Origin of the sequence: Marinobacter sp. ES-1 (genome assembly GCF_000475255.1) — a bacterium.
Taxonomy (GTDB): domain Bacteria; phylum Pseudomonadota; class Gammaproteobacteria; order Pseudomonadales; family Oleiphilaceae; genus Marinobacter; species Marinobacter vinifirmus.
The window spans coordinates 230,070-287,245 of the sequence record NZ_AXBV01000032.1; the positions used below are offsets into that span (position 1 = coordinate 230,070).

Annotated in this window: 52 protein-coding genes (2 of these 52 cut by a window edge); 26 read left to right on the forward strand and 26 right to left on the reverse strand. The window is 60.9% G+C overall.

Features of this window, described 5'->3' with window-relative positions:
- From Q668_RS04820 to panP, 3 genes are all read left to right on the forward strand, one after another.
- Positions 1–617: the 3' end of an isovaleryl-CoA dehydrogenase gene (locus Q668_RS04820; RefSeq protein ID WP_022988478.1), read on the forward strand. It extends 1,075 nt beyond the left edge of the window; only the last 617 of its 1,692 coding nucleotides appear in the window; its start codon lies beyond the left edge, outside the window; the stop codon is at positions 615–617.
- A gap of 210 nt (positions 618–827) precedes the next feature.
- Complete coding sequence (locus tag Q668_RS04825) at positions 828–1,175, forward strand: DUF503 domain-containing protein (protein WP_022988479.1); 348 nt, start codon at positions 828–830, stop codon at positions 1,173–1,175.
- 182 nt (positions 1,176–1,357) lie between these two features.
- Positions 1,358–3,052: a pyridoxal-dependent aspartate 1-decarboxylase PanP gene (gene panP / locus Q668_RS04830; RefSeq protein WP_036219155.1), complete on the forward strand. Its 1,695-nt coding sequence runs from the start codon at positions 1,358–1,360 to the stop codon at positions 3,050–3,052.
- 192 nt (positions 3,053–3,244) lie between these two features.
- Here the strand turns inward: panP and Q668_RS04835 are convergent, their stop codons facing one another.
- Positions 3,245–3,511, reverse strand: coding sequence for a hypothetical protein (locus Q668_RS04835; RefSeq protein WP_036219157.1), 267 nt, complete (start codon positions 3,509–3,511; stop codon positions 3,245–3,247).
- A 102-nt stretch (positions 3,512–3,613) separates the two neighbouring features.
- A complete protein-coding gene (locus Q668_RS04840; RefSeq protein ID WP_022988482.1) occupies positions 3,614–5,179 on the reverse strand; it encodes an inorganic phosphate transporter in 1,566 nt (521 codons plus the stop codon).
- A gap of 191 nt (positions 5,180–5,370) precedes the next feature.
- Here Q668_RS04840 and Q668_RS04845 point away from each other — a divergent pair, with 191 nt between their 5' ends.
- The 3 genes from Q668_RS04845 to Q668_RS04855 all read left to right on the forward strand — a co-directional run bounded on the left by Q668_RS04845 (position 5,371) and on the right by Q668_RS04855 (position 9,644).
- A complete protein-coding gene (locus Q668_RS04845; protein ID WP_022988483.1) occupies positions 5,371–6,474 on the forward strand; it encodes a GGDEF domain-containing protein in 1,104 nt (367 codons plus the stop codon).
- Positions 6,475–6,543: 69 nt separating this feature from the next.
- Positions 6,544–6,990, forward strand: a complete 447-nt coding sequence (locus tag Q668_RS04850) for a flavodoxin (RefSeq protein ID WP_022988484.1) — start codon at positions 6,544–6,546, stop codon at positions 6,988–6,990.
- A gap of 107 nt (positions 6,991–7,097) precedes the next feature.
- The gene (locus Q668_RS04855; protein ID WP_036219158.1) at positions 7,098–9,644 is read left to right on the forward strand and encodes an EAL domain-containing protein; all 2,547 of its coding nucleotides are present in this window, start codon (positions 7,098–7,100) and stop codon (positions 9,642–9,644) included.
- On the opposite strand, the gene tesB is transcribed toward Q668_RS04855, so the two are convergent.
- The 3 genes from tesB to rubA form a co-directional block, all read right to left on the reverse strand.
- Positions 9,611–10,471, reverse strand: a complete 861-nt coding sequence (gene tesB, locus Q668_RS04860; protein ID WP_022988486.1) for an acyl-CoA thioesterase II — start codon at positions 10,469–10,471, stop codon at positions 9,611–9,613. The two genes, Q668_RS04855 and tesB, sit on opposite strands and share 34 nt — an antisense overlap.
- A gap of 90 nt (positions 10,472–10,561) precedes the next feature.
- Positions 10,562–11,719, reverse strand: coding sequence for an NAD(P)/FAD-dependent oxidoreductase (locus Q668_RS04865; protein ID WP_022988487.1), 1,158 nt, complete (start codon positions 11,717–11,719; stop codon positions 10,562–10,564).
- A gap of 16 nt (positions 11,720–11,735) precedes the next feature.
- Positions 11,736–11,903, reverse strand: coding sequence for a rubredoxin RubA (rubA, locus tag Q668_RS04870; protein ID WP_022988488.1), 168 nt, complete (start codon positions 11,901–11,903; stop codon positions 11,736–11,738).
- A gap of 191 nt (positions 11,904–12,094) precedes the next feature.
- Between rubA and Q668_RS04875 the strand changes: the two genes are divergently transcribed.
- The 8 genes from Q668_RS04875 (at position 12,095) to Q668_RS04910 (ending at position 19,402) form a co-directional block, all read left to right on the forward strand.
- Positions 12,095–12,652 carry a hypoxanthine-guanine phosphoribosyltransferase gene (locus tag Q668_RS04875; protein WP_022988489.1) on the forward strand — a complete coding sequence of 186 codons (558 nt, stop codon included), beginning with the start codon at positions 12,095–12,097 and terminating at the stop codon, positions 12,650–12,652.
- A complete protein-coding gene (locus tag Q668_RS04880) occupies positions 12,633–13,184 on the forward strand; it encodes a chorismate--pyruvate lyase family protein (RefSeq protein ID WP_022988490.1) in 552 nt (183 codons plus the stop codon). The genes Q668_RS04875 and Q668_RS04880 overlap by 20 nt, the downstream gene beginning before the upstream one ends.
- Positions 13,185–13,261: 77 nt before the next feature.
- Positions 13,262–14,146 carry a 4-hydroxybenzoate octaprenyltransferase gene (gene ubiA / locus Q668_RS04885; protein ID WP_022988491.1) on the forward strand — a complete coding sequence of 295 codons (885 nt, stop codon included), beginning with the start codon at positions 13,262–13,264 and terminating at the stop codon, positions 14,144–14,146.
- Positions 14,147–14,280: 134 nt separating this feature from the next.
- On the forward strand, positions 14,281–14,973 hold the full coding sequence (phoB, locus tag Q668_RS04890; protein ID WP_022988492.1) for a phosphate regulon transcriptional regulator PhoB: 693 nt from the start codon (positions 14,281–14,283) through the stop codon (positions 14,971–14,973).
- A 50-nt stretch (positions 14,974–15,023) separates the two neighbouring features.
- A complete protein-coding gene (gene phoR / locus Q668_RS04895; RefSeq protein WP_022988493.1) occupies positions 15,024–16,340 on the forward strand; it encodes a phosphate regulon sensor histidine kinase PhoR in 1,317 nt (438 codons plus the stop codon).
- 114 nt (positions 16,341–16,454) lie between these two features.
- Positions 16,455–17,681 (forward strand): lytic murein transglycosylase, encoded by a 1,227-nt coding sequence (locus Q668_RS04900; RefSeq protein WP_036219243.1) that lies wholly within the window; start codon positions 16,455–16,457, stop codon positions 17,679–17,681.
- 3 nt (positions 17,682–17,684) lie between these two features.
- Positions 17,685–18,713: a metal-dependent hydrolase gene (locus Q668_RS04905; protein WP_022988495.1), complete on the forward strand. Its 1,029-nt coding sequence runs from the start codon at positions 17,685–17,687 to the stop codon at positions 18,711–18,713.
- Entirely contained in the window at positions 18,713–19,402 is a 690-nt protein-coding gene (locus Q668_RS04910; protein ID WP_022988496.1) for a pseudouridine synthase, read from the forward strand. Before Q668_RS04905 ends, Q668_RS04910 begins: the two co-directional genes overlap by 1 nt.
- Before the next feature lie 6 nt (positions 19,403–19,408).
- Here Q668_RS04910 and Q668_RS04915 read toward each other — a convergent pair whose 3' ends face one another.
- A complete protein-coding gene (locus Q668_RS04915; RefSeq protein WP_022988497.1) occupies positions 19,409–19,906 on the reverse strand; it encodes an asparaginase domain-containing protein in 498 nt (165 codons plus the stop codon).
- Positions 19,907–20,088: 182 nt separating this feature from the next.
- Here Q668_RS04915 and Q668_RS04920 point away from each other — a divergent pair, with 182 nt between their 5' ends.
- Both Q668_RS04920 and Q668_RS04925 read left to right on the forward strand, forming a co-directional pair.
- A complete protein-coding gene (locus Q668_RS04920; RefSeq protein ID WP_022988498.1) occupies positions 20,089–22,287 on the forward strand; it encodes an EAL domain-containing protein in 2,199 nt (732 codons plus the stop codon).
- Positions 22,288–22,386: 99 nt separating this feature from the next.
- Entirely contained in the window at positions 22,387–24,807 is a 2,421-nt protein-coding gene (locus Q668_RS04925; protein ID WP_022988499.1) for a D-xylulose 5-phosphate/D-fructose 6-phosphate phosphoketolase, read from the forward strand.
- Here the strand turns inward: Q668_RS04925 and Q668_RS04930 are convergent.
- A complete protein-coding gene (locus tag Q668_RS04930; protein WP_022988500.1) occupies positions 24,788–27,523 on the reverse strand; it encodes a cation-translocating P-type ATPase in 2,736 nt (911 codons plus the stop codon). The two genes, Q668_RS04925 and Q668_RS04930, sit on opposite strands and share 20 nt — an antisense overlap.
- A gap of 125 nt (positions 27,524–27,648) precedes the next feature.
- Positions 27,649–28,260 (reverse strand): Yip1 family protein, encoded by a 612-nt coding sequence (locus tag Q668_RS04935; protein WP_022988501.1) that lies wholly within the window; start codon positions 28,258–28,260, stop codon positions 27,649–27,651.
- 246 nt (positions 28,261–28,506) lie between these two features.
- On the opposite strand from Q668_RS04935, the gene Q668_RS04940 reads away from it, so the two are divergent.
- Complete coding sequence (locus tag Q668_RS04940; protein WP_022988502.1) at positions 28,507–29,310, forward strand: dienelactone hydrolase family protein; 804 nt, start codon at positions 28,507–28,509, stop codon at positions 29,308–29,310.
- A 74-nt stretch (positions 29,311–29,384) separates the two neighbouring features.
- Here Q668_RS04940 and Q668_RS04945 read toward each other — a convergent pair whose 3' ends face one another.
- The 5 genes from Q668_RS04945 to cysZ all read right to left on the reverse strand — a co-directional run bounded on the left by Q668_RS04945 (position 29,385) and on the right by cysZ (position 36,470).
- Positions 29,385–29,591, reverse strand: coding sequence for a cold-shock protein (locus Q668_RS04945; protein WP_008939715.1), 207 nt, complete (start codon positions 29,589–29,591; stop codon positions 29,385–29,387).
- A gap of 262 nt (positions 29,592–29,853) precedes the next feature.
- The gene (gene crcB, locus Q668_RS04950) at positions 29,854–30,234 is read right to left on the reverse strand and encodes a fluoride efflux transporter CrcB (protein WP_022988503.1); all 381 of its coding nucleotides are present in this window, start codon (positions 30,232–30,234) and stop codon (positions 29,854–29,856) included.
- A gap of 14 nt (positions 30,235–30,248) precedes the next feature.
- A complete protein-coding gene (locus tag Q668_RS04955) occupies positions 30,249–32,696 on the reverse strand; it encodes an acyl-CoA dehydrogenase (RefSeq protein WP_022988504.1) in 2,448 nt (815 codons plus the stop codon).
- A 140-nt stretch (positions 32,697–32,836) separates the two neighbouring features.
- Positions 32,837–35,701, reverse strand: coding sequence for an RNA polymerase-associated protein RapA (rapA, locus tag Q668_RS04960; protein ID WP_022988505.1), 2,865 nt, complete (start codon positions 35,699–35,701; stop codon positions 32,837–32,839).
- Positions 35,702–35,720: 19 nt separating this feature from the next.
- A complete protein-coding gene (gene cysZ, locus Q668_RS04965; RefSeq protein ID WP_022988506.1) occupies positions 35,721–36,470 on the reverse strand; it encodes a sulfate transporter CysZ in 750 nt (249 codons plus the stop codon).
- Positions 36,471–36,565: 95 nt separating this feature from the next.
- On the opposite strand from cysZ, the gene Q668_RS04970 reads away from it, so the two are divergent.
- Positions 36,566–36,970, forward strand: a complete 405-nt coding sequence (locus tag Q668_RS04970; RefSeq protein ID WP_036219163.1) for a VanZ family protein — start codon at positions 36,566–36,568, stop codon at positions 36,968–36,970.
- A 466-nt stretch (positions 36,971–37,436) separates the two neighbouring features.
- On the opposite strand, the gene Q668_RS04975 is transcribed toward Q668_RS04970, so the two are convergent.
- Complete coding sequence (locus Q668_RS04975; protein ID WP_022988508.1) at positions 37,437–38,096, reverse strand: 50S ribosomal protein L11 methyltransferase; 660 nt, start codon at positions 38,094–38,096, stop codon at positions 37,437–37,439.
- 375 nt (positions 38,097–38,471) lie between these two features.
- Here Q668_RS04975 and mnmH point away from each other — a divergent pair, with 375 nt between their 5' ends.
- From mnmH to Q668_RS05000, 5 genes are all read left to right on the forward strand, one after another.
- Positions 38,472–39,581, forward strand: a complete 1,110-nt coding sequence (gene mnmH, locus Q668_RS04980; RefSeq protein WP_036219250.1) for a tRNA 2-selenouridine(34) synthase MnmH — start codon at positions 38,472–38,474, stop codon at positions 39,579–39,581.
- A gap of 137 nt (positions 39,582–39,718) precedes the next feature.
- On the forward strand, positions 39,719–40,549 hold the full coding sequence (locus tag Q668_RS04985; protein WP_022988510.1) for a mechanosensitive ion channel family protein: 831 nt from the start codon (positions 39,719–39,721) through the stop codon (positions 40,547–40,549).
- Between the two features lie 163 nt (positions 40,550–40,712).
- Positions 40,713–41,261, forward strand: coding sequence for an aminoacyl-tRNA deacylase (locus tag Q668_RS04990; RefSeq protein WP_022988511.1), 549 nt, complete (start codon positions 40,713–40,715; stop codon positions 41,259–41,261).
- Between the two features lie 77 nt (positions 41,262–41,338).
- Complete coding sequence (locus tag Q668_RS04995) at positions 41,339–42,637, forward strand: FAD-dependent monooxygenase (RefSeq protein WP_022988512.1); 1,299 nt, start codon at positions 41,339–41,341, stop codon at positions 42,635–42,637.
- 39 nt (positions 42,638–42,676) lie between these two features.
- On the forward strand, positions 42,677–43,042 hold the full coding sequence (locus tag Q668_RS05000; RefSeq protein WP_022988513.1) for a histidine triad nucleotide-binding protein: 366 nt from the start codon (positions 42,677–42,679) through the stop codon (positions 43,040–43,042).
- Between the two features lie 50 nt (positions 43,043–43,092).
- On the opposite strand, the gene phoU is transcribed toward Q668_RS05000, so the two are convergent.
- The 5 genes from phoU to Q668_RS05025 all read right to left on the reverse strand — a co-directional run bounded on the left by phoU (position 43,093) and on the right by Q668_RS05025 (position 48,608).
- On the reverse strand, positions 43,093–43,815 hold the full coding sequence (gene phoU, locus Q668_RS05005; protein ID WP_022988514.1) for a phosphate signaling complex protein PhoU: 723 nt from the start codon (positions 43,813–43,815) through the stop codon (positions 43,093–43,095).
- Positions 43,816–43,845: 30 nt separating this feature from the next.
- Positions 43,846–44,733 (reverse strand): phosphate ABC transporter ATP-binding protein PstB, encoded by an 888-nt coding sequence (gene pstB / locus Q668_RS05010; RefSeq protein WP_022988515.1) that lies wholly within the window; start codon positions 44,731–44,733, stop codon positions 43,846–43,848.
- A gap of 11 nt (positions 44,734–44,744) precedes the next feature.
- Complete coding sequence (gene pstA / locus Q668_RS05015) at positions 44,745–46,022, reverse strand: phosphate ABC transporter permease PstA (RefSeq protein ID WP_022988516.1); 1,278 nt, start codon at positions 46,020–46,022, stop codon at positions 44,745–44,747.
- The gene (pstC, locus tag Q668_RS05020) at positions 46,015–47,403 is read right to left on the reverse strand and encodes a phosphate ABC transporter permease subunit PstC (RefSeq protein ID WP_022988517.1); all 1,389 of its coding nucleotides are present in this window, start codon (positions 47,401–47,403) and stop codon (positions 46,015–46,017) included. Before pstC ends, pstA begins: the two co-directional genes overlap by 8 nt.
- Positions 47,404–47,561: 158 nt before the next feature.
- On the reverse strand, positions 47,562–48,608 hold the full coding sequence (locus Q668_RS05025) for a substrate-binding domain-containing protein (RefSeq protein ID WP_022988518.1): 1,047 nt from the start codon (positions 48,606–48,608) through the stop codon (positions 47,562–47,564).
- Positions 48,609–48,805: 197 nt separating this feature from the next.
- On the opposite strand from Q668_RS05025, the gene Q668_RS05030 reads away from it, so the two are divergent.
- Complete coding sequence (locus tag Q668_RS05030) at positions 48,806–49,210, forward strand: acyl-CoA thioesterase (RefSeq protein ID WP_022988519.1); 405 nt, start codon at positions 48,806–48,808, stop codon at positions 49,208–49,210.
- Here the strand turns inward: Q668_RS05030 and Q668_RS05035 are convergent.
- From Q668_RS05035 to Q668_RS05065, 7 genes are all read right to left on the reverse strand, one after another.
- Positions 49,204–50,376 (reverse strand): MFS transporter, encoded by a 1,173-nt coding sequence (locus Q668_RS05035; protein WP_022988520.1) that lies wholly within the window; start codon positions 50,374–50,376, stop codon positions 49,204–49,206. The two genes, Q668_RS05030 and Q668_RS05035, sit on opposite strands and share 7 nt — an antisense overlap.
- A gap of 78 nt (positions 50,377–50,454) precedes the next feature.
- Complete coding sequence (locus tag Q668_RS05040; protein WP_022988521.1) at positions 50,455–51,252, reverse strand: ABC transporter permease; 798 nt, start codon at positions 51,250–51,252, stop codon at positions 50,455–50,457.
- Complete coding sequence (locus tag Q668_RS05045) at positions 51,239–51,847, reverse strand: ATP-binding cassette domain-containing protein (protein ID WP_036219176.1); 609 nt, start codon at positions 51,845–51,847, stop codon at positions 51,239–51,241. Before Q668_RS05045 ends, Q668_RS05040 begins: the two co-directional genes overlap by 14 nt.
- A gap of 7 nt (positions 51,848–51,854) precedes the next feature.
- Positions 51,855–52,526, reverse strand: coding sequence for an SDR family oxidoreductase (locus Q668_RS05050; RefSeq protein ID WP_022988523.1), 672 nt, complete (start codon positions 52,524–52,526; stop codon positions 51,855–51,857).
- Entirely contained in the window at positions 52,519–53,730 is a 1,212-nt protein-coding gene (arsJ, locus tag Q668_RS05055; protein ID WP_022988524.1) for an organoarsenical effux MFS transporter ArsJ, read from the reverse strand. The genes Q668_RS05050 and arsJ overlap by 8 nt, the downstream gene beginning before the upstream one ends.
- A gap of 1 nt (position 53,731) precedes the next feature.
- Positions 53,732–54,736 (reverse strand): ArsJ-associated glyceraldehyde-3-phosphate dehydrogenase, encoded by a 1,005-nt coding sequence (locus Q668_RS05060; protein WP_022988525.1) that lies wholly within the window; start codon positions 54,734–54,736, stop codon positions 53,732–53,734.
- Between the two features lie 42 nt (positions 54,737–54,778).
- On the reverse strand, positions 54,779–55,543 hold the full coding sequence (locus Q668_RS05065) for a metalloregulator ArsR/SmtB family transcription factor (RefSeq protein WP_022988526.1): 765 nt from the start codon (positions 55,541–55,543) through the stop codon (positions 54,779–54,781).
- A 131-nt stretch (positions 55,544–55,674) separates the two neighbouring features.
- On the opposite strand from Q668_RS05065, the gene Q668_RS05070 reads away from it, so the two are divergent.
- Entirely contained in the window at positions 55,675–56,997 is a 1,323-nt protein-coding gene (locus Q668_RS05070; RefSeq protein WP_022988527.1) for a permease, read from the forward strand.
- A gap of 31 nt (positions 56,998–57,028) precedes the next feature.
- Positions 57,029–57,176: the 5' portion of a thioredoxin family protein gene (locus tag Q668_RS05075; protein WP_022988528.1), read on the forward strand. 83 nt of this gene lie beyond the right edge of the window; 148 of the gene's 231 nt are visible here — the first part of the coding sequence; the start codon lies at positions 57,029–57,031; its stop codon lies beyond the right edge, outside the window.

Sequence of the window (57,176 nt, forward strand, 5' to 3'; positions counted from 1 at the left end):
CCGACCTGATCATCGAAAACGAAGCCGCCCTCGCCTACACCATGCGGGTCGCCCGGGCCATGGACAACCAGGACAACGAACACGAACGCCTGCTCGCCCGCCTGGCCACACCCGTCGGCAAATACTGGATCTGCAAACGCACCCCCAACCACGCCTACGAAGCCATGGAATGCATCGGCGGCAGCGGCGTCATGGAAGACTGCATCATGCCCCGCCTGTTCCGGGAATCCCCCGTCAACGCCATCTGGGAAGGCAGCGGCAACGTCCAGTGCCTCGACACCCTCCGCGCCCTGCAGAAAGAACCCGAAACCCTCGACGCCTTCTTCAAAGAAGCCGCCGAAGCCAAAGGCGCCGACCGCCGCTTCGACCAATACCTGGCCCAACTGCAACACGACTTCGCCGACATCAGCGACTTCCAGTACCGCGCCAGAAACCTGGTCGACCGCATGGCCCTGACCATGCAGGGTTCGCTGCTGCTGCGCTTTGGCGACAAAGACGTCGCCGACGCCTTCTGCGCCTCCCGCCTGCAAAACAACGGCGGCATGAACTACGGCAACCTGCCCTCCGGCACCAACCCGGCAGCGATTATCAAACGGGGGACGCCTGTAGTAGGCTGAGACTACAGCCCCTTGGAGCGGCAAACGACGTGTATTGCCAAAACGGCCAAGGGGACTCCCCGAACAATGCCCGAGAGCAGGCGGGGATTAGCTTTCCAAAAATGTGCGGAGCCATGGATGGCGGAGCAGAAGCGCCACATGGAAGTGCCGAAGGAGCGGTTTTTGGAAAGCTAATCCCTGCCTGCTCAGGCACCGAAGCTGGAACATCAGATGTCAGAAGCCCTGAGAAAACTGCTGAAAGAAGGCAAAACCCCACAACAGCACCAGGACATCACCCCCCACGTAGGCGTCCTGACCCTGCACTTCCAGCTCTACGGCTGCGAAGACATAAAAGCCAAACGCAAAGCCTTCACCGCCATGAAAGCCATCTGGGGCAAAGAACCCGACCTGGCCGTCGCCGAAACCGCCGACCACGAAGCCCTCGACTGCGCCACCTGGACCATCGCCGCCCTGGGCGCCAGCGCCCAGCAAATCACCCAGCGCCTCGACCAGGTCGAAAAAGACATACAGGAGCGCATAGACGCCGCCATCCTCGACATCCACCGGGAAATCCTCTGAGCCACGCCCCGAAAGCCCCGGGGCATAGCGTCAAACCCGCACAGGCCTTATACTACGGCCCCTCAAGGAGTCGATGACCTGCCTGCCGGCGGGCCACCAAATTCAATGTCGGGCCCAGCCCGGCCCCGTCCGCCGGGTTTCCGGAACCGACCCGCGGACAACCCCTGAGTGTGTGTGGTGCTATGACCGGAAAGAAAAAATCCGCCCAGGCCTCGGTCGAGGCAATGTATCGCGTGTTCACGGTGCCCGAAGCCCCGGAATCCACGCTCAGCCGTATCGACCAGAACATCTCCAGCAACCTGGCCGGTTTCCTGCAGGAACACATCGTTGCCGTTGAACGGGATCTCTCGGAAGTCGAAAAAGACTTCTCCGACTACGTGATCCCGGAAAAACCCGTGTTCGTCTCAGAACAGGCCCAGTTCCTGCTCGACAAACTGGTCGCCAACTCTGTACACACCGCCTCACCCGCCTTCATCGGCCACATGACCTCGGCACTGCCCTACTTCATGCTGCCGCTGTCAAAGATCATGATCGCCCTGAACCAGAACCTGGTCAAAACCGAAACCTCCAAGGCCTTCACCCCCATGGAGCGCCAGGTACTGGGCATGATCCACCGGCTGGTGTACCAGCAGGACGGCTCCTTCTACCGGAAATGGATGCACGACCCCCGGCACGCCCTGGGCGCCATGTGCTCCGGCGGCACCATCGCCAACCTGACAGCCCTGTGGGTTGCCCGCAACCGCGCCTTCCCCGCCGAAGGCAGCTTCCGCGGCCTGCACGAAGAAGGCCTGTTCCGGGCCCTGAAATACTATGGCTACGAAGGCGCCGCCATCGTCGTCTCCAAACGCGGCCACTACTCCTTGCGCAAAGCCGCTGACGTGCTGGGCCTGGGCCGCGATGCCCTGGTGCCGGTTGAAACCGACGAATACAACCGCATCCTGCCCGACGCCCTGCGCGACAAGTGCCTGGAACTGCAGAAACAGAAAATCAAGGTCATGGCCATCTGCGGTGTAGCAGGCACCACCGAAACCGGCACAGTGGACCCGCTGGACAGCATGGCCGACATCGCCCGTGAATTCGGCGCCCACTTCCACGTAGACGCCGCCTGGGGTGGCCCCACCCTGTTCTCCCGCACCTACAAGCACCTGCTGCGGGGCATAGAACAGGCCGACTCCGTCACCTTCGACGCCCACAAACAGCTGTACGTACCCATGGGTGCCGGCCTGGTCGTCTTCAAAGACCCCAGCCTGGCCAGCGCGGTAGAACACCACGCCCAGTACATCATCCGAAAAGGCTCAAGAGACCTGGGCAGCACCACCCTCGAAGGCTCCCGCCCGGGCATGGCCATGCTGATCCACTCCGGCCTGAAAATCCTGGCCCGGGAAGGCTACGAAATCCTGATCAACCAGGGCATCGAAAAAGCCAGGACCTTCGCTGGCATGATCGACGAACAACCGGACTTCGAACTCATCACCCGTCCGGAACTCAACATCCTGACCTACCGCTACTGCCCGGAACCGGTCCAGCAAGCCCTGGCCATCGCAGACGAACTGCAGGCAGAAAAAATGAACACCTGCCTGAACCGCATCACCAAGTTCATCCAGAAAACCCAGCGGGAACGCGGCAAAGCATTCGTGTCCCGAACCCGACTGGAACCGGCCCGCTATTACCACTTCCCGTGCATCGTGTTTCGGGTGGTGTTGGCTAACCCGCTAACAACGCCGGAGATCCTGGCAGACATCCTGAAGGAACAGCGGGAATTGTCGAAGGAAGACGGCATTGCCGATGAGATCGCCATCCTGCATCAGATGGCAGAAGCCGTATTGAGCCCCCGACCATCAAAGGCAAAACCCAGGCTGAAGTCAGCTCAGGGATAATACGGCTCATTCATTAAGATGAGAAGTAGCTGGTGCGATGACGGCATGAACTATGCCCGGGGCGGGGTGTGCGAGGAGCTGTTCAAAAATTTGCGGAGCCAGGGATGGCGGAGCAGAAGCGCCACAGGGATGTGCCGAAGGAGCGGTTTTTGAACAGCTCCTCGCACACCCTGCCCTGCACCTGGCTAAGGTTTAATACAGGGCCTCTTCGTCATCCAGCACCTCGTGCAGGATCTCCAGGAACATCTTGTCCGCCTCACTCCAGGTCTCCGGAATACGGATCGTAGTGTTAGCGCTGATCTCGCGGGCAATCAACTCGTCAGCATTGGGCTCACCCTTGTACTTACGGGCAATCTCCATGGACTTTACGGCGATGGTCGGCTCGCTCATCACCTTCTTGATAAACACCCGTAACTCTTCAATCATTCTGGCCTGACGGCTCTCGGAAGATGAACTCATTCCTGACTCCCTGAAAAATAGCGTTGAAGCAAAACGGCCCGCACAGGGCCTGATGCTCATAGTATGGCCAAACCGCGGGGCGCTAACCAGCCCCGCCCGGCATTAAACCATCAAACCCCGCAGGGCGAAGAACAGGAACGCAGCCATCAGGGCAGACGCCGGCACGGTGATAATCCAGGCCGCGGCAATCTTCACCAGGTGGGAGCGCTTGACCATCTCTTCCTTGTAAATCTTCTTCAGGCGCTTGCGCTCGGACTTGGACAGCGGCACCTGCTCCTTTTTCTTCTTCGCTTGCTTGAGCAGCTTTTCCATTTCCTCCACAGAGGCGTTGCGGAAATCGTCCAGGAACGGCTTCAGGCGCTCCTGGTCCGCCGGGTCATGGTGCTCGATCATCTTGTGCAGCTGGCTGGCGTAGTTGGACTTCAGGTACTCCCGCAGGAAGCCCACACCGAACACGCCACCGATAGCAATATGGGTTGAACTGACCGGCAGCCCCAGCTGGGACGCCAGGATTACCGTCAGTGCCGCAGACAGGGCGATACAGAAGGCCCGGGTCTTGTCCAGCTCGGTAATCTCGCTGCCCACGGTCTTGATCAGGCGCGGGCCGAACAACATCAGGCCAACGGCCAGGCCAAGCGCACCCACCATCATGACCCACAGCGGAATGCTGGCAGAGGTCACCACGCCACCACCGGCGCGAATAGTATCGTTGATCGCAGCCAGCGGCCCGATGGCGTTGGCGACGTCGTTCGCACCGTGGGCAAAGCTGAGCAACGCGGCGGCAAAGATCAGCGGCCAGGTGAACAGCGTGTTCACGCCCTTGGAACTGTTTTCCATGGTCGCGGCACGACGGCTCACCAGGTTACGCATGATGAACCACACCACGGCAGCCACCACCAGGCCCATGATCGACGCCGACAGGAAGTCCACCTTGACGATTTTCTTCACGCCCTTGAGCATCAGGTAGGTTGTGAACGCCCAGGCCATGATCGATACCAGAACGGGCACAAAGGTGCGGGCCGACGACACCAGGTTTTGCCGGTACAGCACGGTTTTCTTGATGGCAAACAGGAACAGCGCCGCCAGGGCACCACCCAATACCGGAGAGATCACCCAGCTGGCCGCAATCTTGCCCATCACACCCCAGTCGGCGATGGCCCAGCCACCGGCCGCGATACCGGCACCCAGCACACCGCCTACAATGGAGTGGGTCGTGGAAACCGGCGCGCCCATCCAGGTGGCCAGGTTCAGCCAAAGTGCGCCGGCCAGCAAGGCTGCCGTCATCAGCCAGACAAAGGCGCGGGGATCTTCCAGGGTGGTGGGATCAATAATGCCGCCCTTGATGGTAGAGACCACGTCGCCACCGGCAATCAGCGCGCCGGCTGCCTCGAACACCGCCGCCAGCAACACGGCGGCGCCCAGCGACAAGGCACCGGAACCCACCGCGGGGCCCACGTTGTTGGCTACGTCATTGGCACCGATATTGATGGCCATATAACCGCCGATGACCGCTGCGGCCATCAGCAACATGCTGTTGGGTAATCCCTGACTGAAAGAGCCGACAATCAACCAGACACAGAGCAGGAACAGAACACTGAAACCAACCCTGTACCGTTCCGTGGAGGGGCTGCTGAGAAGGTTATCCAGAAAGCTGCTGGAACGGGCCATAAACAATTGGGTCTCTTGAGAACGGAATGAGTTCAGGCAATTTTGCCGCGCGCAAACTATAAAATTTTTATCATAAAATTGAAACCGAACTGTCATGGGGGCTAAAGATCACAAACCGGACGGACATCACTCCAAAGCCGCGGTTTTTTGGCGCATACTTGGCAAAAACCTGTCAAAAAGAACAACACAAGATGACGGCCAGCTACCGACCCAACCAGATCATATCGTCCGAGCACGAAGAACAGCAGATTTCCCTCCTGCTGAACGGGTTATCGGCCATGGCGCTGCTGTTCCTCACCGGCATCGGCCTCAAGGCCTGGTTTGCCGACCATCACAGCCATGCCATCGTGCTCTGGCTGTTCAATATACCGGTGCTGGCCAATATGCTCTGGTATTTGCGGACCGGCAACCGGCTGGTGCAGAAGGCGGGACTGCTGATTACCGTTGCCCTGCTGTTTGCCTACCTGATCGCCTCGGGCGGCGAAGGCAACACCGGCCCCCTGTGGTTCTACGTGTTCCCTCCGCTACTGTTTTTCCTCACCAGCCTGAAGGGCGGCACCGCAATCCTGCTGTTCTGCTATCTGCTGGCGATCATCGTATTCCAGTTTCCCAACCTGCCCGGAGTAGCCGCCGAATACTCCACTGACTTCAAGATACGCTTTTTCGCCACCCTCACCTTCGAATCCATTTTCTGCTTTGTGCTGGAGGCCGGCCGTCTGCAGGCCCGCAACAAACTGCTGAAACTGGCCGAAAGCCATGAAAAAGCCGCGCGTACCGATGAGCTTACCGGCCTGGCCAACCGGCGGGATATGCACAACCGCCTTGCCGCCGAGTTTTCCCGCTACCAGCGCTCCGGGCACCACTTTTCCGTGGTGCTGATCGACCTGGACCTGTTCAAACGGGTCAACGACGATTTCGGCCACGATGCCGGCGATGCCGCCCTCCGGCACTTTGCCAGCCTGGTGCGCAAGGTGATCCGGCAAACGGATATCGCGGCGCGCTGGGGAGGTGAGGAATTCCTGATCCTGCTGCCCGACACCACCCTGCTGCAGGCCCTGACACTGGCCGAGCGATTGCGTGCGGAAGTGGCGGCCACCGAGTTCCGCCACCAGGAGCAGATCCTGCCGGTGACCATCAGTGCCGGCGTCTGCTCGATCTCCAAGGCCGGGTCCGTCAACGAACTTCTGAAACTGGCCGACACCAACCTTTACAGCGCCAAGGAAGATGGCCGCAACCGCATCGCCCCCAGGGTGCGCAGCCAGGACAGCCAGCCCGCTGCGGAAAGCCCGGCTTGAGCGCGGCCCATTGCCGCATTACCATCTCTGCCGGCAATGCAGAGACCTGAACAGACATAAGGCAGTAACATGGCAGCAATTCGAATACTCACCGGCAGTGTTTACGGCGGCGCCCTGCTGATCGCCCGCAAGATCAAGGAAGAGCTTGAAGCCGAAGGGCACCAGGTGACCGTGCTGGAGACCCCGGCCCTGGAAGACATCACCGGCAATGACGACGCCCTGCTGGTCTGCACCTCTACGACCGGCCAGGGGGAAATCCCTGACAACCTGCTGCCGTTTTACCTGGCGCTGCGGGAACAACTGCCACAGCAGCCCGGTCGCCCTTTCGGCATTATCGTGCTGGGCGACAGCTCCTACGGTGACACCTTCTGCGGCGCCGGCGACCTGATGGAAGAAGCCCTTTACGAAACCTCGGCCCGCAAGGTGGGGGAAACCCTGCGCGTAGACGCGCTGGAAACCATGGAGCCGGAAGCCGAAGCCCTGCCCTGGGTAAAAGAGTGGGTTAACGGAATCTGACCTTTATTTACACAAGTTGCCAAAACTCTGTCCGGCTGCCCTTGAGCCACCTGCAGCGACAGGCCATACTCGACTCAGAACGATAATAACGGTAACAACAGATCCTGATGAAACTGGCCCGGCTTCTGGCAGCGTTGACAGCTTTGCTGACTTTGTCGCTTCACCTCCATGCGGCACCTGCGTCCTATATTCCGGAAATGGAGTATCTGCGCCTGCCCCCGGATGCCAGCGTCACCGCCAGCGAAGTCATGGCCTCGGATCAATGGCAGAGGCTGCCGGACCAGACCCCCAACTTTGGCTATATCCGGGACCAGGTCTGGCTCCGGTTCCCGGTGACCGACGCAAGCAACAGCAACCTGCTGGAAATCAGCTACCCGCAGCTCGACGCTATCGGCTTCTATCTGTTTAAAGACAACCGGTTACTGCGGGAAGTAATAACCGGCGACCGTATGCCCTTTTCCGAGCGGCCGGTACAACACCCCCACTTCCTGTTCCCCCTGCAACTGGCGCCTGGCGGCAATTACCAGGTGTTGCTGCGGATACAGACAGAAGGTGCCATGCAGGCACCACTGCAGCTCTGGAACAATCGTAGCTATTTCGAAAAGGCCTCCGTTGAAAGCCAGCTCCACGCCGTTTATTACGGCATCCTGATTGCCGTTATCTGCTTCAACCTGTTTGTCTTTATCGCCCTGAAAGAAGCCGTTTACCTGTTCTATGTACTCTCCACCCTCGGCTACCTGTTGCTGGTGGGCGGCCTGAACGGTATTACCTACCAGCTACTGTGGCCGGAAAGTCCGACCATACAGAACCGGGCCATGGCGATGATTGTGCCCCTGGCCATGAGTTGCACCCTGATGTTCTCCAGGGCGTTTTTACGGCTTAAACAGGTCAGCCCGAAAATGGATCGCCTGGTACTGGCAGTGCTGGCCCTGAACCTGACCATGGCGGCGGCCAACCTGTTCATCGATTACAACACCGGTATGCGCCTGAGCGTGGCCCTGGTGATCCCAAGCTCGCTGCTGCTGACCTTTATCGGCCCCCTGCAGTGGCTCAGGGGCAACCCCCAGGCCATGTACTACACCCTGGCCTGGGCAGCACTGACCCTCGGTAGCGCCATCACGGCCGCCAACAAATACGGCTGGATTCCCAACAGCTTTATTACCTCCTACGGCATGGAACTGGGCTCGGCCCTGGAAGCCATGCTGCTCAGCCTGGCCCTGGCAATCCGGATCTACCGGGAACGGCAGGACCGCCTGCACTCGCGGGAAGCGGAACTGCACGCACTGGAAGCCCGCCGTAACGCGGAACTGCAGTTGATGGACCAGGCCCTGCACAACCCGCTGACCGGGCTACCCAACCGCAGCAGTTTCGAGCTGCGGGTGAGCGAACTGATCCGCCGCAACCCGAAGCAACGGCTGGGCATTGCAGTCATTCACCTGAACAACCTGTATGCCGTGACCAAGACGCTCGGGCACCGCAATACCGACCGGATACTGGAACTGGCATCACGGCAGTTCAACGATGTCACCCGTAAGGTGCCCGGCATTGTCGCCATAGAACAGAGCGAGGGCCGGGACTTCTACCTGGCCAGCCTGGACCCGCAAACCTTCGCGCTGATCAGTTACGCTGACCGCACAGAATCCGTACCCCGCCACGTACTCAGGGATATCGAAGTTATCCGCCAGCCCATTGACTTCCTGGGCATGCAGATACCGCTCACCCCCCAGCTGGGGGTGGCCATCTACCCCGATCATGGCACGGACGTGAACACCCTGATCCGGCGAGCCGTCATTGCCGAAGGTTCGGAACGGGCCAGGGAACGGGGTGTGGCCTATTACAAGCCGTCGAAGGATTCCTACAGCGCCGAACGGCTGACCCTGGTGTCCGAGCTTCGGCAGGCACTGGAGCTGAACCAGCTGACCCTGTACCTGCAACCCAAGCAGTGCCTGAAAAGCGGAGACATTACCGGCTTCGAGGCCCTGATCCGCTGGCCGGACCGGGAGCGGCAAGTCCCGCCCCATGAAGTGATCGAACTGGCCGAGCAAACCGGCCTGATCAAACCGCTCACCCGCTGGGTGCTGCGGGAAGCCCTGGAAATACGGGAAAAGCTGGCGGCAAAGGGCGCTCCGACTCGTATCGCCGTCAACATTTCCCCCAACAACCTGCGGGAACCGGACTTCCCGGTGTTTGTGCAACGAATGATGCAAAGCTATCAGTGCCCCGCCGGAGACCTGGCCTTCGAGGTGACGGAAACCTCCATGATGCAGGACCCGGCCAACTCCCTGAAAGCCCTGAAAGCCATCAATGCCGCAGGCATCCCCTTGTCCATTGATGACTTCGGCTCCGGCTATTCCTCGCTGTCTTACATCAAGCAGCTGCCCGCCAGCGAGATCAAGATCGACCGCTCACTGATCACCGAGCTGGCAGAGCGGGAGGAGGACCGGGTCATCGTGCGCACCACCATCGAGATGTGCCACAGCCTGGGCTACACCGTGGTGGCGGAGGGTGTGGAGAGTGAAAAAACCCTGAAGCTGCTGGAGAGCATGGGCTGCGACCTGGTTCAGGGTTATATCCTGGCCCGGCCGCAACCTTTTGACCGCATTATCGACTGGCTGGCAGATCAGCCCTGCCGTTCCCGGATCAACGCTTCCTGAGTGGTCGAAGCCACCAGCACGCCATCCCGGGTGAAGAAATTACCCCGATTGAAACCACGACCGCCGGAGGCACTGGGGCTGTCCTTGTCGTACAGCAGCCATTCGTCCATTCGGAAGTCCCGGTGAAACCAGATGGCATGGTCCAGGCTGGCTACCTGCATGTTCCGGTTCATGAACGTGCGGCCGTGGGGTGCCATGGAGGTGCCGAGGAACGAGAAATCCGACGCGTAGGTCAGCAGGCAGCGGTGCAAGACCGGATCATCCGGCAGTGGCCCCAGGGCCCGGAACCAGTTCTGGCGGTAGGGCGGCTGTTTCTCCGGTTTGAGCGGGTTGCCGGGGTTCACCGGGCGGATCTCGATGGGCCGGTCCCGGGTGAGCACGTCCCGAAGCTTCTCCGGCACCTGGTCCACCAGCAACTGCCCCAGTTCCTGTTCGGATTTCAGGGTTTCCGGCGCTGGCGCTTCCGGCATCGGGAACTGGTGGCTGAGCCCTTCCTCGGCCACCTGGAATGACATGGAACCGGTCAGGATCTCCTTGCCGTCCTGGCGGGCAATGACCCGGCGCACCGAAAACGTGCCGCCATCGCGAACCCGCTGAACCTCGTAATCAATCGGCATGCTGTGGTTGCCGGGGCGCAGGAAGTAGGCGTGCAATGAATGGCACAACCGGCCTTCAACGGTACGGCTGGCCGCCATCAACGCCTGCCCAAGTACCTGGCCGCCAAACACATGGGGAAAGCCGAGATCCTCACTGTCACCCTGAAAATGGTCATCTCCGATGGGCGACAAATCCAGCAAATCAATCAGCTTCCGGGTTATTTCCAGCATGCATGCTCCTGTTGTTTTGGTCAGGAGCCAGCGACCAGCTCCTTAGCTTACGAAAGAATTTCTACCTCAGGTGAAACAATTTCGCAACGCTCAGTCACTGTGGATGGGCGGCACTTCCCGCGACAACGCCTGTTTTTCCACGGCAAACCGGCCGGTCACCGCAAACCCGAGCACTTCGCCCGATGGCGACAGGAAGCGGGCTTTCACGTCTGACCCCTCCTGCTCGATGTCCCATTCGCCTTCGGCACCAGCCGGTGGCGGGCACACCGCGGTGGGACAACAAGGGGTTTTGATCATCACCGGCATGGCACCGTAGCTCACCTGGGTGCGTTCACCCGTAAGGGTTTTCGCCAGGGCGCGGGCACAGGCCATCAACGGCAATACATACAGCAGCACCTGGCCGTCTACCTCGGCGCAGTCACCCAGGGCATAGACATCCGGTGCAGACGTCTCCAGGGCCCGGTTAACCACAATGCCGCGACCGGCTTCAATGCCCGCAGCCCGGGCCAGCTCGGTGCGTGGCCGCAGACCGACCGCAGAAACCACCAGGTCTGCCGCCAGGGTGTCGCCGTTGGCCAGCGCAAGCTTTACGCCCTGCCCGTCGCGATCCACCCGCTGTACCACCGTGCCCAGGTGGAAGTTCACACCCAGGGCCTGCAACTCCTGCTGCACGGCGTTGGCGGCCGCCTCCGGCAGCAAACTGGGCATAACGGCGGCATCCGGGGCAATCACATCCACCTCATAACCGCCGTTGCGCAGGTCGTTGGCAAATTCACAGCCGATCAGCCCCGCACCCATGATGGCCACCCGCTTGCCACCTTCCAGGGCCTTGCGGAACGCCCGGTAATCCAGCAGGTCGTTGATCGAATAGACCCGGTCCAGGCCATCACCGTCCAGGCCCAGGCGGATCACATCCGCGCCCCAGGCCAGCACCAGTTTGCTGTAGGCCAGCCGCTCGTCGCCCAGCACCAGCTCGCGGGCACCGGTATCAATACCGGTAACGGTGCTGTAGGTGCGAATGTCCACCGACAGCTGTTCGGCCATTGCCTCGGTGTCGCCCTGGGCCAGCCCTTTGGCATCCTTACCCTTGGTAAAGCCGGTGGACAGCATCGGCTTGGAGTAATTCACGCCGTCGTCTGCGGTTACCATCACCACCGGAGTGGTTTTATCCAGCTTGCGCAGTTCCCGCACCAGCGAGTATCCGGACAATCCGGTGCCTACTATTACAATCGGTGCCTGGTCGGTCATAGTCCTGCTCCGTTAATCAGCCGATTTCGATCATCTCGAAGTCTTCCTTGCCCACGCCACAGTCCGGGCATACCCAGTCATCCGGCACATCTTCCCACTTTGTGCCCGGCTCGATGCCGTCTTCCGGCCAGCCTTCGGCTTCGTCGTAAATCAGGCCACACACTACACACTGCCACTTCTTCATACTTGCTCTCCGTTAAAATTCCGTGCGCCATAATACCCTCCACCCGGTCTGTGACCAATGCCACGCGAGACGCCGGTTGCCCGGGTTTTGTGCCAATAGGCATGATTACAGATAGTCCGTCCACCATCTGCCCCTCCCTTCAGGGCAACCGGTTCGGTATAATCGCCGGTTTTACGACAGGACCGACCGTTATGACCGATACCGTCGCCGAAATGAACCAGGTCATGGCTGAAGCCGACTGCCTGGTAGACGAACAACAGGTAAGTGCCGCCATCGACACCATGGCCTCGGCCATCACCGATCGCCTGAAAGACAGTAACCCGCTGTTGTTCTGCGTTATGAACGGTGGCCTGATCACAACCGGCCAGCTGTTGCCCCGCCTCAAATTCCCGGTGCAGGCGGAATACCTGCACGCCACCCGCTACCGCCAGGAAACCACCGGCGGCATCCTCGAGTGGAAACTCCAGCCGGAATCCGACATGAAAGACCGCACGGTGCTGATTGTCGACGACATCCTGGATGAAGGCACCACCCTGTGCGCCATCGCTGACTACTGCCTGGCCCACGGCGCCCGGGAAGTGCTGACCGCGGTACTGGTCGACAAGATCCACGACCGCAAGGCCCGTCCGGGCCTGAAAGCCGACTTCACCGGCCTCTGCGTTGAAGACCGCTTCCTGTTCGGCTACGGCATGGACTACAAAGGTTACTGGCGTAACGCCCCCGGCATCTATGCTGTCAAAGGACTCTGACCGGGAAAACAGCCTGAAGATCCCGCCTACCCGCTGGTACCGGTCGCTGGCTGCGGCCGGGCTGCGCAACCCGGAGGTTCACGGCCCGGCCCGCTACTGGCTGCAGGTGGAAGGGTCTTTCACCCAGGCCCTGAAGCAGCGGTGCCTCGAGAGCTTCCATGTGGAAGTCGCGCGCGAAGGCTACGCCACGCCGTTCCCGGAAGAGGTTCGCCGGCTCGGGCTGCAGCCCCGGCAACAGGCCTGGATCCGCGAAGTCCGCCTGTGCGGCGATGGCCAGCCCTGGGTCCTGGCCCGCACGGTCATCCCCCACCAGTGTTTTGAAGGCAAGGGCAGGCAACTGCGCCACCTGGGCAACAAGCCCCTGGGTGCCTTTCTGTTCAGCGGCCCGGACTGGTCACGGGGGCCGCTGGAAACCGGCCTGTGCCTGCCCGATCATCCGCTTCAGCCCCGGCTGGCCCGGCGTTCCCTGTTCCACCACGGCAACAACGCCCTGATGGTGGTCGAATATCTGTTGCCGGTACTGTACCGGTAAGCTTCGGTTTAACCCCCGGGCCCTGGCTGGCTATAATCCGGTGTTTGCCACGCACCTGACCCACGGAAGAGCGCACCATGTTGCAGAATGCCCTGCCAGACCCTGTCCAGGCACGCCTGGCCGACTACGCCCGCCTGCTTCGCATTGACCGGCCTATCGGCAGCCTGCTGTTGCTCTGGCCCACCTATTGGGCACTCTGGCTGGCCGGCGACGGCAGCCCGTCTATTGCCAACGTCATTATTTTCACCCTGGGCGTGTTCTTTATGCGGGCCGCCGGCTGCGCCATCAACGACTTTGCCGACCGGGACTGGGATCGCCACGTAAAACGCACCCAGGACCGCCCCCTGACCACCGGCCGCATCCAGTCCTGGGAAGCCGTTGCCCTGTTTCTGGGCCTGTGCCTGGTTTCCTTCCTGATGGTAGTACTGTTCACCAACCGGCTGACCCTGTACCTGTCCTTCGGCGGCGCCCTGCTGGCGTTTATTTACCCGTTCATGAAGCGCTACACCCAGCTGCCCCAGCTGTTTCTGGGGGCCGCGTTCTCCTGGGCCATCCCCATGGCCTGGGCCGCCCAGGCCAACGAGCTGAGCCAGCTTACCTGGCTGCTGTTCACCGCCAACGTGTTGTGGACCGTGGCCTACGATACGCTCTATGCCATGGTGGACCGGGATGACGACCTGAAAATCGGCATTAAATCCACCGCCATCCTGTTCGGCGAAGCCGACCGGGCGATTATCGGCATACTGCAGGCGCTGGTGGTGCTGATCCTGGTGATTGTAGGAGGCCAGGCAGAACTGGGCACATTCTGGTACCTGGGCGTGGCGGTAATGGCAGGCCTGTTTGCCTATCACCAGTACCTGGCCCGCGACCGTGCCCGGGAAGGTTGCTTCAAGGCCTTCCTGAACAACAACTGGGCCGGGTTTGCGGTATTTGCCGGGCTGGTGGTCGACCAGCTTCTCTGAGTTGCCAGCAGGCACGGAACCGCCGCTAGCTCAATCGTGTCATATACTTGTAACAAAGACGCGTTGTAATGAGCCAGCAACATTACTGGGGAGCGCAAATCCTGCTCCCGGGGTTCTGACACAGGTTGAAGCACATGAATGGAAAAACTGTCCTGATCGTCGATGACGAGCCAGCCATCCGCGAAATGATCGCCGTGGCCCTCGAAATGGCTGATTACGACTACCTCGAGGCAGAGGATGCCCGCCAGGCCCACGCCCTGGTAGTTGACCGGCAGCCGGACCTCATTCTGCTGGACTGGATGCTCCCGGGCACCAGTGGTGTCGAGCTGGCACGGCGGCTGAAAAAGGAAGAGGCAACCGCCGACATCCCGATTATCATGCTGACCGCCAAGGTTGAGGAAGACAACAAGATCCAGGGCCTGGAAGTTGGTGCCGATGATTACATCACCAAGCCCTTCAGCCCGCGGGAACTGGTTGCCCGGCTGAAAGCGGTACTGCGCCGGGCAACGCCGGCCGGTGTCGACAGCCCGATCGAAGTGGACGGGCTGACCCTGGACCCGGTCGGCCACCGGGTAACCACTCCGGAAGGTGCCCTGACCATGGGCCCCACCGAGTACCGGTTGCTGCAGTTTTTCATGACCCACCAGGAACGGGTCTATACCCGGTCGCAGTTGCTGGACCAGGTCTGGGGTGGCAATGTCTATGTTGAAGAGCGTACGGTAGACGTACATATCCGGCGCCTGCGCAAGGCCCTTGGCGACCGCTACGACCACCTGGTCCAGACCGTCCGGGGCACCGGCTACAGGTTCTCCACCAGGGTCGCATAACCGCTTCGGCCCCTGGCCTGATACCAGAACACAGAACAAGGCTGCGCCCGATGCAACACAAGTGGTCACGATATCTGCGCCTGATCCTGGCCATCCTGGCCAGTACCACGCTGGTTGGCCTGTATTTTGGTGAACCGGTATACGGCTTGCTGGTTGGCCTGGTGGGTTACCTCTGGTGGACCCTGATCCAGGCCCGCCGCCTGTACCAGTGGCTGGACAACCCGGACGCCAGCGAAGAAGCGCCCCAGAGTATCGGCATGTGGGGCAGCATCTTTGATGGCCTGAACAAGCTGCACCAGAGCCACCTGCGTACACAGGACCGCCTCCGGGCCCGCATCAACCGGGTTCAGGAATCCACCAATGCCATGCGCGACGGTGTGATCATGACCGACGCCCGGGGCACCATGGAATGGTGGAACGGCTCTGCCGAACACCTGCTGGGGTTCCGGCGCAGTACCGACCGGGGCCAGTACATCCACAACCTGATCCGAAACCCGGCCTTCAAGGCCTACTTCGACTCCCGGGACTACCGGGAACCGCTGGAACTGAACTCCCCGGCCAAGCCCCATCTCCACCTGCAAATCCAGATCAGCCTGTTCGGCGACGACGACCGCCTGATCGTGGCCAAGGACGTTACCCGGCTGTACCAGCTGGAACAGATGCGCCGGGACTTCGTGGGTAACGTTTCCCATGAAATGCGCACCCCGCTCACGGTAATCAGCGGCTACCTCGAAACCCTCGTTGACCATGCCGACGAACTGCCACCCAAGTGGCGCCGGGCCATTAACACCATGGCCGCCCAGTCATCCCGGATGGAAGCCCTGATTACCGACCTGATCCTGCTGTCGCGTATTGAAACCGGTGAACACACGGTAGATGACACCCTTGCCGACATGGATGCCCTGCTGAACCAGATCTGTCACGACGCCCAGGCCCTGAGCGGCAGCAAACAGCACCGCATTACCGTCAATATTTCCGACCACCGGCTACTGCAGGGCGATGAAAGCCAGCTGCGCAGCGCCTTCTCCAACCTGGTGTTCAACGCAGTGAAGTACACGCCGGCGGAAGGCGAAGTGACCGTATCCTGGACGGCCAACCGCGACGGCGCCCATCTGTCCGTCAAAGACAGCGGTATCGGCATCGACCCGGTTCACATTCCCCGCCTGACCGAGCGCTTCTACCGCGCCGACCCAAGCCGGCATAAAGACACCGGTGGCACCGGTCTGGGACTGGCCATCGTCAAACACGTGCTGATCAACCACGATGGCAACCTGGAAATCCGCAGCAAACCCGGCGAAGGCAGCGAATTCATCTGCCACTTCCCCCGTGAGCGACTGGTAGAACGGGTACCGGAACTCCGGGATTAAAGAATTGTCACTCCCGGGCCGGTTCAGCGGTATTTCCGAACCGTAAAAACGCGCTAACATGGCATTCATACCCGCCCATTCATCTTGCGAGGTTTTACTGTGGCCAATCAGCCGATGCCGGGGCCAGTACGTCACGCCCTGACTGCCCTTTTCCTGCCAGCCCTGCTCTTTACCAGCCAGGCTTCGATGGCAGAACTACCCACCATGACCGACGCCGCCTTTGCAGAGTGCAAGGCAGGCCTGCAAGACAAAGCGGTCCAGGCCGGTGTCAGTGCCGACACCGCCAGCCGGGTGATGGCCGATGTCAGCTACCTGGAACGGGTAATCGAACTGGACCGCCGGCAACCGGAGTTCACCACCACCTTTGCCGACTACCTGAACCGCCGGGTTAACGAAAGCCGGATCAGCAAGGGCCGGGAAATGCTGGCCGAGCACAAGGACCTGCTGGCCCGGGTGACCCGGGAAACCGGTGTCCCTGCCCCCTACCTGGTGGCGTTCTGGGGCCTGGAAACCAACTACGGCAGCCACTTCGGCAAGATGCAGGTGCCCAGTGCCCTGACCACCCTGGCCTGTGACCCGCGCCGCACGACCTTCTTCACCGAACAGCTGATTGCCGCCCTGCGCATTATCGACGAGGGCGCCATTCCGGCGGAGCAGATGGAAGGCTCCTGGGCCGGCGCCATGGGCCACGTCCAGTTCATGCCCACGGTTTTCCTGAAACACGCCGTAGACGCCGATGGCGATGGCCGCCGGGACCTGTGGAACAGCCTGCCCGATGCCATGATGTCGGCCGGCAAGTTCCTGGAATCCATGGGCTGGGACGGCGACTACCGCTGGGGCCGGGAAGTGTTACTGCCCGAAAACTTTGACTTCAGCCAGGCCGATGGGCGCCGGCTGCCCCTGGCCGAGTGGCGGAAACTGGGCATTACCGATGCCTTCGGCAACGCCCTGGCCCGGGAGCCCATTGAAGCCGCACTGGTGGTGCCCAGCGGCCACCAGGGCCCGGCCTTCCTGGCTTACAGCAACTTCCGAGTCATCATGGGCTGGAACCGCTCGGAGTTCTACGCCATCGCCGTTGGCCACCTGGCCGACCGGGTGGCCGGTGCCGGCGGCCTGCAGAACCCGCCACCGGAAGACCAGCCTGCCTTGTCCCGGGACCAGATCATGCAGCTGCAGGAAACCCTGAGCGCGAAGGGCTACAGCAGTGGCGAGCCTGACGGCATTCTGGGTTCCAACACCCGCAAGGCCATCCGCCAGTACCAGAAAGCCGAAGGCCTGATTGCCGACGGCTTTCCGTCCGGGCAACTGCTGCAGGCGCTGGATATCCAGGCCGGTAGCTGAACCATGGACTCCATTACCCAGGCCGCCCTTGGCGCCACCCTGGCCGGAGCCGTGGCCGGCAAAACCCTGGGGCGGTCGGCACTGCTGACCGGCGCCTTGCTGGGCACCCTGCCGGACCTCGACGTAGTCATCGACTATGGCACCGCGGTCGCCAACTTTACCCAGCACCGGGGTTTCAGCCATTCCCTGCTGATTCTTGCGCCCCTGTCGCTGCTGATCGCCTGGGGCCTGTGGCGCTGGAAGCCGGTTATCAGCTACCGGCGATGGCTGGCGCTGGTAGCGCTTATCCTGATCACCCACCCCCTGCTGGACGCGTTCACCACCTACGGCACCCAGTTGTTCTGGCCGTTCGGCACACCGGTGGCCATCAACAGCATTTTCATTATTGACCCGCTCTACACCCTGCCGCTGCTGGCCGGCTGCCTGGCGTTTCTGGTGCGCCCCCCGGCCCGCACGGCGCTGAGCCTGGCACTGGGGCTATCCACCCTGTATCTGGGCTGGACGCTGGTGGCACAGCAAATCATCACCGACAGGGTTCAACCGGCACTGGCCCGGGCCGGGCTGGAACAGCCGGCCCTGATGGTACAACCCATGCCGTTCAATACCCTGTTATGGCGAGCCACGGCCATCACCGACGACGCCCGGGTGGAGATTGTTACCGGTTTTCTGGATCGCACGCCGGAACTGTCACTGGAATACTTCCCCCGCAATCCGGTGCTCCGGGCCCGGGTAGCTGACTTACCGGAAGCCCGGCGCCTTGAGTGGTTCACCCGGGGCTTCCTGCACTATGAGCAGGCCGGCCAACAGATTACCGCCACCGACATCCGCCTGGGCATTCCCGGCGCGCACCCGTTTACCTTTACCCTGGCGAACCTCTCGGATCAGGGTTTAGCCCCGATCCCCAGCGGCCGGCTGGGCCGGCCGGCCATCAATCCGGACGCCCTGCCGCTGCTCTGGGCCCGGCTGACCGGAGAACTGCCGGTGCTGTGCCTGGCCACACTGGCCCCACCGGCTCAGGGGCATACTTGCTGATGCGCCTGGACCAATACCTTGCCAACGGCACCGGGTTGTCCCGCAAAGACGCCAAGCGGGCCATCACCGGCAAGCGGGTTCAGGTGAACGGCCAGTTGTGCCGCAGCACCAGCGCCAACATCAACACCGGCGACAGCGTGCTGCTCGACGGCGAACCGGTGACCCTGCCCGGCGAGCTGTACCTGATGTTGCACAAACCCGCCGGAGTAATCAGCGCCACAACCGACAGCAACCAGCCCACCGCGCTGGACCTGCTGCCACCGGAGCTGGCGCGGCAGGTGCACATTGCCGGACGGCTCGACAAAGACACCACCGGACTCCTCCTGATCACCAGCGATGGCCAGTGGTCGCACCGGGTTACCTCGCCCCGGCGGGACTGCCCGAAAACCTATCGGGTACAGCTGGCCGAGCCATTAACGGCAGAAGCCCGACAGGCCCTGGAACAAGGCATTCAGCTCAACGGAGAAGACACGGCCACGCGACCGGCGCAGGTACTGGCCTGTTCTGAACAGGAGATAGAGCTGACCATCAGCGAAGGCCGTTACCACCAGGTCAAACGCATGCTGGCGGCGGTGGGAAACCATGTCACGGCACTGCACAGACAACGCATCGGTGCGATTGAACTGGATGCAGGGCTGGCACCGGGCCAGTTTCGGGAACTGACCCGGTCAGAAATCGATTCGGTTTAGCGAGCGCTACCGGGCTGCGTCATCGATACGTTCGAACTTCTGGGCTTCCAGGTTCTTGCGCACCGCTCCCGCCTCGAACACCTCGCCATTCATCGCAATGTAGACGCCCGGCGGCAGTAGCCGGGCCGCCGCCCAGGCAAAGCCGATATTGAAGATGGCATCGGTACGACGCATCCGGGCCGGTTGCATGGCCCCGGTCAGCACAATGGTGCGATCGGGCAGGGTTTTCAGGACCTGGGCCGTCTGGGCCATGGTGTCGGTGCCATGGGTGATAATAATGCGGGAATGTTCGGTCTGCTTTACCGCCTCGAGAATGCCGTCGCGGTCGTCATCGGTCAGTTCCAGGCTGTCTTTGCGCATCAGCTCCCGGATGGCATAGCCCTCATGGATGTTCGACTCTGCCAGCAATTCCGGCAACAGGCTGTCACCGATCTCGAACTTGCTGTTGGCATCAAAGTACACCTTGTCGATGGTGCCGCCGGTGGTCAGTATCTGGATGGTCACGGGGTATCCTCTGTTGGAGTGGAGCTATCGGGAACAGGTCTCATTTTAACCATCCCCATGAAACTCCAAATGTAAAATATCTATAAATGCATTAAAATTTGTTCAAATTCATAATGTTGCAAGATGTTATATTAAGTAACATTGTGTATCGAAGCCTTTGTACCAATCAGGATTGCTACGGAATGGGCGCAGCCTCCACAAACCAACACAGCCCGGCGCGCGCCCGGGGCCGGCGCGCCAGTGGCAGCGGGCTGCAACGCTGGTTTCCGTTTGTGGTGCTGTTGGTGGTGGCAGTCTATGGTTTGCTGGCGGCATTTCTGGGCCAACAGGCTACATCGCTGATTGGCGACACGGCCATCGCCGAGCCTGACCTCCCGGTCATGGTCTGGAAATCCTTCGTCACCGGCATGCTGGTGTTTGCCCTGCTGCTTAACCTGAGCATTGTCATCAGGCTTCGCCGGCCCGGGCTGGCCTGGCTCAGTGTGCTGATGGTGGGTGTTATCTACAGCCAGCTGGTGATGGATGGCCTGGGGCTCTGGCTGATCTGGCCCGGCATACCGGAGCTCAACGCCCTGCTGTCCGTCAGCCTGCCACTATGCCTGATTGCCCTGTGTGAATTCACCCCCCATTTTATTGCCGTGGGCCGGCATGGTGCCCGGCTACTCCGGGGCTTCAGCCTGGCCGCCGGCCTGCACCTGCTGGCGGCCCCCTTCGCCATCGGCCCGCTGGGGCAGGATGTGTTCCTGGTAGTTGCCGCCACCGGTGGCGTGTTCATCTTCGGACTGGTGCTGGGGCAGATCCGCAAGCACGTCTACGCCCGTTATTTCGCCCTGTCGGTACTGGCCATTCTGGTCGGCGCACTCACCACGTCCCTGACAACCATCGGCTGGCTGCCGGTCAATCCGCTGACCGACTCCGCGTTCTTTCTGGGGGCAGCCGCCGGCTCCCTCATCCTCACCAGCGGTGTCGGCCGGCTGTTGCTGGAAGAGCGCAAACGCCGGCTGAGCGCCGACATCCGCGCCCGGGAAGAACAGGCCCTGCGCGCGCGCATTGAACAGGATTACGACCGGGTCCTGAAAACCCACCGGGTAACCGGCAAACCCAACCGCCCCATGCTGGAAGAGGCGCTGACCGCCATCGACAGCCGGCAAACCCCTTACACGCTGTGCATGGTGCGGCTGACCCGCTTCAATGAACTGGAGCAGGCGCTGGGTTACCGCTCTGCCGAAGAGCTGTTGAGGCAGTACCTGCGGAAGATGAACCGGTTCCTGAAACAGGCATTGGGCGAGCAGATGATTCCCATCAACGGCTATGCCATTGCCACACTGGATACCGTCAACCATGCCTTTGCCCTGCGCCGCAGCCCGAACCAGCCAGAGCTCGAAACCCGCGCCCTGAGTGCCATTACCGACTGGTTATCGGGCAACTTCAGGGACGGCCGGTTTTCGTTCTCCTGGGCTGCGTCACTGGGCCTTGCCCACGCCCCGGAGCATGGCACCGACGCCGGCAGCCTGCTGTCGGCGGCGGGCTTTGCCTCCCTGAACAGCGACAATGCCCTGAGTGTTTATGACCCGTCTATTGCCGAGTGGCAGTACCGCCAGCAGATCCTGATGCTGGACGTTGAAGATGCCCTGAACTCCGGCGACATGTGGCTGGAATACCAGCCGAAAGTGAGTATCCGCGACGGCCGGATCAGCTCGGTGGAAGCCCTGCTGCGCTGGGAACACAGCGAATTCGGACGAATCCCCCCGGACCAGTGGATTCCGCTGGCCGAGGAAGTGGGCATTATCCACCAGGTTACCCGCTGGGTGCTGGACCGGGCCTGCCGTGATGCCAGCGGCCTGCGGGCAAGGTACGGCGACCACATCGCCATCAGCGTCAATATTTCCGCCAAGGACCTGGCTCACCTGCTGTTCGCCGAACAGGCCCGGGCGATCCTGCGCCGGCACCATCTGCTGCCCCGGAATATCATCCTGGAGATCACCGAAACCGCCATGATGACCGACCCGGAGCTGGCCCGGCATACCATCGAAATCCTCAGCGACATGGGTTTCCGGATTGCCCTGGACGACTTCGGTTCCGGCCATTCCTCCCTGGGCACCCTGGCCCTGTTCCGGCTGGATGAACTGAAGATAGACCGCAGCTTCCTGCACAACGTGCTGGACTATCCGGCCCGCCAGAAAATCCTGAAAGCGGCACTGGAACTGGGCACCGCCCTGGACCTGGACGTTGTCGTGGAAGGTGTGGAAGAAGAAGCCATTGCCGTCTGGCTGCAGCAGTTCCCCGGCCTGCAGGGCCAGGGTTATTACTGGGGCCAGCCCGCCCGGGCCAGTCTCGAATCAACAGGCGCACCCCTGCCCTCCCACGCACGCGATCATTAGCCCGTCAATAGATGCAGACTCCAATGACCTGCATCAAGGGCCCCTCCCGGCACTGCCATTACACTGCTCTGACAATTATCAATGTCATGGAGGCCGACTATGTCTTCGCCAATCAAACAGGTTCCAACGCCGGATGCGACCGCGGCGAGCCCGGTGTTCCAGTGCTGGCAACAGGGCTATGGCATAATCCGGCACTCTGAGACCACCGCACGCCAGGTACAGGCGCTGGCACAGAAACTGGTGGCAGCAGGCCAACAGCCGGACGCCGACAGCGTATACCGCAAACTGATCGCCCTGGACCGGCTGACCAGCGCCGGCCTGTGGCTGGTGGTGCACATGACCTACTGCAACCGGGTGGATATTACCGGTGCCCCGTTGCAACCGAAGGATTTCAAAACCGCCCCGGAAGGCCACACCGGTGGCGCGCTCAACATGGTGCCGGCCTATGCCGCCTACCTGGCCCTGAACAACCTGACCGGACAAACCCGAAGCTGGCTGATGGGCCAGGGCCACTGCGTTGCTGCCATAGATGCCATCAACGTTCTGACCGGCAACCTGCACCCGGAACAGAAAGCCCGGTACCAGGCCGCAGACGGCCTGTCCCGCCTGGCCTCGGATTTTTACAGCTACCGGCAAAAGCCCGATGGCTCCATGGCATCGCCCCTGGGCAGCCACGTTAACCCGCACACCGCCGGCGGCATTATTGAGGGCGGCTATCTCGGGTTCGCCGAACTGCAGTATGCCCACATGCCGCTGCCCGGAGAGTCGCTGGTGGCGTTTCTGTCTGACGGTGCCGCCGAAGAACAACGGGGAAGTGACTGGATACCCCGCTGGTGGCGGGCAGAAGACTGCGGGCAGGTGCTGCCGGTGATGATTGCCAACGGCCGCCGGATTGAGCAGCGTACCGAACTGGGTACCCGGGAAGGCCTGGAGCGCTTCGAACAACACCTGCTGGCCCGGGACTTTGCGCCCTTCCGCTTTGATGGCAAGGACCCGGCTGCCTTTGTCTGCGCCCTGTACGAGATGGAAGCCACACTGGCTGCCAACGGAGAAGCCGCCAAAAAAGGCGAACTTGCGTATCCGGTCCAGATTCCCTACGGCATTGCCGAAACCGTCAAGGGCTACGGCTTCTACGGCGCCGGCCAGAACCCGGCCCATAACCTGCCGTTACCGGGCAACCCCAGGCTGGATACCCGTGCCCGGGAATTGTTCCAGGAGCACATCACGCCGCTGTGGGTTGAACCTAAAGACCTCCAGCAAGCCGTCGCGGAACTCAATGAACACGCCCTGCAACGGCGGCCACTGGAGCGGGACCATGCCCTGGCCACCCGTAACCCGCCGGAGCCTTCGTTTCCAGCCCTGCCCTGGAGCCAGAACCAGGGTTCCCCCATGTCTGCGGTCGACGAGTTCTTCCGGGCGCTGGTGCAAGACAACCCCGGGCTACGACCCCGGGTAGGCAACCCCGATGAGCTCGCCAGCAACCGCCTGACCGGTATCCTGGCTGACCTGAAACACCGGGTTAATGACCCCGAAAACCTCCAGGAATCAATCCACGGCAAGATCATCACCGCCCTGAATGAAGAGGCCGTGGTGTCTGCCTGCCTGGCCAACAAGGCCGGCCTGAACCTGGTCGCCAGCTACGAAGCCTTCTGTGTGAAAATGCTCGGCGCCATTCGCCAGGAGCTGATCTTTGCCCGGCACCAGAAAGAAGTGGGCCGGCCGGCCCGCTGGCTGGGCTTTCCGGTGATAGCCACCTCCCACACCTGGGAGAACGGCAAGAACGAACAGTCACACCAGGACACCACCTTCTGCGAAGCCATGCTGGGCGAGATGAGCGATGTTTCCCGGGTACTGTTCCCGGCGGACTACAACAGCACCCTCGCAGTTCTGCCTTCGGTCTTCACTGAACGGGGCCGGATCAGCTGCATGGTGATCCCGAAGCGGGAACGGCCCTGCGTATTCAATGCCGGTGAGGCAGAAACCCTGGCCCGCCACGGCGCGCTGGTGGTCGACGAAGACACCTCCACCGGAGAAGAACCGATCCTGCTGATTGCCAGCGGCGCCTACCAGCTGTCCGAAGCCATCCGGGCCTGCGAGCGCCTGCGGGAAACCGGCACCGCGTTCCGGCTGGTGTACCTGCAGGAGCCCGGGCGCTTCCGCCAGCCCAGGGATCCGCACGAAGCCGCCTTCTGCCTGAACGAATTCGAGCGGGAGCGGTTGTTCCCCCATCGCCTGCAGCGGCGGGTTGCGCTTACCCATATGCGCCCGGAAGTATTCCGGGGCCACCTGCACAACCTGTTCCCCCAGCCGTCCCACAGCCGGGTGCTGGGTTACATCAACCGCGGCGGCACCCTGAACGAAAGCGGCATGCTGTTTGCCAATCACTGCTCCTGGGGCCACACCCTGGCGGCCTGCGCCGAGGTGCTCGACAAGCCCCCCGGAGCCTGGCTCTCCAGTGCCGAACTGGCAGCCGTGGAAGGCCGGGGCGACCCGTCCGTGATTACCCGCGGGCTGCCCTGAGGTATCTTCGGATTGCCGTTTCCAACTCCAGCAGCACCAACACCGCCACACCGGCCAGTACCGCAAAACCCAGCGCTTCAGGGGAAAGCGCGGCACTGGTAAAGGTGTTCTGGAACCAGGGCACCCAGGTGAACAGGGACTGCAGGACAATCACTGCAAACACTGCCAGCAGCACCACCGGAGTACCCAGCACACCCCGCAAGGTGATCGACGGCGTATCCAGGTAACGGACCGCAAACAGGTAGAACACCTCCATGGCCACCAGGGTATTCACCGCCAGGGTACTGGCCACCACGGCATCGTCATAGTTGTACATGGCCCAGAACCAGGCGCCAAAGATGCCGGCCAGGAAAAGCAAAGAGACAAACGCCACCCGCCAGACCACAAAGCCCCGGAGCAGGGGTTCGTCCCGGGGCCTCGGCGGCTGGGCCATCACACCCGGCTCCGGTGGTTCAAAGGCAAGGGTCATGGCCAGCACCACCGAGCTCACCATGTTCACCCAAAGAATCTGCAACGCGGATATCGGCAGCGCCAGCCCCAGCAGCAAGGCGGTAATCAGGCTGATGGATTCGCCGCCATTGATCGGCAGCATAAAAGCAATGCCCTTGCGCAAATTGGTGTAGACCGTACGCCCTTCCCGCACCGCGGCCACAATGCTGGCAAAGTTGTCGTCCAGCAAGACCACCGACGAAGCCTCGCGGGCCGCTTCCGAGCCTTTCACGCCCATGGCGATACCCACATCCGCCCGCTTCAGGGCCGGGGCATCATTCACCCCGTCACCGGTCATGGCCACTACGCCATGCAGGGCCTGCAGGGCTGCCACCAGCCTCAGCTTGTGTTCCGGGCTGGTGCGGGCGAAAACATCCACTTCACCGGCCGCCTGCTGCAGCTGTTGCTCGTCCATGGCGTCCAGGTCCTTGCCGGTGAGCACCTTGTCGGTATTGCGCAACCCCAGCTTGCGGGCGATGGCTCCGGCGGTCAGGGCGTGGTCACCGGTGATCATTTTTACCCGGATACCGGCACTGTGGCATTCTTCGATGGCCTGGATGGCTTCCTGCCGGGGTGGATCCAGCAGACCCACCACACCCAGCAGTTCAGCCCCCTGCTCCAGCTCTTCCACAACCAGCTCACGGCTGCCGGCTGTCACGGGCCGGCGGGCAATCGCCAGCACCCGCAGGCCTTCGGACGCCATCCCGGCAATGATTCCGTCCCATGCCGGGTGGTCAAGTTCAACCTGCTCACCGGTGTCCGACAACTGGTGCGAACACATCCGCAAAATCCGCTCTGGTGCGCCTTTCAGGTAGGCCACCTCACGGCCATGATGATCATGGTGCAGGGTCGCCATAAAGCGGACATTGGTATCAAAGGGTACTTCATCGACCCTTGGCCAATCCCGGGTACTGGCTTCTACATCGAACGCCGCCTTGCTGGCGAACACCTTCAGCGCGGCTTCCATGGGGTCGCCATGAATCACGGCCCGGCCATCCCGGTGGCTGATACTGGCATCGTTGCACAGGGCCGCGGCCCGCGCCATTTCCGCCAGCACCGGGCTGGCCTCTGCCGGCACACCGTTACGGCACACCGCGCCCTCAAAGCCATAGCCCTCGCCGGTGACATCATAGCGCTGGCCACCGGCCACGGCGGCGGTCACCATCATTTCATTGCGGGTGAGGGTTCCGGTTTTGTCGGAACAGATCACCGACACCGCACCCAGGGTTTCGATCACCGGCATACGCCGGACCACGGCCTTGCGACGAGCCATCTGGCGGACACCAATGGCCAGGGTAATGGTCAGTATCGCAGGCAGGCCCTCGGGAATGGCCGCAACGGTGAGCCCCACTACCGCCATGAACAGCTCCCGGAACTCCAGGCCGCTGAACGCGAGGCCGCCAAAGAAAATCGCCACCCCGGTCAGGATCACAATAATCGATAACACCCGGGCAAACCGGTCCATCTGCTCCAGCAAGGGCGTTTTCAGGGTGGTCGTGCTGGCCAGAAGGCCGGAAATCCGGCCAATTTCGGTACTGGCGCCGGTGCGCACCACCACACCCCGGCCGGTTCCGGTGGCCACCATGGTGCCGGAAAAAGCCATACCGGTCTGGTCACCCAGGGCAGCCTCGGCCTCAACCGGCTCGGGGTTTTTATCCACCGCCTCGGATTCGCCGGTCAGGATAGCTTCTTCAATCTTCAGGTTGTGGCACTTTTCCAGGCGGATATCCGCCGGTACACGGTCACCCGGTTCCAGCAAAATGGTATCACCCGGCACCAGTTCTGCTGCATCCACCTGGTGCTGGCCATCTTCCCGGACAACCCGGGCCTTTGGCGCCAGCATGTGCCGGATAGCCGACAGCGCCTGCTCGGCCCGGCCCTCCTGCAGAAAGCCGACCAGGGTCTGGATGACCACCACCGCCAGGATGACCCCGGCATCGACCCAGTGGCCGAGGGCACCGGTAATCACCACCGCAGTCATCAGCACATAGATGAGGAAATTCTTCAGTTGCCGGCCAAGGCGGGCAAGCGGGCCGGACGTGGCCGCTTCCGGCAACCGGTTGTAGCCCAGGGCCGCCAGGCGTTCCGCGACTTCGGCACCGGATAATGGCTGTCCGGCCTTCAGCCGTTCACGAGCCTCGGCGGCCGGCAAGGCCTGCCAGTGTTGAGAACGCAGGAGTTCCGGCTCCAGCGCAGCAGAGCCGGGAGATTCGGGAGAGTCGGTCATTACTGATTCCTTGTAGTGGACTCAACCATACTACAAGGCCGGTGCAGGCCTTTGCCATTGGCACAGGTCAAATAAAAACGGGAGCCGAAGCTCCCGTAACCGGTACGAACACAAAGGGACGTTGGTTATCCGCTGATAAAGACCGGACCAACCCCCAGGTTCCACAGGATCACCGAACCCACACGCGTGGACACCAGGATCACCAGTGCGACCGTCAGCAAAGCGCCACCGTACATGACAGCACGCTCTTTCTCGATGCCCATCACAATGGGCAGACCGTCATACATCAACCAAGCGCCATAGCAGGCGGCGGCCAGGAACACCGCCGCGTTGAACCAGGGCACCGGATACAGCAGGGCAAAGCCCGCCAGGAACAGCGGTGTGCAGGAATAGGCCGCCAGGGCAATGCCGTTGGACGGCACATGTTCTTCCTTGGCGCCGTAGGTCCTGGCCATCCAGTTGATGGCATAGCCCAGGGCAAAGACCCCGACCAGCATGGCTACGTAGGTCAGGACACTCAATTGAACTGCGCTGATTTCCGTCAGCTTGATCAGCCGTTCATTACCCACCGACCAGCCGAAGTGGGCGGTGGAAATATAGGCGCAGACGGGTGCGATAGCTGCCAGAACGGCAATATAAGCGATATACAGCCTGGTTGGATTCTCGTGTTCCTTTCTGATGGATACCCACTCCTGGTCAGGGTGAGTAAAAAGACCAAACGCATGTGACAGGAGCATAGACCACCCCGCATTGTTGCTGTTGTTGGTATGGGGATATACGGCGCCCGAACAAGTTCGGACTTACAACCGTTCCTGTACTTAACTATAGTCAAGAATGCCGGTGGTAAAAGACGGCTTTGATGCTATTTTGTTCAAAGCCCGGCGTTATCATACCGTTTAGTTCTCGACCAATGGTTCATCGAACTTCGTTACACCGTCGTAGTACAGGGAACAACAAGCAACGTCTAAGGAGCAGGAACAGCCATGAAACCACGTTTGAACAAACACTCGCTCACCGCCCTGACACTGGCCATCGCCGGCACCGCCGCGCAGGCTGAGCTGCGCACCGAGACCGTGGAGTACACCCTGGATGGCCAGGCCTTCAGCGGCTACCTGGCCTGGGATGATGAAGCCGGAGGCAAGAGGCCCGGAATCCTGCTGGTGCACGAATGGTGGGGCCACAACGACTTTGTCCGGGAGCAGGCCGAACAGCTGGCCGCAGCCGGATATACCGCCTTTGCCCTGGACATGTACGGGCAAGGCAAACTGGCAGAACACCCGGACACCGCCCAGGAGTTCATGAAACAAGCCACCCGGGACATGGACCAGGTAAAGGCCCGCTTTATCAAGGCGAAAGAGCTGTTGCAGGCCCACGAATCCGTGGATGCCGACAAGATTGCTGCCCAGGGCTACTGTTTTGGCGGCGCGGTGGTGCTGAACATGGCACGGATGGGCGTCGACCTTGATGGCGCGGTGAGCTATCACGGCGCCCTGGCCAGCCCGCTGCAGGCCGAAGCCGGCAAAGTAACCGCACGGGTCCAGGTGTATACCGGAGGCGCCGACCCGATGGTGCCATCTGAACAGGTGGCCGGCCTGGTTCAGGAAATGCAGGATGCCGGGGTGGACCTGGCCCTGGTGAGCTTCCCGGGAGTCAAGCACTCCTTCACCAATCCGGGTGCGGACGCCTTCGCGGAAAAGTTCGGCATGCCGGTTGGCTATGACCAGGACGCCGCCCGCCGTTCCTGGGACGGCACCCTGCTGTTCTATCAGGAGCTGTTCGGTCACTGATCCGACAAACCGGGCGGACACAAAAAAAGGCAGCCTTCGCTGCCTTTCTTTTGATGTTGCTGAATCCTCAGGGATTACAGGGCAACAACGTTCTCCGCCTGAGGACCTTTCTGGCCCTGAGTTACGGTGAACTCAACCTGCTGACCTTCGGCCAGGGTCTTGAAACCAGAGCCTTGGATGGCGCTGTAGTGAACAAATACGTCCGGGCCGCCTTCACGAGTGATAAAGCCAAAGCCTTTTGCTTCGTTGAAGAACTTAACAGTACCGGTAACAGTAGACATACGTAAACTTCCTGAAATCAATCATTTTATCTGCTGCCACACACCATTCTGGTGCTGGTCAGCGTGTTACGGAAAAACTGAACTCGCGGGATCAAAAACAGGACGGCACTACTAACTGCGGAGGTACGTCTTATTCATGAACTGCTTTGCTAATCTTTCCTTCAGGATTCACTCTACTCTGGAACTTCCCGCTTGCCAAGGGTAATTTCAAGAATTTATGTAGGTAGTGATACCAAGACCCTGACCGACCCCGGCAACGGCGCTATGCCCTGAACAGGGTGAAGGTCCAGAAGCCCAGAGCGGTCATCAGGATGGAGCCGATGACATGGGCCAGGATACCGGTTAGCGCCACCGCCCACTTGCCTTCCTGCAAGGCCGCGAACATTTCCAGGGAGAACGCAGAAAAGGTCGTCAGTGCGCCACACAGGCCAGTCACCGCGAATAGCCGCCACTCCGGGGCCAGCGCACTGCTGTGGGTAAAGAAACCCATCAGCAGCCCGATCAGCCAGCCACCACTGAGGTTGGCCACCAGGGTGCCCCAGGGAATGGCATGGTAACTGGCATTCAGCCACAGGCTCAGGGCCCAGCGCAGGTTGGCGCCGATCACGGCGCCAACACTGACAGCAACTACCGACAGCCACATGTCAGCGGCCTGCTTCAGGCCGGATTGTGGTCAATGAGGGTGTCCTTGTTGCGGGCAAACTCGTCGAACGGGAAGTCGTCGACGGTAAGCATTTCAAGCACCAGCGCTTCATACTCGCGCATAAAGCCGGCTTCTTCCTCGCTGAAGATGCCCGCCTCCAGGGCCGCCTCGAACCGTTCTTCCGGATGCAGGGCGGTCATGGGCAGCTCACCCTTGGCGTAGGCCTTGGTGGCTTTGCGGTACAACTGCTCGGCCTTGCCGTAATCCTTGAGCAGGCGGTTGTACTGGGCCAGCGGGTTAGCTACGTCGCCCTCGCCCGCCGTGGTCCAGGCATTTGCGGTCAGCTTGCTCCGCACCGGGGTATCGGTACTGATGCTGTTGGCCAGCTTGCGGGTCAGCTCGTCGCCCGGCTCGGCCCAGCGACGGCCCAGCGGCAGGGTGATGGCCCGCAACGCCAGGGCGACCGGGCGGTTGGGCAGGTTCTTCAGGAACTCGTCCAGGGCTTTCTCGGTGCGGTGCAGCAACAGGGCCATGCTGTATTGCATCAGCTCCTTCTCACCGTCCACCGGCTGGGTTTCATACCAGTTCTTGAGCACCATAGAGGCCAGGTAAAGGTTGGCCAGCATGTCGCCAAGGCGTGCAGAAATCAGCTCGCGCATTTTCAGCTCGCCGCCGAGCGTGGTCATGGCGGCGTCGGCACACAAGCCAAAGGCAGAACTGAAGCGGGCAAGGGCCTGGGCGTAGGGCCGCGACGCGCTGTCGAACGGCACATCCGCCTTGCCGATACCCAGCGCCTGGGTGAAGGCACGGGCAGCGTTGCCGAAGATCAGGCCGGCATGGCCGAAGAAGGCTTCATCGAAGGCCTTGATGTCATCGTTATCCTTGGCCGCCAGCTCCTTGAGTACATAGGGATGACAGCGAATGGCGCCCTGGCCGAAGATCATCAGGCTACGGGTCATGATATTCGCGCCTTCCACGGTGATCGACACCGCGGCGCCACTGTAACCGATACCCAGATAGTTGCGCGGCCCCAGGGTAACCGTCTTGCCGCCGTGCACATCCATGGCATCGGTGAGGACGTCACGCTGGAACTCGGTCAGGTGGTATTTGAGAATGGCCGACGGTACCGCCGGCTTTTCGCCCCGGTCGATCATGTTGGCGGTATGGTTGACCGCAGACTGGGCGATGTAGGTCTTGGCTGCGATCCGGGCCAGCGGCGCCTGCACGCCTTCCATCTCTGCCACCGGGGTGTTGAACTGGCGGCGGATACGGGTGAAGCCACCGGCAGTGCCCACGGCATAAGCAGCCGCACCGGCTGCACCGGACGGCAGGGTGATACAGCGGCCAACCGACAGGCACTCAACCAGCATACGCCAGCCCTGGCCGGCCATTTCCTGGCCACCGATGATGTAATCCAGCGGGATGAACACATCCTTGCCCTTGATCGGGCCGTTCATGAACGGCGAGCCGATCGGGCAATGGCGACGGCCGATTTCCATACCTTCGGTATTTCGGGGAATCAGCGCACAGGTTATGCCGTAATCTTTGGTGTCGCCCAGCAGACCATCGGGGTCAAACATCCGGAACGCCAGCCCGACCACGGTGGCCACCGGCGCCAGCGTAATCCAACGCTTTTCAAAGTTCAGGCGAATACCCACCACTTCTTTACCATCTACTTCCTGCTTGCAGACGATGCCGGTGTCCGGCAGGGAGGTAGCGTCGGAGCCCGCGCGCGGGCCGGTCAGGCCGAAACAGGGCACTTCACGGCCATCCGCCAGCCGGGGCAGATAATAGTCTTTCTGCTCCTGGGTACCGTATTTGACCAGCAGCTCGCCCGGGCCGAGGGAGTTGGGCACGCCCACGGTTACCATCAGCATTTCGTTGGCGGCCAGTTTCTGCAGTACCGCTGTCTGGGCCTTGGCAGAGAAACCCAGGCCACCGTATTCCTTCGGAATGATCATGCCGAAGAATTTTTCCTGCTTCAGGAAATCCCACAGTTCCTTGGGCAGGTCAGCCCGCTCTACCGCCAGGTCCCAGGCATTGCACATGGAAATCGCCTGGGTGCACTGGTTATCCACAAAGGCCTGTTCCTCATCGCTCAGGCCGGTATGACGGTTGATCAGCAGGTTGTGCCAGTCCGGGCGGCCGGTGAACAGCTCGCCGTCCCAGCCTACGGTGCCAGCCTCCAGGGCCACCTTTTCAGTGTCGGAAACCTTCGGCGCCACCTTCTTGAACATGGCGAACACCCGGGGGGTCAGCCAGTTCATGCGGAACTGGGGCAAACCGGCAGCGGCCGTGGCTGCCGCACCCAGGAACAGAAGCAGGGTCAGCCAGCCGGAAGCCATCAACAGGGACAGCACACCCACCACCAGCATCACGCCGATGGCCGGTTTGGCACCGGACTCCCGGCGCATCACAAACAGCAGGCCGGCCAGTGCTACCAGAAACAGAATCAAAGTCATCGCAAGTTCTCTCTGTCTTCCATGGATTAGAGCCTCCGGCACGCAGCCGGAGCCACTTCGCTAACACTTCGTTACGTTCAACTTACCCTAACAGATGCCTGTATTCCAGATAACACACCGGATTCAGACAGTTAGGGGCCTCAGGATGTGACAATCACCCGGATTCCCTCCAGCGCCAGGCTGGCATGGCCCACCGCCTCGCGGGCGGCTTCCAGCTGTTTGCGCAGGAAGTCGATTTCCTCATCGCGGATAGCCGGGTTTACTTTCTTCAGGGCTTCAAGGCGGCGGATTTCCGGTACAAAGCCGGCTTCCACCTGCGCCAGCGCCTTTTCCTGCAGTGGTTCGAGGTTCGGTTCGGCCAGCCGCTCGGCATGGTCCACCATGGTTTCCACTTCTGCCCGGATCTTGGGCACGATAGCCTGGGCGGTCCGGCGGCGGATGTTGGAACACAGCTCGTTCAGCCGGTCATGGGGCAGGGCCTTGGACAGATCCCGGCCGTTGACGTCTACCACCAGGCGCAGCGGCGAAACCGGCAGGTAGCGGGTCAGCTGCAGGGCTTCCGGCGCCGGACAATGCACCGCGAACACGGCCTCCAGCAACAGGGTACCCGGTGGCAGGGCCTTGACCGACAGATTGGCCAGCGCCGCCTTGCCCAGGCCGGAACTGGTTACCGAATCCATCACCCCGGTCACGATCGGGTGCTCCCAGCTCATAAACGCCATATCTTCCCGCTGCAGGGCCTGCTCCCGCTCCCAGGTAACGGTCAGCCCGTCTTCCGGCAGCTCCGCCACATGGCCGGCCTGGTATTGCTCTCCGGGCTTGAGTACATCGGCGTGTTCGCTGTGGTCTTCAACATCAACACCCAGGATATCGAACGCCTGCACCAGATAATCCCGCACCCGGGCAGAGCCCTCTTCTTTCTCGATCTCGGCAATCAGGGCGCCGGCTTCTTCACGGCGACAGGAGTTCAGCTCGATCAAGGCATCCCGGCCGTTATGCAGCAAGGTTTTCAGGCGCTTGGTCTCTGCGGCGCTGTCCGCCAGCAGCGGCTCGATGACACTGTCATCACCGTCCAGGGCTTTCTGCCAGTTGTCCGCCACGTGTTCGTGCACGGCGACACCCACCGCGCAGCTCTCGGCAAAGGCGTTCAGGCCTTCATGGAACCAGCGGTACTGCAGTTCCTGGCTGGTACCCTGCAGGTACGGGATATGAATCCGGATGGCGTCGGTCTGGCCAATACGGTCCAGCCGGCCAATGCGCTGCTCCAGCAGGTCCGGGTTCTCCGGCAGGTCAAACAGCACCAGGTGATGGGCGAACTGGAAGTTGCGGCCTTCGCTGCCAATCTCGGAACAGATCAGCGCCTGGGCACCCTGCTCGGTGTCGGCAAAGTAGGCGGCAGCCCGGTCCCGCTCCAGCAGGCTCAGGTGCTCATGGAAGGCAGCACTGCGGATACCGGCCCGCAGCTGCAGGTAATGTTCCAGCGCCATGGCGGTGTCGGCCCGGGCACAGATGACCACCACCTTGGCCGGGCGCAGGCTGGCCAGTTTCTTTTCCAGCCAGGCCACGCGGGGGTCATCGGCCAGCCATTGCTCTTCCGGGGCCGACTGCTCCGGCGCCAGGCCGGTTTTGCCGTGGCGCACTTCTTCATAGAGTTCCGGGCACGGCAACGGCTCCGGCAGCGACTGGCGTTCGGGGAAGCCCTGAATGGCCGCGCGGGTATTGCGGAACAGTACCCGGCCGGTGCCGTGGCGATCCAGCAAGGCATCAATCACGGCATGGTGGGCGTTGTCGCGGGCCAGCAGCTCGTCCAGTTCACTACCAAGCCAGTCAGACAAGGCGGACTTGTCGTCCTCGGCGATGGTGTCCGAGTTTTCCTGAAGCCGGCGCACCACCTGGTTGATACACTCATACTGCTGCTCTTCCTGCCGGAAACTGTCCAGGTTATGGAACCGGGCCGGGTCCAGCAGGCGCAGCCGGGCAAAGTGACTGGCAATCCCGACCTGTTCCGGGGTGGCCGTCAGCAACAGCAAGCCCTTGCTGGCCTCAGACAGGCTTTCCACCACTTCATACTCGGGGCCGGCCTGCTCCGGCGACCAGGCCAGGTGGTGCGCTTCATCCACTACCATCAGGTCCCAGCCGGCGGCGAGGGCATGGTTCCTGGCCTTTTCGCTGCGCACCAGGAAGTCCAGGCTGCACAGCACCAGCTGGTCCGCCTCGAACGGGTTAACGCCGTCATCGTCGTCACCGAAGATGTGGTTTACCAGGGCATCGACATCATCTTCCTGTGCCTTGAGGTCGTCGTAGCGGCCCTGGTCGACGATGGAAAAACGCAGGTTGAAGCGGCGCAGCATTTCCACCAGCCACTGGTGAATCAGCGAATCCGGCACCACAATCAGGGCCCGGCGGGCGCGGCCGGTGTGCAGCTGGTAATGCAGGATCAGGCCGGCTTCGATGGTTTTGCCCAGGCCCACCTCATCGGCCAGCAGTACCCGGGGCGCGTGGCGGCGGGCCACTTCGTGGGCAATATAGAGCTGGTGCGGCAAATGCTGGGTACGGGCGCCAATCAGCCCCTGGGCCGGCGAGGCCCGCAGGCGATCCATGTGTTCCAGGGTCGACACCCGCAACCGGAAGGCTCCGTTACGGTCGAACTGGCCGGCAAACAGGCGTTGGTGCGGGGCAGAAAAATTCACCGAACCGGCCAGCTTCACTTCCGAAACCTGGTGGATATTTTCGCCATCGTCGGCGTGGTACAGCAGAACGCCGTTCAGGTCCTCCACGGCGCGCACAATGTATTTCTCGCCTTCGAAAGTCTCTATTTCCTCACCCATCTGGTACACAATCCTCGACAGGGGAGCATTATCGATGGCGTAGGTGCGCTCCTCATCGGCCGCGGGAAAGCCCAATGTGACCCTGCGCCCGGAAATGTCGGTAACAATTCCCAGACCCAAAGCGGTATCGCTGTGGCTTACCCAACGCTGACCAATGACAAATTCCGATGTTTCCAAGAAACCTCCGCTGACTGAATTACTGTTGGTTTGAATCGTTTTCACGCACCCAGAACGCGGTCGCACCGCACACGGCCGCCGGCACCACCACCAGGTTGAGCACAGGCACCATGGCCGCAAGGGCCACCGGCAGGCCGAAGCCCAGGGCAGAAAGCCGGCTGGCTGCCAGGTCTTTTCTTAATTTCGGGAAGCTGACCCGGTGGTTATCGGCCGGGAAATCCACATATTGCAGGGCCATCATCCAGCTGTTGAACAGGAACCAGAGCACCGCTGCCACCAGGTTAACGACCGGAATCAGGCCGATAATAAACAGGCCCAGCGCCCGGGGCAGGTAATAGGCAATTTTCTGGACTTCCCGCCACAGCGCCCGGGGAATGTCCTTGATGATGGCGGCCCAGCTGCCATCCGTGCTGACTTCCTGGCCGGTGAGGTGTTTTTCGGTCAACTCGGCCAGGTAACCATAAAAAGGAGAGCCGATCAGGTTGGCAACGATCACGAAGCCGTAGGCCAGCATCAGCAGGATAACCACGCCGTAGAGCAGCCAGAACAACCAATCGAGCGCTTGCAGCCAGGCCCAGTCGGGCAGCCAGGCCATGGCACCGGCGATCATCAGGGAAAACATCTCGGCCAGGAAATAGAACATCAGCCCGAACAGGATGACGTTGATCACAACAGGAATGATCACGAACAGCCTCAGGCCGGGCTGGCGAATCAGCCTGAAGCCCTCCCCCAGGTAGCCCAGTCCGCGAAAAAAGTTTCCTTTGAGCATTGCTGGTGGTCCTCCGCTGCCATGACAATAACGGGGCGCAAAGCATATCATGTCAGCCTCGTTCCCACAGCACGCAACCACCTTCGGATTACCCTATGACGCGACTCTGGCCAACCATCCGGCATATTCTGCACATGCGCCGCCTGTGGCAGGCCGTGTTGCTGGTGTCGGTTGTCGCCATTCTGTACCTGGCCACCACCAGCAGCAGCTACCCGATTCCGTCGTCCGATAATGACAAGGTCAATCACCTGATTGCCTTTATCGAGCTGACCATCGTTACCCGGCTGGCCTGGCCGCGCCTGAGCGCCTTCTGGTATGCCCCGGCACTGCTGGGTTTCGGGCTGCTGCTGGAGGTGGTCCAGGCCAACCTGCCCTACCGGGATTTTTCCCTGGCCGATGTGCTGGCAGACAGCCTGGGGATTGCCATCGGCATGCTGCCCTGGCCCGGCACACGCAGGCCGCGCGAAATGGATTTGAGAGATTCGCCTGAATCCTTGTAAGAGATATCTCACAAGCCTGTAGGAACTTTCAGTGTCTTCACGTACGAAGACGCAGCCCGGCCCATAGCTACTTCCCGCAGAGCCATGAATTCAAAGAAAAAACTATTAACGTGATAGTTGAAGTCAGCAAATAGTGTGCGCCGGTCACACGTTTGTCAGATTGGCCTTGGTATAGTGGGAACCGTCAAGGATGACAGGGAAAAGGACGACGCACTGGATGCACCCCTGCAGGGACTGTGGGGAGAGGCAAGGACACAGGGATGCCTCGCTTAAGGGATAACGATTTGGATTGCCGGCTCGGACGCTGGCCATCAGGGAAAGACGCAAGGATTACGGCAACACGGCGGTTGCCCCGAGTGCACGGACGCACCACTTGTTCCGACTGTGAACTGCCCGGGATGGCGGTTCAAACCTGTTAAAGGGCAGCCCTAGAGCTGCCCTTTGTTTTTTCTGCCACAGAAAATTCTCAGCCTGCACCTTCCGCCAGGTAGATACGCACCTTGTTGAACTCCTCGAATTCGTTCAGGTCTGGCCAGGTCCTGGCTTCAATCACCGTTTGCAGCTGATAGGCCGGGTTACCGAGATCCCGAACCCGCGAATCTGCCAGCAAAACCCGGCTTGCTGCCGCCCGGAACGCCTCCAGCAACGGCCGGTTGTCAGGGTCATAAAGCACATCGGCCGCGGTGACCAGGTCCAGGGATTCCGGCCGCGCCGCCCAGTCGTCACAAAGCTCCACCTGCACACCGTTAAGCCGGGCATTGGCTGCGGCAGCATCCAGCGCTGCCGGATCGATATCGCAGGCAATGGCACGGGCCGCACCCGCCCGCGCCGCAGCCACGGCAACCACGCCGGAGCCTGAGCCGAAATCCAGTACCGCTTTGCCGGCCACCAGCTCCGGATGCTGCAAAATCCAGCTGGCCAGCACCTGGCCGCTGGCCCAGCAGAATGACCAGTACGCCGGCTCTGCTACCACGGCCTGGGCTTCATCATGGCTCAGGGGACCTTCCAGTACCGAGGGATCAAACAGGTACAAGGGGAGGTCCGGGCAACCTGCCGGTGCCGATGCGGCCACACGGCCACGGCTCAGGGTCTTGCGCAGGTGCTGGTTCAGGTGTTCCGGGGTCATTGCTGGCTCTCTCGGCAGTCCAAACCGCCATTGTACCCTAGTGTCCCGTCTGACTAATTCCTTAACCTACTGAGCATCTGCAAAGCCGAAGAGTTAGGCGTACTGGTGAAAATTTGGTGGTTCCAAATCGAGACAGCAGAACGACACTATTCGGCTTTTCAGATGCTCCCGAAGGGCTTGCCTCTGAGGACTCTGAGCCTGTGTTGCCAGTCCTTGATGTGGAACCACCACACCTGCAGACTGTCGCCTTGGTCAGAGTCCTCAGAGGCAAGCAGTAGATTAAGGAATTAGTCAGACGGGACACTAGCCGGGATGCCCGGAAATCGGCACTCCGGTATACTGCCGCCCTACCCAGAACAACAGCGATCCGTTGACATGGCAAGCAGACCCGATACCAGCGATTACCTCAACCTGTTCCTGAATAACGTCCCCCTGATGGACGTTCGCGCCCCGGTGGAGTTCGGCAAAGGCAGTTTTCCCAACGCCGAGAACGCGCCCCTGATGAACGACGGGGAACGCCACCGGGTGGGCATCTGCTACAAGGAAAAAGGCCAGGACAAGGCCATCGAGCTGGGCCACCAACTGGTCGCCGGTGATGTAAAAGCCCAGCGTATCGAAGCCTGGAAGCGTTTCGTAGCCCGCCACCCGGACGGCTACCTGTTCTGTTTTCGGGGTGGGTTACGCTCCCGTCTGACCCAGCAATGGATCAAGGACGCCGGCATTGATTACCCGCTGGTGAAAGGTGGCTACAAGGCCTTGCGACGCTTTCTGATCGACAGCCTGGACCAGCTGATCGACAGCGAAGACTTTCGCATTCTCAGCGGCCGCACCGGCACCGGTAAAACCCGGGTACTGATGGGCCTGCCAAACCCCGTCGACCTCGAAGGCCTGGCCAACCACCGGGGCTCCAGCTTCGGCCGGCAAGTCACCCCGCAGCCGTCCCAGATCGACTTTGAAAACCGTCTGGCCGTTGCCATGCTGAAGGCACACCACCAGGTAGGCGGGCCAGTGTACCTGGAAGACGAAAGCCGGCTGATCGGCCGCTGCGCACTACCGGAACACTTCCGTGCCCGCATGGGAGAATCGCCGCTGCTGATCCTGGAACAGCCCATGGCAGAGCGTGTCGATATTATCCGCACCGACTACGTCGAACATATGCTGGCCGACTACATTGCCCGGGACGGTGAGGAAGCCGGCTGGCTGAACTTCCGGGATTACCTGCTTAGCGCCATCGACCGCATCCGCAAACGTCTGGGCGGGGCACGCCACCAGGAGCTGCGCACATTGATGGAGCAGGCCCTGGAGCAACAGGCGCGCACCGGTGACACCAGCGGCCACCATCTCTGGATCGAAGCCCTGCTCACCGATTACTACGACCCCATGTACGATTACCAGCTAAGCCAGAAACAGGGCCGGATCCTGGTACGGGGTGGCCCCGCAGAGATCAAGGCATATGCAGCAGAGCATCACAATCCGTATCACTAACCACTGCGTACCACCACTTTCCGACGCTGACATTGAATATGTCTGCTATATACTCTTTGTCAGATAAATATTGCGCTGGCAATGATTTGTCGGTTTTTCGCAACCCCAGAAAATACTAACGATCAAGGAACTTCTCTATGGAAGATATCTTAGGTAACGAACAAGCGTCCGAATGGATTGACCAGGGCATCGCGCTGGTTATGGCCTACGCCCCGAAAGTGGTGCTGGCCATCATCACCCTCATTGTCGGCCTGTGGCTGATCAATCGCTTTGTCGGCGTGCTGGACAACAAACTGGGCAAGAAAGACCCCACCCTCAACAAATTCCTGTGCGGCCTGATCGGCGCCATTCTGAAGATCCTGCTACTGATCTCTGTGGCCTCCATGGTCGGCATTGCCACCACCTCCTTCGTCGCCATTATCGGTGCCGCCGGCCTGGCCGTGGGCCTGGCCCTGCAAGGCAGCCTGGGCAACTTTGCCGGTGGCGTACTGATCCTGATCTTCAAGCCGTTCAAGGTGGGCGACGCCATCGAAGCACAGGGTTTCCTGGGTTCGGTGCGTGAAATCAGCATCCTGTACACCATCATCGACACCTTCGATAACCGTCGCGTGGTGATTCCCAACGGCCAGCTGTCCAACGCCAGCCTGACCAACATGAGCGTGTACGAAACCCGTCGTTGCGACATGACCTTCGGTATCGGCTACAGCGACGACATCGACAAGGCCAAAGCCATCTGCAAGCGCCTGATCGAAGAAGACGAGCGGGCCCTGAAAGACCCCAAGCCCCTGATTGTGGTTGGCGGCCTGGGTGAAAGCTCCGTCGACCTGACCGTGCGCGCCTGGACCAAGTCCGGCGATCTGTGGCCGTTCTACTGGGACATGCAGGAAAAAGTGAAGAAAGCCTTTGATGCAGAGGGTATCTCCATTCCTTTCCCGCAGCGTGATGTGCACATGTACAAGGCGGACTGACCGGAAGCCCATCACACAAGTGCAACCGGTTCTTCGCAAACCGTGCAACCTGGGCTAAGCTTTCAGGCAGGCAGGGGGTTCACTCCCTGCCTGCCACCGGAGCCCGGCCCGGGACTGGCAAAAGGCTCTGCAACACTGTCCATGCTGTCAGGAGGTTGTGCATATGCCGGTACAGCAGTTGAAAGACTATCTGGACAACGCAGGTGTGGAATACATGTGCTTGTCTCATCCTCCCGCCTTTACTGCGCAGCAGCTTGCCCATCACGTTAAGATTGCCGGTGACCGGGTGGTCAAGACCGTGATCATCGAACTGGATGGCAAGATGGCCATGCTGGTCATGCCCGCCACCTGGCGCGTGCGCTGGGACAGGCTGTCCCGCATTCTCGATACCGACTTCGTTGAACTGGCCGATGAGCAACAGTTCCAGGATCGTTTCCCGGATTGCGAAGTGGGTGCCATGCCCCCCTTCGGCAACCTGTTCGGCATGACAGTGTATTGCGCAGAGGCCCTCACCGAGCAGCCTGAACTGGCCTTTGCCGCTGGCAGCCATACTGAATCCATCCACATGAAAACCCGGGACTTCCTGAACCTGGTTCACCCGATGGTGATCAATCAGGGCTTCACCCGCCCGGGCACCCAGAAACCGGCCTGGCTACTGAAGAACCGCAAAAGACCGGAACCCCGGAAGGAAACCCTGCTGGCCGGATACTGAAACCTGCCGGATTGACTCCGGTCGCTTGTCTGGCGCCCGGCATCGCGTAAACTGATGCCAACAGACAGGAACCGGATATGAACCAAGCATTTGACATCATTATCGTGGGCGCCGGCATGGTCGGCGCCGCACTGGCCACCGGCCTTGGCCAGCAAGGCATCCGGGTGGCCCTGATCGACAAAGCCGAGCCCAACGCCTTCGATGCCTCCAGCCACCCGGACATCCGGGTATCAGCGCTGAGTGCGGGCAGCGAACGCTACCTGGACAGCCTGGGTGCATGGCGTGCCATTCTGGCCATGCGTGCCACACCCTATCGCCGCCTTGCGGTCTGGGACGAAACCCCCAGCCCCCTGGGCCGGCTGCTGCCACCCTCCCTGACCGAAGTGGAATTCAGTGCCGACAAGCTGGGCGCTCCCCACCTGGGCCACATCGTGGAAAACAGCATCACCCAGCAGGCGCTCTGGCAGACCGCCGAAGCCGAGCCGGACGTAGCGCTGATAACCGGCCGCAGCCTGCAGGGCCTGACCCAGGATAATAAGCAGCGGGCCCGGGTGGCCCTGGATGACGGCAGCGAGCTGGAGGCCCAACTGGTGATCGGCGCCGACGGGGCCCTGTCGCGGGTTCGGGAGCTGGCCGGTATCGGTGTTACCCGCGACCAGTACCAGCAGCAGGCCATGGTGGTTTCCGTGCGCTACCGGGGCGGCGTGGAAGACATCACTTGGCAGGGCTTCTACCCCAGCGGGCCCCGGGCCTTCCTGCCCCTGCACAGCGCCGGCGAACAACACCCGGGCGAGTGCTGGGGTTCGCTGGTCTGGTACGACCACCCGGCCCGGCTGGCGGAACTCAAGGCCATGGACGATGCCACCCTGATGGCCGAAATCCGGAAGCAGTTCCCGGCCCGCCTGCCTGTGCTGACCCACATCGATGCCCGCGCCAGTTTCCCCATTGCCCGCCAGCACGCCAAACATTATTACCTGAACCGGGTGGTGCTGGCCGGCGACGCCGCCCACACCATCAACCCGCTGGCCGGCCAGGGCGTGAACCTGGGCTTCCAGGACGCCCAGTGCCTGCAGGGCTTGCTGAAAGAAGCCCGGCGCGGCGGTGACGACCTGGCCAGCGAACGCTGGCTGGCCCTGTACCAACGCCAGCGGCGCCCGGCCAACCAGCGGATGATGCTGACCATGGACCTGTTCTACCACCTGTTCAGCAACACGCGGCCGCCCCTGCACCTGGCTCGCAACCTGGGCCTCGGCGCCGCTCGGGCACTGCCCTTCGCCCGCAACCGGGTAGCCCGCTACGCCATGGGCCTGGACGACCAACTACCGGCACCGCTTCAACAAATGGTCAATCGTCTGCCGGGTCTCGGCAGTCTATAGTGGTCAACTTACACACTTAACAACGAACAGGGAGTTTTCATGTCGGAAACCATCTTCACCAAAATCATCAACCGGGAAATCCCGGCAGACATCGTTTATGAAGACGACCTCAGCCTGGCGTTCCGGGACATCAATCCGCAGGCACCGGTACACCTGCTGATTATCCCGAAGAAGGCGATCGCGACTATCAACGACATTGAAGAAGGCGACCGGGAAGTGGTGGGACACCTGTACTGGGTAGCCGGAAAACTGGCCAGAGACATGGGCTTTGCCGAAGACGGCTACCGGGTGGTGATGAACTGCGGAGAGAATGCCGGGCAGACGGTGTTCCACATCCACCTGCACCTGCTGGCCGGCAAGCCACTGGGCTGGCCGCCTTACACTGACAAGATGAAGCAAGCCTGATTGCAGGCATCACGGGCGGAACCCGATATCACCGGATTCCGCCCTGGGTATCAGCGACCGACGACCCGCTCTGCTTCTTCCATCGGCGAATGGCGAATATCCTCACCCTTGGCCATGAAAATTACGTGCTCGGCGATGTTGCAGGCGTGGTCACCAATGCGCTCGAGTGCGCGCAGTACCCACATCACCATCATGCAACGGGTGATGTTGCGGGCATCTTCCATCATGAAGGTCAGCAGCGCCCGGGCCGCAGCCTGGTACTCTTCGTCGACCTGCTTGTCCTCTTTCATGATCCGCAGCGCCTGCTCGGAATCCAGCCGGGCAAAGGCATCCAGGGCATCGTGCAGCATGCTGAGCACGTGGCTGCCGATATGGCGGATTTCCACGTAACCCCGGGGAGCCTGGCCTTCTTCGGTCAGCTTGATGGCCATCTTGGCAATTTTCTTGGCCTCGTCACCTACCCGCTCCAGCTCCGCCACCATCTTGATCACGGAAATTACCAGGCGCAGGTCCCGGGCCGTGGGTTGCCGGCGGGCGATAACCAGGATGGCTTCTTCATCCAGATCCATTTCCATCTTGTCGACCTGCTTGTCGCCAAGGCGGACTTTTTCCGCCAGCTGGCCATCCCCATCAATCAGCGACTGGATGGCCTTCTCTACCTGACTTTCCACCATGCCCCCCATGTTCAGGAACTGGGTTTTCAGCTCGTTCAGTTCATCGTTGAACTTGCCGGAGATATGATCTCCGTATACATCATCCTTTCTGTTCGGCATCTTCTTTATCTCCAAGGTTCCCGGGCCTGATTAACCAAAACGACCGGTGATGTAGGATTCGGTCAGTTCGTGGTCCGGCGACGTAAATACTTTGTCGGTTTCGTTCACTTCCACCAGGTGACCCAGGTGGAAGTACGCCGTGCGGTTGGATACCCGGGCGGCCTGCTGCATCGAGTGGGTTACGATCACAATGGTGTAGCTCTCGGACATTTCCGCGATCAGCTCTTCTACCTTGGCGGTAGCGATCGGGTCCAGGGCGGAACAGGGCTCGTCCATCAAAATCACTTCGGGGCTGACAGCAATGGCCCGGGCAATACACAGGCGCTGCTGCTGACCACCGGACATACCCGTGGCGGTGGCATCCAGCCGGTCTTTCACCTCGTTCCACAGGCCAGCCTTGCGCAGGCTGTCTTCGACGATATCGTCCAGGTCGGACTTGCGGTTAGCCAGGCCGTGAATGCGCGGGCCGTAGGCCACGTTATCGTAGATCGACTTGGGGAACGGGTTCGGTTTCTGGAACACCATGCCCACCCGGGCCCGCAGCTCTACCACGTCGCGCTTGGGATCGTAGATATCCTGGTCGTCCAGCATCAGCTGGCCGTTCACGCGGCAGATGTCGATGCTGTCGTTCATCCGGTTCAGGCAGCGCAGGAAGGTGGACTTACCACACCCGGACGGGCCGATAAAGGCAATAACTTCGTTGCGGGCAATATCCAGGCTAATCTTTTTGATGGCGCGGCTTTCGCCATAAAACACCTCAACATCCCGCAGCTTGAACTTGGGGTCGTCGGCGTAGGGGCTGCCAACGGTAACCCCTTCCTGGATGACCGCCTCTGCCGGGCGCTCGTCCTGCCGGGGAGCGGCAGGGGCCTCGATGGTGCTGGTGTTGCTGGTTACAGTCGAATTCATAGTATTCATGGTTTAACTCCTTACCACCGGCGTTCAAGACGTTTACGGAGCCAGATGGCCAATGCATTCATGGTGATCATAAAGGTCAGCAGGATCATGATTCCGGCAGAGGCAAGCTCAACAAAGCCCTGCTCGGCACTGCTGGCCCAGAGGTAAATCTGTACCGGAAGCACAGTGGCGGAACTGAAGAAACCGTCTGGAATCTCCACGATGAATGCCACCATACCGATCAACAGCAGCGGCGCGGTCTCACCCAGCGCCTGGGCCATGCCGATGATGGAACCGGTCATCATGCCGGGCATGGCCAGGGGCACCACGTGGTGCAGCACCACCTGCATTTTCGATGCGCCGATACCTTCCGCCGCTTCCCGGATGGAGGGCGGCACACTCTTGATGGCCGCACGGCTGGAAATAATAATGGTGGGCAGGGTCATCAGCGCCAATACCAAACCACCCAGCACCGGCACGGAGCGAGGCAAGCCGAATACCCCGATAAACACCGCCAGGCCCAACAGACCGAAAATGATCGACGGTACCGCCGCCAGGTTGTTGATGTTGACCTCGATAAAGTCGGTAAACTTATTCTGGGGCGCGAATTCTTCCAGGTACACCGCTGCGGCAACACCCACCGGGAAGGCAATGACCAGGGTAACCACCATGGTCAGCAGGGAGCCGACAATGGCACCCAGAATACCGGCATTGGACGGTTCCCGGGAGTCGCCCCGGCTGAAGAACACATCGTTGAAACCGGTATCTATCACGCCCTTGTCGACCAGCTCATCCACCCAGCGCTGCTGCTGTTCGGACAACCGGATGCTGTAGGCCGGGTTGTCGGCATGTTTCACATAGACCGACACCGTATCGTGCACCAGAAACTCCATGGTCTGGGTGCTGCCCAGCAGTTCCGGCTGCTTTTCCAGCAGGTCCTTGATCTGGTTACTGGCATAGCTGCCGGCCAACCGGCTCAGTTCCCGCAGGTCTGCGCGCGCCTCCACCTCGGGAAAATACTTCCGCAGGGCCGTTATGATGGGCGCCTGGAAGTCCGCCATGGACATCTGGTCTTTGTCAGACGCGTCATCCAGGTACATCTGCTCGCCATCCAGCACCACTTCAAGGGTCATGGTGGTCTTGATAAAGCCGGTGTAGCCCTTGCCGATGATATCGGTAAACAGAGCCGCCAGGGACAACAGGGCGATGGCGATGGCGGTCATGCCGTAGAGCCGGAACCGGCGCTCCTTGCGGTACCGACGCTTGAGTGACTGGCGGACAATCTCCGCCTGTGAACGTTGATCAGTCATACTGTTCCCTATACTTGCGGACAATCTTCAGGGCAACCACATTAAGGGCCAGGGTTACGATGAACAGCATCATGCCCAGGGCAAACGCGGCCAGGGTCTTGGCGGAGTCGAATTCCTGGTCACCGGTCAGCAGGGTGACAATCTGCACCGTAACCGTGGTGACGGAATCCAGCGGATTGGCCGTCAGGTTAGCGGCCAGGCCCGCTGCCATCACCACAATCATGGTTTCACCGATGGCCCGGGAGGCTGCCAGCAGGATACCGCCCATAATGCCGGGGAGGGCCGCGGGGAAAATCACGTTCTTCATGGTTTCCGACTGAGTGGCACCCAGTGCCAGGGAGCCGTCCCGCAGGGTCTGGGGTACGGCGTTGATCACGTCGTCAGACAGCGATGAAACAAACGGAATAATCATGACACCCATCACCAGGCCCGCTGCCAGCGCGCTCTGGGATGAGGCTTCAAGGCCGATACTTTCAGCCAGGTCCCGTATAAACGGGGCAACCGTAAGGGCCGCAAAGAAGCCGTACACCACGGTAGGTACGCCGGCCAGCATTTCCAGCAGCGGTTTGATCACCGCCCGGGCCGGCCTGGTTGCGTACTCAGACAGGTACACCGCAGACAGCAACCCCACAGGCACTGCCACCAGCAGCGCAATGGCCGATATCAACAGGGTGCCGGTGAATAGCGGAATGATACCGAAAGCACCGTCTGAACCTACCTGGTCAGCGCGAAGGGCAGTCTGGGGGCTCCAGGACGTGCCAAACAGAAACTCGGTAATGGGAACCTTGCCGAAGAACCGGAAGGTCTCAAAAATCACGGAAAAGACAATACCGACGGTGGTCAGCACGGCAACCGCCGCACAGACAAAGAAAATCCACCGCAAGGTGCGCTCCACGTTCTCGCGGGCGTTGATATTAGGTTGTACCCGCGTCCAGGCATAGGCAGCGCCCAGCACCGCAAGCAGAATCACCAGCGTGGCCTTGAAGTTGGCACTGCGCTGTTTGAGGTCCTCCAGGAGGTCAGCCGCACCCACTACCTCCGGGGGCACAAACTGCGGGTCCAGCTTGCCGGCTGCCACGTTGTTGATCTGCGAAAGAATCAGGCTCGCCTGCCCGTCAGACTCAGGTGCAAGCTCTGCCGGCAATGAAGCCACCACATAGTTCTGGATAACCTTGCCTTCAAAGCCTGCCCACAGTGCCAGGACAACCAGCGCAGGTATCGCACACCACAAAGCGGCACGGGCCGCGTAGTAAAATGGCAACGCCTTCAGGTGGCGAATTCCGCCGATCGGCCCGGCTACCGCGCGCGAGCGCATATAGCACAGCCCATAGGCGACGACGGCAATCACCAGGATCAGAGGCAACAGATTGGCCGTTTGCATAACGTTCTCTGTATCGTGTGAATATTGAGTTAAAGCCAGCTCAACGTTTTTATTATTGTGCCAGTTTAGCGGCTGCTTTATTCATCGGGTTGTAACAAAAGAACGCGAACCTCCCCGGCCCGCGTTCTTTGTCGTCATCCCTGACTACCCGGAGCTGCTTACAGCTCGTTGCCGGTCATCGGCTTCAGGTTGCGCACGTTCTTGGCCACTTCCATGCGGGTGTTGCGCGGGTTCGGAATCAGGCCTACATCGACCAGGTAGCCGTTATCACCCCAGGCACCTTCGCTGGTGAATTCCTCGGCGTATTCCTTGATCCCCGGAACCACACCCACGTGGGCGTTCTTGATGTAGAAGAACAGAGAGCGGGCAACCGGGTATTCTTCGGCAGCAATGGACTCCGGAGTCGGTTCAACGCCACCAATGGTTGCGGCCTGGATCTGGCTGCTGTTTTCCATCAGGAAGCTGTAACCGAAGATACCCAGGATGTCTTTGTCCTGAGCCAGGCGCTGAACGATCAGGTTGTCGTTCTCACCGGCTTCAACGAACGGGCCGTCTTCACGCATGCTGTGGCACACGCTCTTGAATTGTTTCTTGTCCATCGCCTTGATGAAATCGAAGGTCTTGCAGCCACCTTCCATAGCGATTTCAACGAAGGCATCACGGGTACCGGAAGTCGGAGGGGGACCCATTACGTTGATTTCCATGTTCGGCAGGCTGGAATCGATGTCGCTCCACTTCTGGTACGGGTTGGCTACCAACTTGTCGCCACCCTTGGGGTCCGGAACTTCCTTGGCCAGGGCCAGGAACACCTGCTTCAGGCTCAGGTCCAGCTTGCCAGCATCTTTGGAGTTGGCGATAACGATACCGTCAGCACCAATCTTCACTTCGGTGATTTCCTTCACGCCATTGCTCTGGCACATCTCGAATTCGCTCTTCTTCATGCGACGGGATGCGTTGGTGATGTCCGGGTGCTGGGTACCGATACCGGCACAGAACAGCTTCAGACCGCCGCCGGAACCGGTAGATTCCAGTTTAGGAGTCGGGAAGTCGGTGTTACGGCCAAAACGCTCGGCAACCACGGTGGCGAACGGGTAAACAGTGGAAGAACCGACGATGTTGACGGTATCACGGGCCATGGCCGGGGTGGACACGGCGGCAATGCTGCCCGCCAGGGCAACAGAAGCGATTGCAGCTTTCAATTTCATCACGTTATGTCTCCAGTATCGGTGGACGTTATGTTGGTATCTGCTTTACCGATGAGTGCATCCTAGGGAGACTCTGTGACAACTTTGTTACAGCTTTTGAAATATAGCCGTCATTAGCGAAATTTTCTTGCAGCGTGCCGCCAGCCCGTTACCATGCACAGAAAACAATTCTCAGGCTTCTGTAAGGCAAACCATCCATGAAAGCATACAATGACGACAGGCCCGCCCCCCGCGGGGAAATGATGCTGCAGGTAATTCCCCTGCCCTCCGACACCAACGCTAATGGCGACGTGTTCGCCGGCTGGCTGGTTAAACAGATGGACATTGCCGCCGCCACCATGGCCGGGCGCATCTCCCAGGGCCGCAACGCTACCGTGGCCATGGATCGTATGGAATTCCTGTCGCCGCTGCGGGTGGGCTCCCAGGTGGGTTGTTACTGTGAACTGGTCGATATCGGCCGCAGTTCCATGAAGATCCAGGTGGAAGTCTGGACCCTGGACCGCAATTCCAAGACACCACGTAAGGTCACGGAAGGGCTGTTCGTGTACGTGGCTATAGACGAGCACGGCCGCATTCGGGAAGTTCCGGAGCAGAATCACTGACCGGACGACCGGGCCAGTGACCACAACCCCAGCACTGGCCCGGGCAGCAACAGCAGCACCACCCACAGGCCCCAGGCACTCCAGAGCCCGCTGGTAAGCCAGATAGCAGGCAAGGTCAGGCCAAAGCCAACCGCATTCATCACCGCCAGGGACGAGCCCACGGTTTCTTTCGGGGCCGTTGCTGCGGCCAGCGCGGAAAATTGCGGGGAATCAGCCACCACCGCGACGCCCCAAACCAGCAGTAACGCCATCAACAACGCCGGTGGCAGCCCGTTCATCCAGGGATAGAGCAGGCACAATGCCCCGGACACTATCAACGCCCGCCGGGCGACCCACTCACTACCCAGAGTCCGACTGATCCGACCGCCGCCAATACAGCCAACTGCCCCCATACCGATCACCGCAAATGACAGCCAGGGTATCAAAGCCTCACTCTGTCCCAGACGCTGCAGTTCTCGCCCGATCAACAGCGGCACCAGCGTCCAGAAGGCGTAAAGCTCCCACATGTGGCCAAAATAGCCACCGGCCACGGCCCGGAACCGGGGTAGGCGCAAAGCAGACAGTCCCTTTCTGAGCGGAAGACGACCGCTGGCTCTGGGCAGGTGCGGCCCGTCACCCAACAGAAACACCAACAGACCGCCCAGCAACGCCAGGCATGAGGATGCAAACAGTGGCCACTCCCAGGGCATACCCAGCGTTGCGCCTCGCATCAGGTGGGGTAGCGCGGTACCGAGGGTCAGCATACCCACCAGCCAGGCCAGGGCGGCGCCGGCGTATTTCGGTGTCCAGGCAATCACCAGTTTCATACCGAGGGGATAGATGCCGGCCAGGCACAAGCCGGTGGCGAACCGGAACAGGCTGTCCAGCGGAAACACCCCGGCCACCGCTACAAAGCCGGCGTTCGCCAGTGCGCCCAGCAGGCTCGAAATAAGGAAGATGCGGCTGGCACCGAAGCGATCCGCCAGGCCAGTCACCGCCAGGGCAAGCGTGCCGGCAATAAAACCCGCCTGAACCGACAGCGTCAGCCGGCCCAGATCCGATTCCGCCAACCCCAGCTCGGCGGCGAGCGATAGCCAGACCCCGTTGATACTGAACCAGAGGGAGGTGCCGAACAATTGTGCGAGCACAATGACTGGCAAAGGATAACGTTGCAGTAGGCTGGTCATATTATTGTCTTTGCGGTTACCGGAAAACCAAGCCTAGCTCGAAACCCGACTGAGACCCCATGCGACTTTGGTGCCCGGTCACGGTTTGGTTAAACGATCCAGCCGCAGGCGCTCCCGGCCATCAAACAGCCGCCGGCCTCCCCAACTGACCGCCATCACCGCACCAAACCCCGTGCCAACGGTGATAGTGAGCATAATCAGAATCTGATATTTAACGGCGACAGCAGGCGGGCTGCCCGCCAGTATCTGGCCGGTCATCATGCCCGGCAGGCTGACAATGCCGGCCGCCGCCATGGCGTTGATGGAGGGCATCATGCCACTGCGCATAGCTTCCCGGCGAATATCTTCCAGTGCCTGCTGCCAGGTCTGGCCCAGCATCAGCCGGTTCTCGATTACCGCCCGCTGGCGCCAGACCGAATCATTCAGACGATCCAGGGCCAGGCTGACACCGGTCATGGTGTTGCCCAGCATCATGCCCAGCAAAGGAATCGCGTACTGTGGGGTATACCAGGGCTCCGGACCAATCACCACCGCCAGTGCCAGCACGGTCACGGTAAACGACGACACGAACATCGCGCCGGTGCCGATCCCGAACGCCCACCCGCCTTTCAGGCGTCGGCCCTGGCGCGCTACCACTTCCCGACCAGCCACCAGCAGCATGACCGCCGCCAGCAGCGCAATCCAGTAGAAGGCGGAAGAGGCAAACAGGGCTTCCAGTACCAGGCCAATCAATGCCAGCTGAATAACCGTTCGTATGGCCGCCACCAACAGGCTGCGGGTGATGCCCAGCCGCCCCAGGTAGGCTGTCGCTGCCAACGCCAGCACCAGCAAAGCCGCCAGGCCCAGTTTCCACCAGGCCAGGTCAATCACTTCCATGGACAGGCTCCAGTGCGGATCCCCGAATCCGATAGTGAGCGTTGGCTACCCGATGAATCTGGGCGGAATCATGGGCGACCCACAGGGTGGCGATCTGCCGCTGTTCAATCTCCTGCAACAGCCAGCGTTCGATCGCCTCTGTCGATTCGTTATCCAGATTGGCGGTCGGTTCATCCAGCAGCAGCGCGTCTGGTTCCTGAACCAGGGCCCGCCACAACGCGAGTCTTTGTCGCTCACCGGATGACAACCGGCTAACCGACCAGTCCATAACCTCGGCAGTGAAACCCAGAGCGGCAGGCAAACGCTCACAAGCCCCCTCAGGAAAGTGTGCGCTTACCTCATCAAACCACCACTGGCTTTCCGCCGGCACCATTACCACCTGCCGTCGCCACTGGTGTGCCGGCACACTCTGTTGGTCGAGGTTATCCAGCGAAATCCGGCCGCGATGGGGTTCCAGATCGGCCACCGCGCGCAGCAGCCGACTCTTGCCACTGCCAGAGGGGCCCGACAGGCACACCACCTGTCCGCGGGGAACGGTCAGCGATACCTCATTCAGCACGCCAATGCTGACACCTTGAAGCAACAACCCTGTCAAAGCCGGCTCACCAGGGCAGTTCCTCACCGTTGCTGTGCCAGAACGACCCGGTATTCTCCAGGGTCAGATTGGCAATGCGCTCGGCCAGCCCCCTGGCAGACTCCTCCGGCGTGATCAGCCCGCCAAAGTTCACCATTCGCGTTTTCACATAACCGGGATGCAGCTGCGCCACGGCGATACCTTTGGGTTTGAGATCGACTGCCAGGGACTTTCCGAAAGCGTTAAGCGCCGCCTTGGACGCCCGATAGCCATAGCGACCGCCGGAATCGTTATCGGCAATGGAACCCATGCGACTGGTGATATTGGCGATCTTACTGCCCGGCCCCATAAACGGCACCAGGGCCTCAGCCACCCGCAGCGGGGCGTAGGCGTTGATTTCCATCTGAGTACGGATGGAGTCGAAGTCGATACTGCCCAGCTGCTCGTCCTGCAGCAGCCCGGCGTTGTTGATCAGCAGGCTGATACGCTTGCCCGCCAGACCGGATTTCAGCTTATCGATGCCGGCATCGGTGGTGACATCCACGCCGTCGATCACCTGGGCCGCCACACTGGCCAGTTCGTCCGATGACTGCCGGCACACGCCAATCACTTCGCAGCCTTCAGCGGCATAGTGCCGGGCCAGTTCCAGACCAATACCACGATTGGCACCGGTAATGACCACCACATTGGAATCAGACATAGCCTTTTTCTCCTATTGGTTTCTCCGCTCGTTCCGGCAACCATACTGACAACGCTGCCGCTGTGGCTACCAGGGCTGCGGAAATCCACAAACAGGCTTCCAGCCCATAAGCCTGGTACACCCAGCCAGACAGGATGGTACCCAACAAGCGGCCGGCGGCATTGGACATATAGTAAAAACCCACATCCAGCGACACGCCATCGCCCCGGGCGTAGCTGACAATCAGGTAGCTGTGCAGGGAGGAGTTGATGGCAAACAGCACCCCGAACAGCAGCAAACCGCCGATCACCACCGCCTGTGCCGACCAGCCGGCCATCAAGGCCCCGGCAATCGCGGCAGGAACCAGCGCCAGTACTGCCGCCCAACGCACGGCACCGGATTTACCGTTGGAGTGTCCGGTGATTCTGGGTGCAATGGTCTGGATAAAGCCATAGCCGATAATCCAGCTGGCCATAAAGCCACCCACCTGCCAGTGATCCCAGCCAAACACCGTGGCCATATACACCGGCAGCGCCACCACAAACCACACGTCCCGGGCGCCGAACAGGAACATCCGGGCCGCCGACAACACGTTGATGGCCCGGCTCTTGGACAGAATCTCACTGAATTTGGGTTTCGCCTTGCTCTTGCCCAGATCCTGCCCCAGCAGGAACAGGCTGGCCAGCCAAACCAGCCCCAGGGCCACTGCCATGATGATCACCGCACCGGTAAAACCAGAGGCCATGAGCAGCACGCCGCCCAGAAAGAAACCCACTCCCTTCAGGGTGTTCTTGGAGCCGGTGAGAATCGCCACCCACTTGTACAGGGTGCCCTGCTGCTCATCCGGCACCAGTAACTTGATGCCGCTCTTGGCGGACATCTTGTTCAGATCCTTGGCAATGCCAGACAACGCCTGCGCCGCCATCACCCAGGGCACCGTGAGCATGGCCGCCGGCACCGCCAGCATGGCCAGCGCCACAATCTGCAGAAACAGCCCGATGTTCATGGTGCGGTTCAGGCCCATACGGGCGCCGAGATAGCCGCCCACCAGGTTGGTCACCACCCCGAAAAACTCGTAGAAGATGAACAACAGGGCGATTTCCAGAGGCGAATATCCCAGCTGGTGGAAGTGCAGCACCACCAGCATTCGCAGCGCGCCATCGGTCAGGGTGAAAGCCCAGTAGTTACCGGTGATCACCAGATACTGTCGGATGGCAGCGCTCATATCAGGCCAGCCCTACCTTGCGGACCAGTTCTGCGGTGCGGTTGGCGTAGCCCCATTCGTTGTCGTACCAGGCATAGATTTTCACGTGGGTGCCGTTGACCACCAGGGTGGACAGGGCATCGACAATGGAAGAACGGGGGTCGGTTTTGTAGTCGATGGATACGAGTGGGCGCTCTTCGTAGCCCAGGATGTCCTTCAGTTCGCCCTCGGCGGCCTCTTTCAACAGCTGGTTGACCGTATCCCGGTCGGTCGGCGTCTCCACTTCAAACACACAGTCGGTCAGCGACGCGTTGATCAGCGGAATCCGCACCGCGTGGCCATCCAGCCTGCCTTTCAGCTCCGGGAAGATTTCGATAATCGCGGTGGCGGAACCGGTACTGGTGGGAATCAGCGAACTGCCACAGGCCCGGGCCCGGCGCAGGTCCTTGTGGGGCGCATCGATGATGGTCTGGGTGTTGGTCAGGCTGTGGATCGTGGTCAGGGAACCGTGTTTGATGCCCAGTTTCTCGTGGACGACCTTCACTACCGGCGCCAGGCAGTTCGTGGTGCAGGAGGCCGCCGTGATGATGCGGTCATTGGCCGGCTCGAAGATGTGTTCGTTCACGCCCATGACAATGTTCTTCGCGCCCGGCTCTTTCACCGGGGCGGTCACCACCACCCGCTTCACACCCTGATCCAGGTAGCCCTGCAGCACGGCGACTTTCTTGTTCACGCCACTGGCCTCGATCACCAGGTCGCAACCAGACCAGTCGGTATCGGCAATGGCTTTGTTATGGGTCACGCGGATGCGCTGGCCGTCAATCACAATCTCATCGCCATCGGCGGTGGCTTCGTGGTTCCAGCGGCCATGCACGCTGTCAAAGTTCAGCAGGTGCGCCAGCGTGTTGGTGTCAGCCCCCGGGTCGTTGATGGCCACAAATTCCAGCTCCGGCCAGCCCCAGGCGGCCCGCAGAGCCAAACGGCCAATGCGACCAAATCCGTTAATACCTACCTTGATCTTGCTCATGGTGTTCTCCTTGCGAGTTTCGCAATCCTTGTAAATTCGTGATCAGGGGCACTGCACTGCCGGGCGGTCTGCCATGGCCTGCAACCTCGCCAGGGGCTGCCCGATCAGTGCCGCATTGTTCCGGGCGGTTTCCTCCAGAACCCGCACTACCCAGTCTGGCAGATGCGGATGAAGGTAATAATAGACCCATTGGCCCCGGCGCTCTGTTTCCAGCAGGCCGGCATCCCGAAGTGAGGCCAGGTGCCGGCTGACTTTTGGCTGGGAGACTTCAAACGCCTCAGTCAGCTCGCACACGCACAGCTTGCCCTGATCCTTGATCAGCAGCAGGGCCGCCAGGCGCAGGTCGTCGGCCATGGCCTTGAACACAGCCACCGGGTTGTAGTCCGCCGGTTTCAGGCTAGTCTCTTTCTGATGCACCAGGGTGAACAGGCCGATACGCTCCCTGATCTCTTTCAGCGTCAAGGCAAAGGTGGCGTGCCGGTTGGCCTCGGCCGGGTCCGGAAAGTCCCAGGCAATCTGCTGGGCGCCAGACGATACCCTGGCGCACTCCCGGGCAGCCTTTTCACACAGGGTGATCACATAATCCCAGTACTGGCCCTGCAACTCAGACAGCGACTTGCTGTAAAGCCCGTCCACCGGAATACCGGCTTCCTGCAGCACCTGTAGCGCTAACGGGTGCGGCTCACCGGGCTCGGTGCCGGCACTGGCCACCTCGAACCGGTCTCCAGCCATGTGCCGGAGCAAGGCTTCTGCCATCAGGGAGCGGGCGCTGTTGGCGGTGCAGACAAACAGGACTCTTCTTTTCATACGAATTTCCGTATATTCGGGTTGCCATACATTTAACTTTTGCGATAATAGCCGGCAACTGTGACAGAGTAAAGACAGCAATCGCAGCCAGCAGCAGCGAGCCAACCGCGATAAAGGACATCGAAACGACCATGGCAGAAAGACTACTGGAGATTTACAGGAGCAATCAGCGGGAAGGCAACCTGCTGTTTTTCATGATCCTGGCCTTTCTGGCCATTTTCTTCATGCCCGCCGGAACCGAACGCTTTGATAACGCGGTGCTGGAAGCCTTCCGCCTGACCAACTGGTATGCCCGGGAACACGTGATCCTGTGCCTGCTGCCGGCGTTCCTGATTGCCGGGGCCATGGCGGTGTACATCAGCCAGGGCTCGGTAATGCGCTATCTGGGGCCGTCTGCCTCGAAGCCGGTAGCCTTCAGCGTCGCCTCGGTATCCGGCACTTTGCTGGCTGTGTGCTCCTGCACCGTACTGCCGCTGTTCGGCGGCATTTATCGTCGTGGCGCCGGACTGGGGGCGGCGGTGGCCTTTCTCTATTCCGGCCCGGCCATAAACATCATGGCCATTGTGGTCACCGCCAAGGTGTTGGGGGCTGAAATCGGGCTGGCCCGGGCCATTGGCGCCATTGTCTTTGCCGTGGTTATCGGCGCCATCATGCACCTGATCTACCGCAAGGAAGAGGCCGAGCGCTCGGTGAGCAATGCCCGGGGCTTCGGCGGCGACGAGGCTGACAAACCGGTCGGTGTCATTGCCCTGTTCTTTGCCCTGATGGTAGGCATCCTGGTATTCGCCAACTGGGCGGCGGCCGACAACCAGGCCTGGATGGCGGTCTATGACCTGAAATGGCCCATCACTGCAGCCCTGGCCGCTGTCCTGGGTGTGTTGCTGGTACGACGCTGGCACTGGCCACCGGGCCAGTTGCTGATTCTGGCCGCCGTGGTTGCGGCCTTTGCCACCCTGGCACCCGGCATGCCGGAGCTGCCGTTTGTGATCGGTATCGGCGGCCTGATGCTGATTGCCACCCTGCGGGACCAGGACCGGGAATGGCCGGTGCAGAGCTGGGACTTCGCCAAGCAAATCCTGCCACTGCTGCTGGCCGGGGTGTTTGTGGCCGGCTTCGCCCTGGGTCGCCCCGGCCATGAAGGCATGATCCCCTCGGAATGGGTAGCCGCCGCGGTGGGCGACAACTCCCTGCTTTCCACCATTCTGGCGTCGGTGCTGGGCGCCCTGATGTACTTTTCGACCCTCACCGAAGTGCCCATCGTCGAAGCCCTGATGGGCTCCGGCATGGGCAAGGGCCCGGCACTGGCGCTGTTACTGGCTGGCCCGGCCCTGTCGTTGCCCAACATGCTGGTGATCCGCACCATTCTGGGCACGCAGAAAACCCTGGTGTACTGCGCCCTGGTGGTGCTGATGGCCACCATTACCGGCTTTATTTACGGAAACTGGTGGGTATAACCCCACCCGCACAAACCCGAAGGAGATGACCATGAAATTCACCATCTATGGCAGTGGCTGTGCCAAGTGCAAGCAATTGACAGCGAATGCCGAGGAGGCCGCCAGGGCACTCGGGCTGGACTACGAAGTGGAAAAGGTGACGGATGTGAACGACATCATTGATGCCGGCATCATGCGCA

Excerpts from the sequence above, each read along its gene's own strand:
- Q668_RS04825 (WP_022988479.1), top strand. The coding sequence starts at position 828 with ATGTCAGAAGCCCTGAGAAAACTGCTGAAAGAAGGCAAAACCCCACAA.
- panP (WP_036219155.1), top strand. The coding sequence starts at position 1,358 with ATGACCGGAAAGAAAAAATCCGCCCAGGCCTCGGTCGAGGCAATGTAT.
- Q668_RS04835 (WP_036219157.1), bottom strand. The coding sequence starts at position 3,511 with ATGAGTTCATCTTCCGAGAGCCGTCAGGCCAGAATGATTGAAGAGTTA.
- Q668_RS04840 (WP_022988482.1), bottom strand. The coding sequence starts at position 5,179 with ATGGCCCGTTCCAGCAGCTTTCTGGATAACCTTCTCAGCAGCCCCTCC.
- Q668_RS04845 (WP_022988483.1), top strand. The coding sequence starts at position 5,371 with ATGACGGCCAGCTACCGACCCAACCAGATCATATCGTCCGAGCACGAA.
- Q668_RS04850 (WP_022988484.1), top strand. The coding sequence starts at position 6,544 with ATGGCAGCAATTCGAATACTCACCGGCAGTGTTTACGGCGGCGCCCTG.
- Q668_RS04855 (WP_036219158.1), top strand. The coding sequence starts at position 7,098 with ATGAAACTGGCCCGGCTTCTGGCAGCGTTGACAGCTTTGCTGACTTTG.
- tesB (WP_022988486.1), bottom strand. The coding sequence starts at position 10,471 with ATGCTGGAAATAACCCGGAAGCTGATTGATTTGCTGGATTTGTCGCCC.
- Q668_RS04865 (WP_022988487.1), bottom strand. The coding sequence starts at position 11,719 with ATGACCGACCAGGCACCGATTGTAATAGTAGGCACCGGATTGTCCGGA.
- rubA (WP_022988488.1), bottom strand. The coding sequence starts at position 11,903 with ATGAAGAAGTGGCAGTGTGTAGTGTGTGGCCTGATTTACGACGAAGCC.
- Q668_RS04875 (WP_022988489.1), top strand. The coding sequence starts at position 12,095 with ATGACCGATACCGTCGCCGAAATGAACCAGGTCATGGCTGAAGCCGAC.
- Q668_RS04880 (WP_022988490.1), top strand. The coding sequence starts at position 12,633 with ATGCTGTCAAAGGACTCTGACCGGGAAAACAGCCTGAAGATCCCGCCT.
- ubiA (WP_022988491.1), top strand. The coding sequence starts at position 13,262 with ATGTTGCAGAATGCCCTGCCAGACCCTGTCCAGGCACGCCTGGCCGAC.
- phoB (WP_022988492.1), top strand. The coding sequence starts at position 14,281 with ATGAATGGAAAAACTGTCCTGATCGTCGATGACGAGCCAGCCATCCGC.
- phoR (WP_022988493.1), top strand. The coding sequence starts at position 15,024 with ATGCAACACAAGTGGTCACGATATCTGCGCCTGATCCTGGCCATCCTG.
- Q668_RS04900 (WP_036219243.1), top strand. The coding sequence starts at position 16,455 with ATGCCGGGGCCAGTACGTCACGCCCTGACTGCCCTTTTCCTGCCAGCC.
- Q668_RS04905 (WP_022988495.1), top strand. The coding sequence starts at position 17,685 with ATGGACTCCATTACCCAGGCCGCCCTTGGCGCCACCCTGGCCGGAGCC.
- Q668_RS04910 (WP_022988496.1), top strand. The coding sequence starts at position 18,713 with ATGCGCCTGGACCAATACCTTGCCAACGGCACCGGGTTGTCCCGCAAA.
- Q668_RS04920 (WP_022988498.1), top strand. The coding sequence starts at position 20,089 with ATGGGCGCAGCCTCCACAAACCAACACAGCCCGGCGCGCGCCCGGGGC.
- Q668_RS04925 (WP_022988499.1), top strand. The coding sequence starts at position 22,387 with ATGTCTTCGCCAATCAAACAGGTTCCAACGCCGGATGCGACCGCGGCG.
- Q668_RS04930 (WP_022988500.1), bottom strand. The coding sequence starts at position 27,523 with ATGACCGACTCTCCCGAATCTCCCGGCTCTGCTGCGCTGGAGCCGGAA.
- Q668_RS04935 (WP_022988501.1), bottom strand. The coding sequence starts at position 28,260 with ATGCTCCTGTCACATGCGTTTGGTCTTTTTACTCACCCTGACCAGGAG.
- Q668_RS04940 (WP_022988502.1), top strand. The coding sequence starts at position 28,507 with ATGAAACCACGTTTGAACAAACACTCGCTCACCGCCCTGACACTGGCC.
- Q668_RS04945 (WP_008939715.1), bottom strand. The coding sequence starts at position 29,591 with ATGTCTACTGTTACCGGTACTGTTAAGTTCTTCAACGAAGCAAAAGGC.
- crcB (WP_022988503.1), bottom strand. The coding sequence starts at position 30,234 with ATGTGGCTGTCGGTAGTTGCTGTCAGTGTTGGCGCCGTGATCGGCGCC.
- Q668_RS04955 (WP_022988504.1), bottom strand. The coding sequence starts at position 32,696 with ATGACTTTGATTCTGTTTCTGGTAGCACTGGCCGGCCTGCTGTTTGTG.
- cysZ (WP_022988506.1), bottom strand. The coding sequence starts at position 36,470 with ATGCTCAAAGGAAACTTTTTTCGCGGACTGGGCTACCTGGGGGAGGGC.
- Q668_RS04970 (WP_036219163.1), top strand. The coding sequence starts at position 36,566 with ATGACGCGACTCTGGCCAACCATCCGGCATATTCTGCACATGCGCCGC.
- Q668_RS04975 (WP_022988508.1), bottom strand. The coding sequence starts at position 38,096 with ATGACCCCGGAACACCTGAACCAGCACCTGCGCAAGACCCTGAGCCGT.
- mnmH (WP_036219250.1), top strand. The coding sequence starts at position 38,472 with ATGGCAAGCAGACCCGATACCAGCGATTACCTCAACCTGTTCCTGAAT.
- Q668_RS04985 (WP_022988510.1), top strand. The coding sequence starts at position 39,719 with ATGGAAGATATCTTAGGTAACGAACAAGCGTCCGAATGGATTGACCAG.
- Q668_RS04990 (WP_022988511.1), top strand. The coding sequence starts at position 40,713 with ATGCCGGTACAGCAGTTGAAAGACTATCTGGACAACGCAGGTGTGGAA.
- Q668_RS04995 (WP_022988512.1), top strand. The coding sequence starts at position 41,339 with ATGAACCAAGCATTTGACATCATTATCGTGGGCGCCGGCATGGTCGGC.
- Q668_RS05000 (WP_022988513.1), top strand. The coding sequence starts at position 42,677 with ATGTCGGAAACCATCTTCACCAAAATCATCAACCGGGAAATCCCGGCA.
- phoU (WP_022988514.1), bottom strand. The coding sequence starts at position 43,815 with ATGCCGAACAGAAAGGATGATGTATACGGAGATCATATCTCCGGCAAG.
- pstB (WP_022988515.1), bottom strand. The coding sequence starts at position 44,733 with ATGAATACTATGAATTCGACTGTAACCAGCAACACCAGCACCATCGAG.
- pstA (WP_022988516.1), bottom strand. The coding sequence starts at position 46,022 with ATGACTGATCAACGTTCACAGGCGGAGATTGTCCGCCAGTCACTCAAG.
- pstC (WP_022988517.1), bottom strand. The coding sequence starts at position 47,403 with ATGCAAACGGCCAATCTGTTGCCTCTGATCCTGGTGATTGCCGTCGTC.
- Q668_RS05025 (WP_022988518.1), bottom strand. The coding sequence starts at position 48,608 with ATGAAATTGAAAGCTGCAATCGCTTCTGTTGCCCTGGCGGGCAGCATT.
- Q668_RS05030 (WP_022988519.1), top strand. The coding sequence starts at position 48,806 with ATGAAAGCATACAATGACGACAGGCCCGCCCCCCGCGGGGAAATGATG.
- Q668_RS05035 (WP_022988520.1), bottom strand. The coding sequence starts at position 50,376 with ATGACCAGCCTACTGCAACGTTATCCTTTGCCAGTCATTGTGCTCGCA.
- Q668_RS05040 (WP_022988521.1), bottom strand. The coding sequence starts at position 51,252 with ATGGAAGTGATTGACCTGGCCTGGTGGAAACTGGGCCTGGCGGCTTTG.
- Q668_RS05050 (WP_022988523.1), bottom strand. The coding sequence starts at position 52,526 with ATGTCTGATTCCAATGTGGTGGTCATTACCGGTGCCAATCGTGGTATT.
- arsJ (WP_022988524.1), bottom strand. The coding sequence starts at position 53,730 with ATGAGCGCTGCCATCCGACAGTATCTGGTGATCACCGGTAACTACTGG.
- Q668_RS05060 (WP_022988525.1), bottom strand. The coding sequence starts at position 54,736 with ATGAGCAAGATCAAGGTAGGTATTAACGGATTTGGTCGCATTGGCCGT.
- Q668_RS05065 (WP_022988526.1), bottom strand. The coding sequence starts at position 55,543 with ATGAAAAGAAGAGTCCTGTTTGTCTGCACCGCCAACAGCGCCCGCTCC.
- Q668_RS05070 (WP_022988527.1), top strand. The coding sequence starts at position 55,675 with ATGGCAGAAAGACTACTGGAGATTTACAGGAGCAATCAGCGGGAAGGC.